Here is a 57,671-nt window from a genome sequence, read left to right as displayed (position 1 = left end):
GATTTGTCATCCTTATTTTTTTACTAAAAATATTAGTATAGTTTTGTGTCGTGATGAGAAGGTCGAAACATATTCCGCAGCAAATCATATCGGGTTTTAAATCGCCGGCAGACGATTACTTGGAGGCGCGATTGGACATTAACGATTTGTTGGTGGCTGATCCGCATTGCACGTTTTACTTTAAAATGGACAGCGATGCGATGCTGGGTTTTCATATTCCGAGAAATGCAGTGCTGATTGTTGACCGTTCGCTGCATGCTACGGCTGGTGCAGTCGTGATCGCCGCGATACACGGTGAGCTGTTCTGTCGGTATTTGCAAAAAGGCGCGGGTGGCTGGGAATTGATAGATGATAAAGAACGTCTGTCTCTGGAAGATGAATTGGAAGCAATACTATGGGGGGTGGTTACTTCGGTGTGTTACGGCATCATGCCGGACAGCCTGAAAGTAGGGCGATACAAGCATATTTGTGCCTTGTAAATCAACCTTTTCGATAGCGTTTCCAGTCGTACCGTAAGGTGCCGTTGCCTAAGACGAGTATTGCGTAGCTTTCGCAAATAAACATCGGATAATAACGGACGCGCCGCGTTTATATGTATTTCAAAAATTATACTTAGCTTTATACGGAGTTATCTTTTTGGATCGTCCAGCCCATTGGAAAAATAGTGTAGTTTGGAAACGAGAATCCCCGTGTCCTGTCGTTTCGCGGGGCGGCTGTGAAAGCAATTTAGCCGGGTTTTAGGAAGATACTTTAACAAAATAATTTAGAAAATGGAAATTAATCCTCAAGACTGGTGCAGCAAAGAGCCTATCCACATTCCGGGCGGTGTACAAACCCATGGTATGTTGATCGCTATCGATAAAGCGGGGGTGGTTCAGTACATGAGTGAAAATTTAAGTGCGGCTTCTGGAATCGCCGCGCAAGACATTTTAGGAAATACGGTATGCCAGCTAAGCGCATTCTTTGGAAAGAAGGAGGACAGTAATTTCGTGCTTGATTTGATTGATCTTGCTACACAAGATGACATCGTCAAGCCCGTAAATCCGTATCCAATACGCATCAATAACACGGCTTATAATTTAATTATCACGCCAAGCGAATCGCTCTTTATCTTGGATATCGAGCCGGAGGATTCTAATCTATTTGAAGATCCTCAAAATTTGGTGGGCGCCAGTTTATCGCAAATGCTTGCCGACCGTGACTTGGACACGATACTGGGCAACACGGTGGTACAGATTAGAAAGGTAATTGGTTATGATCGCGTGATGATCTATAAATTTCATCGGGATGGACATGGTGAAGTGGTTGCGGAAGATTACGCCATGGAGCTGGAATCGTGGCTAGGGCTTCACTATCCAGCTTCAGATATACCTGCGCAAGCACGGGAACTGTATAAAGTAAATCTGGTGCGTTTGATTGCTGACGTGAGCACTGCGCCTGCACAGCTGCTGTCCAACACCGAGCGACCGCTCGACCTCACCCATAGTTCGCTCCGTGCGGTATCACCCATGCATATACGCTACCTCAAGAACATGCAGGTAGCCTCCAGCTTCAGTGTTTCGATTGTGGTAGATGGATTGCTCTGGGGGTTAATTGCCTGTCATAACTATTCGCCGCGGTTCATCAATTACCGGCAGCGGGAGACGGCGAAGTTGATCGGGCAGGTGTTGAGTTCCTGTGTGGGGATGCGCGATCAGGAAGCGATACAAAAGGAACGGATAAAGTTGCAGGGTATCATTATGGAGGTTACGCGCAGCTTGCAACATAACGACCGAATTCCGGCACTGGTAGATGATTGTGGACAAAAAATTCTGCAGGGCTTTCGCGCATCAGGCTTTGTACTCTTTTTTGAAGGGGCTATTTACAGTGTGGGTGACGTGCCGGCTGCTGACCAGATTGAGCAAATTGCCAATCAATTTGCGGTGGTAGATGACCATAGCTACATACGGAGCAACAAATCGATGGATGATTTTACCAACACGGAGCTAAATAGCGAGCGCTTTGCGGGCGTGCTTTCCTGCCGGTTGACCCATGGCATTAAAGATTGCCTTATCTTATTTAGGCCGGAGCAGGCATCGACAGTTAAGTGGGCCGGAGATCCTAATAAATTGGTCTCCATCGATGAAGATGGACAGCCCTTTATTTCGCCACGAAACTCTTTCGATCAATGGGTGCAGGAGTGTAGCGGACAGGCAGAAGATTGGACCGACGTGGAAATTGAGGTCTTTGTGAAGATTAGGGATGAGCTTAATTTTGCCATCGGCCGTAAGATTGAGGAACTACGACTATTAAATGATAAGCTGCGCGATGCGTATGCGGAATTGGATTCGTTTACCTACACCGTTTCTCATGATTTAAAAACGCCGTTGACGGCAATTCGGGCCTATGCCGAACTTATACAGCGGAAGTCCACGGAACCGATGGTCTTCGACATGGCGGAAAAGATTCGCTTGAGTGCGGTGCGACTTAATCAAATGGTCCAAACCGTGCTCGAATATTCCAAAGTAGGACAAAAGTTTGTCAACAAACAGCGGGTCGACATGTCTTTATTGATCGCCGAAATAAAAGACCACTTGCTGATGGGGAAAATCAACGACAACCTCAACTTGCAGGTATTGAGTACGCCGGAACTGGAAGGCGATCCAATACTACTTTTTCAGGTGTTTTTGAATGTGATCGAAAATGCAGTTAAATATTCGCATAAACAACAGGTGCCCACGGTTGTCATTGAAGGCGATTCGACAGGGCAAGAGACTGTTTACCGAATCACGGATAATGGGGTGGGGATCAGCGAGCAACAGCGAGACACGATTTTCGATCTGTTTAGCCGGGTAGGCGATGTAAGCGAGTTTGAAGGAACGGGCGTAGGTTTGGCTACCGTCCGTAAAATCATGATTAGGCATGGTGCTGAGATAACAGTGGAAAGTAAACTGGGATCTGGAAGTACATTTGTCCTTCGCTTTCCAAAAGAAATTGTGGCTTAGCAGCAAGATCATGTCAGGCGTAGCGGATATGATCTAAGCTAATCCCCCCTTTTACTTGATGTACGTCTTGAAACGAAAACGATGGTATTTTGATTACTTTACCCGATGGCGTACCATGCATAAAGGAGGATATGTATCGATGAGATCAACATAATGTGCTGCGTATTTGATCGTAGCTTGGAGAATTGATGAGCTACTAAACAATCTGACTTTCATGAAAGCGACAGGAAGATCGGACTGCTAAAGATGCGAGCCGTTCGCTTTTCGAATTAAAATTCGATAAAAAGCAATGCAGTTAGATAATGCGGTGATAGGTTTCTCTTTTCGAACGCTTTTTTTAATGCAGCAACCGCTTTGGAGCGTGCGAAATATACCGCGTTGGCGGTCGTGTGTAATTCTTCGCAAATCTCTGCGGTATCGCGGCCTTCCATGACCGATAGTTGAAACACTTGCGCCTGTTGTTTGGGCAATCGCTTTACCTCCTGCACCACAAGGGCTACAAGCTCTGTGTAAATGATTTTTTGAAGGATGTCGGCATCGCCACATACCAACTCCTGTAGAAAAGTTTCATCATGTGCATATTTATTTCTGCTTTGTTTGAGATGATCTAGACAGGTGTTTCGCGTTACTAAGTATAAAAAAGATTTCAAATTAGCTGTCGATTCGAAGGTGCTGCGACGCTCCCAGAGCTTCACAAAAGCGTCTGATACAATCTCCGAACTAGCCTCTTTATCTCGGATAAATTTGAATGCAAAGAACTGTAGTGCAGTAGCGTACTGATCCATAAAGAAACATAACGCCGTTTCCTTTCCCTGTTGCAGATCAGCAATCTGTTTATCAAACTTATCCATAGTGCTGGTAGGTTTATTCCATTTTCGGTTATATACAAACTTACCTTAAATCATATACAATTGAAAGTGATTTTTATGATTTATTTGGTTCGTTTCCTCGTTTTATCGGTCGCACCTTGCCCAGCAGATACACGGAAAGCGCCTGGCTGGTTGGCCGGGCGCTTTGCGAAATTTGTTGAACCTGCTTTACTCTGCCCGAAACACCCAAAACCAAGCGGTGCCCCAAGCAGCGGCCCCCGGTTCAGCGTAAGCGAGTATCATCTCTGTATCGTTTATCAGCAGGATATCATACTCGTATACCGGGGCATTCCCTTCATTGGGGGATTTACCGCATAACACCGTCACTCCTTTGGTTGTTAATTTTCCTTTAGCCCAAACGGTGCCATCATCCAGCGTCACTTTCTTCGTCATATCGAAAGAGAACGATCCGACTTCTGTCTGTCCGGTAGATTTAAGCTTGGTAAGCGTCGCGCCGCGTAGCCCGAAGACCATTTTCGCGCCAGCGCCTTCTCCGGGCGCTTGGCCATCAATTTCGGCCACTTTCAATGCCCACCACGCAGGCGCGCTATTCCCCATGTAGCCTCCATTTCCCCATACGGCAGGTTTCGTCTCATCCCATACCCAGTTTTTCTCGGATCCGTTGGTCAACAGCCCCCATTCCAGCGGTACAGGGTAGGTAAGCTCGTCAACGGTTACCTGCAGGGTCTTGGTAATTTTACTCCCATCTGGATTTAAACCCGTGAAAATGATTTCGTTCTCACCGGTAGAGACCAGAAGCACCGTATCGGTTTTTCGTTGTGTCAAGCCGATGCCGTAATCCCAAGAAGATAGCACCGGGCTTTTGTTGTCGAGTATAACTTTATTACTTTTCTTCCCGCCGACGACTAACGGTGTTGCCGTAAGCTGGAGTTGATCCGCGGTGATTGCGGTGCCTAGCTCCATTCGGTCTTCTATAGCCTCACAACCCAATAGCAGGAGTGCGTAAAGACTGCACAGTGCAAACAAAAAATGTTTCATAATATGTATGTTTAATATAATTACCAACCTGGAAACTCGTGCGTAGACTCCCCCCAACCTTTGTTTTGTGTGAGTACGCCATCCGACAGTGCAATTTGGGAAGTAGGGATTGGCCAAAAACCACCCGTAGCCTCTATACGTGCGCTATAGCCGCCGCCAAATGCTCGCATTTGCGTATCAATACCTTTATTGCGAATCGCAACGCCCTCTTGCCGGGCCAGCGCAGCCGCAACTTCTTTCCAGCGCATCAAATCAAAGTAGCGCAGGCCTTCAAAGGCAAGCTCCCAACGGCGTTCCCGCTTTAGCGCGGCTATAGAGTAGCCGACAGGAGCAAGATTGACCCGCGCGCGCACCCTGTTCAAGTTGGTGTTCGTTTCCGAAAGTTCGGCATGCATCAATAGCACATCGGCAAAGCGAATAAGGACTAAATCTTGTGTGTGGGCGAGCTGGTATTCAGCAGGAGCAGCATCGGCCAGGATAGCGTAAGAGGGGATAAGCCTGCCGTTGTCGTAGGCCGTAACAGCGATATACTTCTTCTGCCAGAACCCTGTTTCCTCCATCTGATTGTCGGCTCCAAAAATATAATTGTCAAGATCCGTAGCCACATTGATAATGGAGCCGCCGCGGCGAATGTCGCTAGGTTCTGCTTGTCGCCACTCGTTCCAAAGGCTGCTATTTACAGGGCCAGCGCCCCAACCTTGTCCGAAAGGGAACGTTCCATCTTGTCCGTTGTTTGAACGAAGACTGAAATGTAGGTTTAGCTGGTTGGAATAGCCCAACATATACTGATCGCCCCAGTCCACTAACGTACCAAACTTGACGGCGAATACGGTTTCTTTATTGCCATCGCCGGCGTAGCTTAGGTTGTTATCTCTGGCATAAGCATAATCTTTTTTTGTAAACTCATTTGCATAGGGCCATAAGTTTCGGAAGTCGGCAACAAGGTCATGACCACTGTTACCTATACAATCCGCTAACGCTTGGATGACTTCAGCCTTACTGACGCTGCCACCGGAGGCGAGGGGCAGTTCCGTTTTACCATAATACCCGGTGTAGAACAGGAACACGCGGGCCAGCAGTGCCTGGGCAGCCCATTTGGTAGCATGTCCCGAAGCTACGCTTGTATATGGGCTGCTAGGCATAAGGCTAATGGCTTGCTGAAGGTCTTCGGCAATACGCGCGTAGGTTTCCTCAGCAGGCGCCTTGGGGATATTGGAAACCGCGGTACTGCTGACCAGCGGCACTTCGCCAAACAATTGGGATAACTCGAAATAATACAACGCCCGGAGGAAATACACCTCACCCATGACCTGATTCTTTTGAGCGTCGCCCGTCCATCCACTTACCTGATCAAGCGTTTCCAGCGCCGTGTTGGCTCGGAATATACCTTGATAGCGTGCCGTCCAAAATGTTAGAAAGCGGTCGGGCTGCGTATTCATGATGTGATCGAGGCCTTGCATATCGCGGTCATTCTCACCGCCACCTCCAAAACGATCGTCAGACGCCAGCTCAGCCATATAGAAATGCGAATGCTGCACGTTCGAAATAGCGGCATTGAGACTCGAATATATGCCCGTTAGCATACTGTTTGCATCCGCAACGGTAGCCGGGAAATTTCCCGTATTCTTTTTATCGTAACTTTCTGTATCTAAAAACTTCTCGCAGGATAGCATGGTGCTTGCGGCGAGGACTATAAGTATGGTCTTTTTCATGTCTTTCATTAAAATTTAAGGTTCAATCCAAACATTACGGTTCGCGGTTGTGGGTAGAAGCCCAGATCGATACCATTGACCCAGGGCTGGTCGTAGCCATAGCCTATCTCGGGATCCATGCCGCTATAGTTCGTGAAGGTAAATAGGTTTTGCACGGTGGCATAGATGCGTGTCTGGCTGAACGGTGAGTTTTTCCAAATCTGTTTGAGGTCGTAGCCTAAGGTGATGTTTTGGATTTTCACAAAATCTCCGTTTTCGATGTAGATATCCGAGATATATTGGTTGTTTGTATGACTACCGCTCGTTAGGCGTGGCAATCTGTTCGAGGTGCCTTCGCCATGCCAGCGCCCAAATATTTCTGTGGTGTAATTTTGTAAGGGGCTATCCGCAAAGGAACGATATGATTTGGCTATTTGATGCCCGAAAGAACCAATCGCTGTAACGGCGAGATCGATACCTTTATAGCCAAAGCTGAGGTTTAAACCACCGCTAAAATCCGGATGCGGATTGCCGATCATGACGCGGTCGTCATCGGTGATGGCACCGTCGCCATTTGTATCGACGAAGAATACATCACCAGGCTGTGCGCCGGGGAGTACGCCACGCCCCGAGCTGCGAACGGCATCGATTTGCTCTTGTGTTTGAAAGATACCTTCTGTTTTAAAGCCGTAAAAATAACCAATTGGGTAGCCCACCTGTGCGCGATACATTTCCTTCGTGCCCTGACTTAATACATCGGGATTGCCGTGGATGATCCCTTCGCTATTCGCGATTCTGCTTACTCTGTTTTTATTGTAGGCACCATTTATACCGATCCCGTAACGGAATTCACCTTTGGTATCGTTCCAGTTGATCCCCAACTCAACCCCTTTGTTCACAATGTCTCCGCCATTGACAAAAGGTGCGCCGGTACCATAGATCGCTAAGATAGGCGCCTGGACCAGCCAATTGATTGTGGACTTCTTATACCAGTCGAAGACTACGGCGAGCTTGTTGTTCACAAAGCGTGAATCAAATCCGATGTTTAGCTGCTCGGATGTTTCCCAGGTCACCTCCGGGTTTGGTAAAACTTCGGGAAAAGCACCACGGATGAGGGTACTCTTGCTATTGCCAAAGTAATAGCCGTTTTTAGTATCGATGGCTACTGTCGCTAGGTATTGGAAGGGGCTGATATCGGCGTTGCCATTTTGTCCCCAACTACCGCGCAGTTTCAAGAAATTCAACCACGATTGTTCGCGTAGAAACGCTTCGTTGCTGACAACCCATCCTACAGATGCCGAGGGGAAGTAACCCCAACGATGACCACGGGCAAAATTAGATGACCCGTCGGCGCGTAGCACAAACGAAGCGAGGTAGGTCTCCCTGATGTTGTAATTTAGCCGACCGAAATAGGAGGCGATATTAAATTCTGGCCAATGTGCCCCCGTTACCGTAGGAATAAATCCGTCGTAGCCCTGTCCATTGCCGAGCCAAGCTTTATCCCATTGGCCGGGAAAAGATGAATTTGCTGTCAATGCACCCACGTCTTCGCCTAGCCCGTTCTTTTCGATGGATTGGCCGGCAACGAGATCAAGTTGGTGATCTTTAAATGGGTTGAGTTTATAGCTCAACGTATTTTCCCAAAGATATTTATAGCCCAGTCCTTGGTTCTGCGAGATGTCGTCTATGGCGTTGACGGTGGTTGTTGACAGTTCGAAGGCAGGCGTGTACTGGCGGTACGAGGATGCTGTAAGCCGATAACCGAAGCTTGATCGAAAGATCAAATCTTTGATGGGCTGCACTTCCAGATAGGCGTTAATGGATAGCGCGTGATTTTTACTGAGGTTTTGCCCGCGTCGGTAGTGCATATCTGCCACAGGGTTGGCGGTAGCACCGTCTAACGCCCAGCCGTCAGCCACTTTGCTGGCCAAATCGTAATAGCCGCCCTGCGCGTTTCGGATGGGAAGTAGGGGGTTACCCACCAACATGTTGTGGATGTCATTCCAATAGATATTGCCTATGCCAATACCCGAGCGTTTAGTATAGGCGTAATTGAGGTTCTCACCGATCTTGATCACGGGAAAATCGTCGTTCTTGAGTAGCACATGCTCGGAATTTAAACGAGCCGTTTGGCGCTGGAAGTCTGGTTGCACGGGTACGCCCAGTATACCTTCGCGGTTTGTGATGGAGTAGCCCATCGAGAAGCGAGATTGTTCCGTTCCGCCCATCATATTGATCGACGTGTTGTGCAACAGTGCATTCTCGTTTTGAATTTCTTTCATCCAATCTGTGCCGTTCCAACTGCCGTCCATAATTTGTTCATACTGCTTAGGAATAAGCTGTGCCCAATCGAACGGTGCGGCGCCCTCATTGAATCGACGTTCATCTTGAATAGCCATGTACTCTTTTGCCGTCAGTAAAGACGGAAGTTTATACACATTCTGAAAGCCGGCATAACTGTCTAGGTGGAGTGCTAGTTTTCCTTCGCGTCCTTGTTTGGTGGTTACCAAAACCACGCCATTGGCCGCCCGCGAGCCATATATGGCAGCAGAGGCAGCGTCTTTGAGCACGTCAATACTTTCTATATCGGATGGGTTTAGCGTGTTGATGTCTCCACCGGGGATACCATCGATGACGTAAAGCGGCGATGAGTTGTTAATGGTTCCCAGACCGCGGATCGTGACCTTGAAGCTCTCGCCTGGCATACCCGAGCTTTGCGTAATCTGCACGCCGGGGGCCTGACTTTGCATCGCTTCTAAGATATTGGGCGTGCTCAACTTCTGAAGATCTTCCCCCTTCAGTTGAATCGAAGCACCCGTAGTGAGCTTTTTCTTCTGCGTGCCGTATCCGACCACCACCACCTCATCCAGATCGCCCAAGCTCGCTTTGAGTGTAATCTTTACCGTCTGCTGCTCGCCGATCGCTACCTCAGCGCGCAAAAAACCAACATAGCTAACCTGGAGTATGCCGCCGCCGGTGTTGGGCACGGCAAGCTGAAAATTTCCTTGGTCATCGGTGCTTGTGCCCGCTGTGCTACCAACCAGTTTTACCGATGCGCCCTGGATTGGGACGCCGCGTTCGTCGGTAACGGTGCCGCTTACCGTACGTTCTTGGCGTTCGCTCGGTGCTGCGCTCGATACACTTCTTTTTGTTTGGCGGCGGAGAATAATCGTTCCATCGGATATATCCCAGGCGATAGGTTGATCCACGAAAAGAAGATGGAGGGCATGCTCCAAAGACGCGTTTTTAATGTCGGCAGAAAGTTTCGTCGATGCGATGTCTCTGCCATTGAGCAGAAAGGGCATACCGCTCTGCTTTTGTATCGACTGCATGATCGTGACGAGCCGCGTATTTGTTGCTTTGATGGATATCTGCTGTGCAAATCCCGTGGCACTTAATTTTAAAATGCTTAGTGCGGTCAATAAGATGGTTAACTTCATAATGATTACCCAGCGTTTAATTTTCGATCTAGCTGTTTTGTGCGCATAATCGATCTGTTGTATAAAAATCATATTTTTGTACAATTAATGTGTTGATGAATAAGGGTTTATTTTTGGTAGTAGCACTTATTTCGGCATGTAAACAATAGACCGAACCTTGGTGAGCAGACCGGGTTCGGTTTTTGCTTTTGCCGTGCGCTTAAGTTTGGTAGCTCATCGTAATCTGTTTCATAGTTTTGTCGTTTGTCAATGGTGTTTATGATTGGATAACATGTAGGCGAATGACGGTGCCATCCTTGCGTAGTTTGAATTTTACGCCTGCTTTTTCAAGGATGCGCAACACTTCCGCAAGATTCTTCTCCCGGGTTATTTCTCCGTAGAAATAGGTTGGGGGCATATCTTGTGGGTAACTTACTTCAATAGCATACCATCGGCTAAGCTGCTTCAGCAAATCACGAAGTTCCGTCTCAAAAAATAAAAATGTATTTTTTTTCCAGGCAACGTACTGTTGGATGTCGACGGTGCTCTTCTGTATATCTCCTTGCCGTACCCGTGCTTGTTCGTTGGGTCTTAGGGTGATGCTGCCCTGCGCAGTCTCTATTTCTACCGAGCCTTCGACGAGTGTGGTACGGGTGTACACCTCGTCAGCATAAGCAGATATATTGAAACTGGTGCCCATCACGCGAACAACCTGATCCTTGCAATGAACTATAAAAGGTATACGCGTTTGCTTGTTAAAGGCTTTTGCGACCTCAAAATATGCTTCGCCTTCTACATGTACCTCCCGCTTTTCCGTGGCAAATAGGAGGGGGTAGACTAATTTTGATTGTGCATTTAAATGAACCTGTGTGCCGTCGCTCAGCATAACTTTATATTTTCCCCCGGCGGGAACGCTGATGCTTGCGGTGGTTTTTGCCAACTCGTCTTGCGCAAGGCCCAACAGGGGTGTTCCATCCGAGTACGTCAGGTTATTATCCAGCACAATGCCTTCTTTATCCGTTCGCAGTTTGATTTTTTGACCGTTGGACAACTGCAATTCTGCTTTGTTTCCACCAGCATGGATGCTAGACGCTTCGATATCTTGCGGTACAGTCGGTTGTTGGAATTGAAAGTAAGCGAATAAGCTCACGCAAAGAAAGACGGCAGCTAATCCAGTATACAGAAGAAGTCGATGCGGCCGCCAGGGCCTGGGTACATCAGCAGGGAGCTTGCGCAGCGTTCGGCGTTTTATTTCCGCTAAATCTGCACCCTCATAACGATCTTGCATCGCTATCCACTGCAACGCATCGGCAAAGATCTCCTCGCCATTGGTCACGCGTTGGAAGAAGGCTTCATTTGCGCTGTCCGCCGCGCGCCAACGATTCAATCTGCCCGATTCCTCTGCGGTGATGTCGCCTTCAATATGTCGTTTGATCAATTCGGCAATTTGCTCCGTAGCATCCATAGGTGTTTATAGTGGTTATTTTCTCTATAACGACCCTAAAGCGCAAACCTTAGCAACTTTGTTTACTTTTTTTCCTGTATCTATTTTAAAACTTTTTTTAGCCTTCGATTATTTATTAGATACTGTCTGTGCGCGCCATTGCCTATATTGACTACGAAAAGGATGCAAAAACACAGTGTGGGTATTTTTTTGCCGCTCGCTATTGCGGGCAAAAACCTGTACAGATGCTACATAACGTAACAGAAAAACGATGAAGAACAAGCGATATATTATTTTAAATACCGTCGGATTGATATTGACGGTTGTCATCAATTACCTATCCAACACAGGCATATTTTATGGTAATACGATGAAGACGGTCTCCGATGCTTACTTCACGCTGTTTACGCCTGCCGGCTATGCCTTTTCCATTTGGGGAATAATCTATCTCGGACTGGCATCTTTTATTGTTTATTCGGGACGGCATGTTTTTCGCGGTATTGATCCGCTGCGTGCCGTGGAGCGAATAGGATCTTGGTTTTTCATATCCTGCTTAGCCAATATGTTCTGGGTAGTTGCCTGGTTAAACCACTATACGTTGCTCAGCGTTTTGCTCATGGTTATTTTATTGGTCAGCTTATTGCGCATCGTGAGCAAATTGGAATTGAGTCTGCGCAAGGTAAGTGTTAAGAATTATGTATTTATTGCTTTGCCATTTTCGCTGTATGCAGGATGGATCTCGTTAGCCATCATCGCCAATGTCGCAGCATTACTAACGAAGTACCGTTGGGACGGTTTTGGACTTACAGAGGAAACGTGGGCTTTGATCATGATTGCCATTGCCGGCATGGTGAATATAGGGATGGTTTTGAAGCGAAACATGAAAGCGTATGGCGCCGTTGGAATGTGGGCTTTGTTGGCCGTAGCCGCAAATCAAAACGCCGATGCGCTCTATATCATCTATGCATGCTATGTGTTTTCCGCACTGGTATTCTTGGCTATACTCTTTAATTTTTTTCGTCCTACACGTTTGAAAGACAATAACGCATTTCATTCCTAGCATGTCTATCGCGGTAACAAGGCGGCAAACGGGGCTACACGGTTTCATTGGAGAAACGTGCAGGTACGAAAAGGGAGGCATTAGCTTTAGCTTCGCCGTTAACATGCGCATGCAACGACAAAGCTAAAGCTACCATTACTTTTTAGCGGTGTCTTTAACACAATTTGGAACGGTTTTCCCGCCTTTTTTCTTGGTTCCTTCTTTTTTGTACCCTGACCAGCAGGGATCTTTTTCATTTTCTTTTTTTTCTGCCATGGCTTTGAAATTTAGTCGTCAATTTACCTGCAACAGGAAGCCTATGCTAACCGCCATTTCTTTGACGCAGGGGCTGGCGAGGCTATACCTGTTTGTACGAATAAGGAACAGCCTGATGCGGTGTATGGTTTTGTAACATCTTCTGACTATCACGGTTTGGGCTTCCAAGCTCATTTCTTAATTGAAGCGCCGCTGCTTCGAGATGTGTGGATGCGGTAGTGTGCTCGCTACCGCAAGAATATAATGTATAATCGCTGTATCCTATGCGGATAATGCGTAAGTTTGCTTGGCTTTGTTCCTAACGAATGTAAGCCCTGTTATGGTGAACGATCAAACAAATGAACAGCAGCGTTTGGCTGCACTATATGCCTACCAAATCTTAGATACCGCAACTGAGGAGGATTATGAAGAGCTTACTGAGCTGGCCGCTGCTATTTGCGGAACGCCGATTGCGCTTATTAGTTTCGTCGATGAAACACGGCAGTGGTTTAAATCCCATAAAGGGCTTGATGTCACGGAAACGGAAAGGTCGCAGTCGTTTTGTGCACACGCCCTGTCAAACCCTACAGAGTTGATGCAGGTTGAGGATGCACTTGCCGATCCTCGTTTTAAAGATAATCCACTCGTTACAGGTGACCCGCATATTGCTTTTTATGCCGGGATGCCGCTTGTGGACGACGAAGGTTTTGCTTTGGGATCGTTATGCGTGATTGATCGGCAGCCGAGAAAACTGGATGAACGGCAGCAAAAAGCACTGAAAACGCTTTCCAAACAGGTAGTCAATAAACTAGTGTTACGAAAGAGGATGCGTGAATTGGAAGCCTCCAATAAAAGCAATGTGCGTCTTCATAGCAGGAGCGTGTCAAGTGAAAAGAATCTCCGGCTTATCATCGAACAATCGCCGACGGCTATCATGGTCTTTCGCGGCGAGAAGCTAACCATTGATGCCGTTAATCCCGCTATGCTTACCTTACTTGACCAACAGCCCGATATAGAAGGTAAAGACTTATTAGATGCTATTCCAGAGTTGGAAGGTCAGCCTGCCTACGACCTATTACACCATATTTATCAAACCGGAGAAACGATGTACCGTAATGACATCGCTGTGAAGCTGAAAAGAAATGGCCAGCTGGAAACAGGATACTTTAATTTCACCTATGCTCCATTGATCGAGAATGGTCGCGTGACAGGTATCATTGATATGGCCGTTGAAGTGACCGAACAGGTAAGCTCGCGGTTGGCTATTGAGGAAGGTGCACATCAAATGAGGGAGATGGTCATGAATGCGGCAATGGGTATGTGTATTATCCGGGGGCAGGATTTGGTTATCGAGATAGCCAATGAACCGATGCTCAAGATATGGACACGTACCGCTGATCAAGTAATAGGGCAACGCCTGACGGACGTTTTTCCCGAGGTGGTGGGCCAACCCTATCCGGAGATGTTGCGCAATGTAATCAACACCGGCGAGTCGGTAGCCATACCGGAACTTAGTGCCGACATCGCGGAAACCGACGGAACCATCAATAGGATCTATATTGACTTTACTTACAAGCCGCTACGCAACTCCGACGGCATACCTGAAGCAATCATTGCTACCGTAATCGATATTACCGATACCGTAGAAGCGCGGAAGCTATTGGAACAAAGTGAAACGGATCTGAAGGAGGCTAATTTAGAACTTGGTTCGGTGAACGAGGAATACATGGCGCTGAACGAAGAGCTGATGGCAACTAATGAGCAGCTTCTTCTAGCGGAAGAAAGTTTAATCGATCTCAATGAGCGCATGAACCTGGCGATTTCGGCAGCTAATATGGGCACATGGTCTATCAACTTGGATTCCAAGGAAATGGCCGTTACCGACCGTACCAAAGCTTTATTTGGATTTTCGCCAGATGATAAGATTACGCTGGAAGACACCTTAGCACAAATTCACGAAACGCATCGCGAAGCGGTTAGCGCTTCGATAAAAGCGACCATGCTGCACGGTGTGCCGTACAATATGGAGTATCCGGTTACCGGGTTTCATGATCAACAGACACGCTGGCTAAAAGCGATGGGGAAGCGGTATACGTCGACAGGCGGAACTTCTATTGACCATTTTTCGGGAACCATTATGGATATCACTGACCGTAAAGCCAGCGACCAGCTTAAACAAGACTTTATCGGGATTGTGAGCCATGAGATGCGCTCGCCATTGACCGCGTTGAAGGGATATGTACAGATTCTCGCGTCAAGATCAAAGCAGTCAGATGACAAGTTGATGTCGGACATTGCTAGCAAAGCTGCCGGGCAAGTCGATCGTATGACGACATTAATCAGTGGTTTTTTAGATGTGGCTCGAGCGGAAGAGGGCAAGATCTACCTCAACAAAACAGACTTCAACATAGCTAACGTCTTTCAGATCGCCGAGGAAGAATCGCTTGCGACAAACCACACGCATAAATTTAGCTTCGACATCGAGGGAGACCTGTACGTAAAGGCAGATCGGGATAAGCTGGAGCAGGTTTTGGTGAATTTGGTGAATAACGCCATTAAATATTCGCCGACGGGCAGCACCATCCACGTATCATGTAGTAGGCGCCAGGGCTGGGCACACGTCAGCGTCAAAGACGAAGGATTAGGGATACCGCTTCGGGATCAAGCACATATATTTGAACGCTTTTACCGGGTTTTAGCCAGAGAGACAGAAAACATCAGCGGCTTTGGTATCGGTCTTTACTTATGTAAAGAGATTATTGACGGTCATGCCGGGCGTATCGGGGTAGTAAGTTCTCCGGGGCAGGGTAGCACCTTCTGGTTTGAAGTACCTCTGGAGCAAAGCAATCCGTAAAATCCCCTATCTATCGGCATGCGATAAATAGGGGAGCGCGGTATAGCAAAATAGGGTTTGCTAAAATGCAGACATCACTAAAGTGAGATCCGTTTGGTATTCTAGTCCAGTGCTTGTTATCGCTTTTACCCATATTGTATAGCTTCCGGCTTTTAAGCTATCCTCTTTTTTCACACGGACGGAGCCGGTATCTTCATCGACGGAAAAAATCGCTGCGCTGTTGTCGAAAGGTTTACCGTCCATATTTACCGAAACCAAACTAAAGGCAGATTTGTACTGCTCGGGATAAAGGGTAGGTGCCGATGACCGGTAACCGTTAGACAATCCGATATGCAACAAATTAAGTTTGATCGTGAGGTTCAAATCCGGATAGTACATCCCAAAAAAGAACTTGATTTGTGGGATAAACACTACCCGGAAATCTGTCTCAGCAATTATAAATCCATCCTTTACTAACATGGGCTTCAGATCATAGGTATGCTCGGTCTTCTGCGCTGGGTCGCCGGCCTCGGGGGAAAATTGAATTGTCGATCCGCTGAGGGAAACTACTGGCTTTTGCCCGGCGGGTGGCTGGATATACCAAGTCGTAGTGGACGTTGGTATATCCTCAGCTATCAACTTAAATTCCACAATTTTATCGCTGTAAAGCGCATAAGCGAAGAGTATGTTATTGGATGTATTCACATTTTCTATAGTTACTTTACCCGGCAAAACCTTGATTTTAAAATCCTGCTCAGCAACCGTAGTACCAGTAGCCGTTTTTGCCGATAAGGTAGCCGTGTAGCTTTCTGGAATTTTAGTAGCGTTCCTTACCGACGGCGCAGCATTCGGATAAAGCAGCGCAGCGTTTATTGCGATTTGCTGGTTCTGCATATCTAGCTGGACTGCCGCCTGCAGTACCTCGTGAAGCTTCTTGTTCGATGCCAGTTCCACATTGTCCGTCTTATCAAATTTTAGCGTTAACGACAGGTCGGCGGCTTCGCGCAGTGCAGCGGGCAATGCAATTTCTGCCGTTTTACCGTACTGCAGTATGGTAATTTCAGGAAGTTCAATCTCCATATCCCGAACGGTTTCAGGAGAATCTTTTTTACATGCGCCCATGCCAAATGATAGCGTGGCAATGGCCGCGCCAAATGTAATTAATCTACTTATCGTATTCATGTTTCAATAATTTGAGCACGAAGGTAGAAATAAATTTCAATAATGCAACAATGTTGCAAATATGATTTTATTTTATACTTTTGCGCCATCATTCAACTCGAGTCCTTATGTTCAAGCGCGCATACATAGCCATCTTACCGGTGTTTTTCTTCTATTTAACATCTACATCTACGCCACTGCTGGCGATCACGCCTTCGGACACCCTACGGTCGATCAAGATTGATTCGGCGGTCGTACTGGGCACAGTTTCACCATTTGGGTCGGTAACGAAAATCTCGAGAACCGCGTTAGACCATATACAGTCGGGCACCTTGGGTGAAACGCTGGGTCATCTTCCTGGCGTTCAAAATGTATATTTTGGTCCATCTGCCGGCGCGCCTATGATCCGCAGTCTGAGCGGAAATCGTGTTCGCGTTTTGCAAAACGGACAACCAATAAACGATTTGAGCGGCATCAGTCCGAATATCAATATCAACGTTGATATGGATAACATGCGAGAGGTGGAACTCTATAAAGGTTCGGCCGCCGTGCTCTACGGTGGAAAGGCAATTGGCGGTGCGGTCAATCTGAAAGATAATACCATACCGCACAGGCGTTTTGCAAAGAAATTACAAGGAACTGCTCAACTCGAGCTCGGCACGAATAGTGGCAGCAGGCAAGTCGTGCAGCTCGCAGGCAACTTGGGGGATCGTTGGTCTTGGTACGTCGGCGGAACGAACCAACGTCATGGCGACCTCCACATACCGGGAAACACAAAGGCGGCATTTGCTTACGATCCAAGCATTGATCACTTAACGGCGGATATGGCTCAGGTGCATGTGCACAGGGAAAACATCAGGAACTTGAGTTTATATCCTTATATCAGCCAGTTTGTTCTGGACAATCAGAGCAATCCGGCTTGGGGCTTGTCCGAAGCCGATCTGTATACGTTTGAGAAGTTTTCCAGCATAGGCGGACAACTTGTCGCCAATCCGGCAAACGAAAAATATATCGCCGGTCAGGATCCGACAACACCGCTGTATACCACGGTTGTACACGGCATTACAGATTTTCATCCCGTGACATATGGCGTGATGCCCAATAGCCATGCAAACGCTCGCTTTGTTAATCTTGGCAGCAGCTATATTCAAGACAGCTTACGCATTGGCATAGGCTATCGCGCCATGGAAGGTTACTATGGCGTTCCTGGTTTTGCCGTAGCCTCAAAACCGAAACACAGCCATGAACCTGTTGAACAAAGCGCCGATTATCAGCCCATCAATACGCGAGCTATGGCCCATTCCATCCAATTGGAAAGTGTGCTGAAGCCAGGATCAATAGTACTTCCTGAGTTTAGTATTCAGTACGCGCTGCAGTACGCGGATGATCGAGAGCTCGTCGGTATATATCGAGTTAACACCATGGAAAGTTACCGGCATGGTTTGCGGATGGAGGGCAAGCACCAAGTCGGTCAATATTGGTCGGGCATGCATGGTGTGGAGCTGGCGCACCTGAAGCTCGAGGGCAACGGCGTACGACGATACCTACCTCGTAATCTAAGTCGTGAAATTGGCTTATTCACCACACATAGCTTCTCGTGGAAAAGGTTATCGCTTGATATGGGCTATCGGCATGATCAGGTAGCACGTAGGGTATTGATTGATAAGCAATACAAGCCTAGCCGCGGTCTTGCAGGTGGAACACATGCAGCTCGAGATTTTGCGCTAAATCAGTTTTCTGCTGACCTGCGCTACAATCTGTTAAACTTCGCCTTCGTAAAGGCTGGATTATTACAATCAGAACGAGCGCCGGAGGTAAACGAACTGTATGCAGGAAATGAACATTTCGCCATCTTGGTGGAAGAAAACGGAGATGACCGGCTGAATAGAGAACGCGCACGCGGCTATGAGCTGGCGGTAGGTACACAGGTGAAAGGTCTGCGTATACAGGCCACCCATTATTTGACAAATTTTTATGATTACCTCTACTTAGCGCACACCGGCATATCTCGTTCCGGCGGTTTTTTAGTGAAGGAGTGGCGCGCATCCGATACGCGTGTAACAGGATGGGAGCTGGAAGCTTTATATCAATTAACTTGGCAAACGGACCAGCGCGTAGAAGTTTCGGGATTTGCAGATCTCGTTAAAAATAGCAATCGCTCCGAAGATCATTTACGGCGTTGGGCAGAAGGGGATTTTATGCCCAATCTGCCAACCAGTCGATATGGCGGGGCGCTGACGATCAACTACCGCCGGTTTTTTATCCACGCGATGGTTGAACATTACCTGAAACAACGTTTTTTAGGAAAAAATATCAACCTGGAGCGGCCGATGCCTGCGTATGCTTTACTCCGTGCACAACTCGGGTACGATTTCCAGATTATGGGGCGCAACGTAACCTGTTCACTGGATGGGCAAAACCTTCTTAACCAAGAAGCGAGGCCCCAAAATTCCATCCTGAAATATCTTGCCCCTTTACCTGGGCGAAATATCACGCTCGGTCTAAAATGCTACCTGTAGCACACGCGCAAAATTTCACGGAATACCTTGCCAGCTAAATAAGTCATCCCAAGCAAGACTACGTTAAAAACCACAAAAGCAACTAAGTTGCTTTTGTGGTTTATTTTCGATACATTTGCTTTATCGTATAGTCTGCTTGGCATTTTCGGGCTGAAGTGGAAACATATCAACTAAAAATGACATTGTCAATCATACATTTTATACTATGAATTTTGGAGAAAAATTGCCTGTAACGGTTTTAAGCGGCTTTTTGGGCGCAGGAAAAACAACGTTGTTGAACCATGTACTACATAATAAAGTAGATCTTAAAGTAGCCGTTATCGTCAATGACATGAGTGAAGTGAATATAGACGCACAGTTTATAGAAAGTGAAAACACGCTTTCGCGTACCGATGAACGTTTGGTGGAAATGAGCAATGGATGCATTTGCTGTACGCTGCGTGAGGATTTGATGGTCGAGGTGGAACGGTTGGCCAAAGAAAGGAAATTCGATTATTTACTGATAGAAAGTACAGGCATATCCGAGCCAATCCCTGTGGCGCAAACCTTTACGTATGTGGATGAGCAAAGTCGTATTGACCTGTCTCGCTTTAGCTATATCGATACGATAGTTACCGTAGTTGATTGCTTCAACTTTTTTAAGGACTTTGGCAGCATGGATACGTTGCTGGATAGATCGCTGACGGACGACGGTCAAGATAGCAGAACAATTGTTAATCTCTTGACGGATCAGATTGAATTTGCCAATGTCATTATCCTTAACAAGACAGATCTTGTAGCAGACGAAACCATTAAGATTATTGAAGGGGCGATCGCAAAACTCAATCCAGCAGCAAAGATAATAAAGACCTCCTTTGGCCAGGTTCCTGTAAAGGAGATTGTCGGGACGAAGATGTTCGACTTTGAAGAAGCTTCCTCGTCAGCAGGTTGGATCAATGAACTTAACCATGAGCATATGCCGGAAACGGAAGAATATGGCATATCATCCTTTGTGTTTAGAAGTGAAAAACCATTTCACCCGCAACGCTGGTATAGCTATTTGAATAGGTATTACCCACACAATATCATCCGTGCAAAAGGGCTATTCTGGATTGCATCACGTCCTGACACAGCGATCAACTTTAGCCAAGCCGGGGGCAGTTTGCGCATAGAAAATGCAGGGGCTTGGTGGTCGAGCATGCCGCTGGAAGAACGAATCCGCTACCGTTCATTTCAAGAGCATCAGCACTTCATTGAATCGAGATGGCATCCGCAATGGGGCGACCGAAAAACTGAACTTGTTTTTATCGGGCAAGATCTTGATCGTGATGCCTGTTTGAGCGAGTTGAATCGCTGCCTGCTAACGGACGACGAAGCCGACGAATGGCGCTATACCGCCTGGACGGATGAATTTCCGATCGGGTAGCTCGCTCCCGAATCGACGAATAAAGGGAATCAACCTGAACAGCATAGCTGCTCGTTATCTGCTTTTTTCGCCTCGGAAACTTTTGTTAAACTCACCCGATATCCACCGATTCTTGTTAACATCAAAACGATCTGTAGCGATTATATAATCGCCGTTTTGGGTGTTGGTAATGATAACAATGTTATCTCGAATTTGGGTCTGGAATTTTCCGGTGTCATTGGTCGTCTGTGATTTATTACCCATGGATAAAAAAGCTACGCTTGCGATCAACGCCCCGATAAGTAGCGATTTGGCATCTATAATTATTTTCATATCAATGTGTTTTTTAAGAATCAAGATAAGGAATTAGATTCAGATAAGTTACTCGATGTTGATACTAATCCACATTATGCGTGAAGAAATCTTTTCTTTGCTACGCGTGTTTCGTAATTTTCTTAGGTAAATACGGATTTTAATTTGCTAGTATACGGATAGATGTACAGAGAAAGTAATGTAAACTAATTCTTTTTAAAATGTTCGGCAAGTGCTGACAATTTGTTATTTTAGACCATTACAATGCGTTACCGAATATAGAATCTTTAAGACAATATTTATGATTTCCTCTGATAAGGCGCAAGCTTTCATCCTGCAACATGAAAAAATAGCTATTTCCCAGCATCAGTTCACTAAGTTCTCCAGGCCTTATCAATTGTTAGGGCTGATTATAAGTAATCAGTTGGAGGATGGCTATTCTGACTGCGCGATGCTTAATGCATATGAAGAAGCTTTTGGCATAGATACCGTTGGCAATCCGTGGAGGAGTGAAGAAGGTTTGCGCTTGGCAAAGCTACTTTTTGCTGACGTGATAGGACCTTTTGTAGCGGAGATATGGGATAGTCTCGCTACGCTACCTTTTCAGGAAAGCTATTTGAGGCGCCCATTTCGCTTACGACCGGAACTGTGTTATACCCAAACGCGATTGAATGTCTTGCGATCAATTTATTACGGCGGTATGTCGGGGTTCAATAGCATGGGGATAGCGGATCAACTCCAATTTGATGTGTACCAGCATACGCCGGAAATAGGCCTGTTTTACGCTACCGTATTTACTAAAGATCCAGCTACGTATTACCCGCTGTTGGAGGAGATATTTCTCGGCGAACACGAGATAGGAGGTGTATCCAGAGAGCTGATAAGAGGACTATTGTTGACAGAAAATGATGCGTATCATCTGCTAGTTGAAAAACTATTATTGGCGGCACAGCAGCAGGAAGGCTTACGACAAACCATATTAGAGACGTTAGACTTCACCTCGGTAAAAGCACTGAAGCGCTTTATAAAAGTGATATTAGATCACAACTTAATGCGCTTTTCTTCGGTAGTGCGCGCGGTTGATACGTGGTTTGGATTTGGTTGGGATGCGCCAAAAACGAATACCATCAAGCGAACATTAGCGTTGGCAATACATTTCCTGAATAATCCAGAAGCCGTTGAACAGGCTATAAATAGTCAAGACCATTTGGAGCTTTATGTCGCGTTATGGGCAAAGGCAATAGAAGATGTGGATGCGGCTAATCTACTGGCGCTTAACATAGTATTTGATGATAACAAGCCACAAATTTCGAAATTGGTCAGCTTATTCTTCGTTCAGCAAACCGAACGTACACATTCCAATCTGCTCCAATACGCAGAACACCATCTAGGCGAAGATATCGAACTGGACTATTGGATGTTGGTTAACTTTCCTTCTAACGAGCTATCAGACAACCTTTTTAATAAACTTCTCGAATCTGCTTCCAAGTTGCCCGCTGCAGGAAAGGAGTTTATCGGGAGAGGGTTCTCTTGGAAAAATTACACCATTAAGTCCGAATATTTTTATGATGAAATCATTCGCTACGCGCAGCCTTATCAGTTTGTCGTGCTGGCGCAGGACTTAGCAAGTATTCCTTCAACTTCGCGAGAGAACTTGATGCGCAAATTGTTTCCCGATCATTACACATACGGCTGGTCTCGCGGCTATGACAGTTCACCGGACACAACGCAGCTCGTTCTACCGGCGGATGCCTGGCAGCGCCAAGTGGTGAGGCAAGCAATATCTGATCGTAATACATCTGTATCAGCTACCGGAATATCGTTGATGAGCGCTATGGATCTTTACGCAGAGGATATAACAGCACTGGAAAGTCTGTTAGCCCGAAAAGGAAAAGGCCAACGAAAGTTAATCATCCAGCTCTTGCTTAAGCAGCGCGATCAAGTACTGGAGGGTTCGTTATCACGGCTGTTGGCGTCTACAAACCTAGACCAACGTTTAGCAGGCCTTGAGATGTTGGTGTTGCTCGCTGAAAAGAACGATTGGTTGCACTATATACAACAGGAGGTTGCTGCTTACAGCCACCGCAAAATTGGTAAAAATGAGTCTGTTTTTTTGGAGCGATTAAACAAAGAGTCTGCCGAACCCGTACACGGATTTCAAAATGGATTCGGAGCCATCGATTACAGCAATTTAACGGATATGCGCCTGCCCAAAAGCCGGTTCGCCCGACCAAAGAAAAAGTGGATTTCTTTCAGCACAAAGAAGGAATTCCTTTTTGAAGACCTGATTAATGTTGCGAAAACCACTGCAGCGATCAATGACCTTTACACACTGTTTGATCAGTCTAGGAAACATGAGTATGCTTATGAAGGCTACCGGGGATCTTTGGAAACCACGCTGTTAGAAATTTCATTACAGGGAATTAAACAATTAGGACAAGAAGCTACTGCTGAACAGCAACTGGATAACCTGCCTTTAGCGGAATTGTGGAAAGGTTGGTATAGACAATCAGCGTTGAATGACTTTGAGATACAAGCCGTGACGCGCTATATTTATAATCATTATAACGATTACCGGCAATATAAGGAACTTAAACCGTTCAAAGCGCTTTATATTCCGGAATTTGCAGGTATCAATTTCGGACAAGGCGAATACTATTATAGCAGCGACTCGGAAAAAGTGGTTCATATACTCCAAAGACTGATGGATGCTTACAGCGATAAGGCAGCATGGGCGGCTTACAAGTTGGACGTATTGGAGGATAGCCTGCACCATTTTCCCGAAGAATTAAAAAATTATAATTTTACGGATAAGCAATACTATTATGACCCTGAAGTCTATTGGACAGACTTTGTCATTGATTTGGTGTATACCATTTCTGTTAGCGACTTTGCTTTCTATTCACAAGAGCAGTTGCTCCGCCTATATGCATTACGTTTATTTGTGATTGGGCAGCAATTGGCAAAAGGCCAAGCGATATCAACGATACAGCAAGCCACCCCTTACTTGTCCGCAGCTTTAAATCCGGAAAAGCCCACGAACATAGAGTTTCCGCCGCTCGAGCTTATCCTCGAACTATATGCGTGTGGCCTTATTAATAATGACGATCTGCTGTTTCTCTCGTTGATTAGTAAAGATTTATTCTTTATCCTGAATGGCGGACAGAGTTACCATATTCAACAGCTAAAATCGTATGCCATCCCAGCGATTATCGAACCCTTGAAAAAGAACATGCTAGCGGTCGAATTGGAACGGGGAGACATTCCGACTGAAGCTTCCCCTTTCATCGAAAAAATTCAAAAGGTTGAAGGAATCGATTACTTCTTCTACGTGCTGCAGCGCATAGGTAAGGAAAATTTTAATCGTGCTGATAGCTATGGCACGAACCTGAGCAAGAATCATACATTCAGCCGCATATTGAAGCTTAGCAGACCCTTGGCCGACGAAGGATATACCGATTTTATTGCGGCACTGAAGGCAAGTGATGTTGATAAAAAAAGGTTGATAGAGGTTTCATGTTATGCGACGCAATGGGCGGATTGGTTGGGAGACTACTTACAGATTCCTAGTCTATCGGAAGCTGTGTGGTGGTTTTTAGCACATACAACAGATTATATGGATGCGGAAAAGGAAACGGTTCTTTCTCGATATTCAACGGTGCCGAAGAATGACTTCCAGAAGGGAGCAATAGATATTGAATGGTTCCAGCGGGTGTACGCTAACTTGGGAAAAGCCAATTGGAAACTACTCCACGAGTCGGCGAAATATCTTTCCGATGGGATGGGATACCGCCGAGTCAAGATCTATTCGTCGGTACTTCTAGGAGAGACTAAAATTACAGAAACCATAAAGCGCATTACGGAGAAGCGCGATAAGGATTACGTTATGGCGCTAGGCCTCATTCCGATTTCGAAAAGCAGTCCAGATGGTGATCTGCTTAAACGTTATCATGTGCTGCAGAATTTCGTAAAAGAAAGCAAGCAATTTGGTGCGCAGCGTCAGGAAAGTGAAAAGAACGCTGTGGAAATCGGGATGGATAATTTGGCGCGCAACGCGGGCTTTGCAGATAGCGTGCGCTTTGTCTGGGCGATGGAGGCAAGGGCGACTCAGCAAATCCTGAAACAGGCACTGGTCATTGTAGATGATGTAGAAGTTCGATTGATAGTAGACGAGGAGGGAAAGGCCGAGCTTTTGGTAAACCAAAACGGCAAAGCATTGAAGAGCCTGCCTAATAAACTGAAAAAAAATAAGACCATTGAGTCACTTAAAGATGGAAAAGCCTACTTATCCAAGCAATTCTCCAGGACTAAGCTTGCGCTTGAGAATTCAATGCTCAGGCGGGATCGGTATAGTCCTTCCGAACTACGACAGATTATGGAACATCCTATTGTCCGAGCGATGCTTAGCAAATTGGTTCTTTACATACCAAACAGCCAACAAACCGGCTTTTGGTCTCACGCAGGATTAGTAGACAGCGAGGGAAAACTCACACCGGTCAAGGATGCTGATCAACTACTTATTGCACATCCTTTCCACCTCTATGATACCGCTCAGTGGGACCTTTACCAAGGCTATCTTTTTAAAAATACCATACAGCAGCCTTTTAGACAAGTATTCAGGGAGATCTATGTGCCGACGGCAGATGAGTTGGAACAACGCACACGCTCGACGCGCTATCAGGGACAGCAGATACAACCTAAGAAAACGATTGCGCTCTTGCGCGGAAGGGGATGGACAGTAAGTTATGAGGAAGGCTTGCAAAAGGTCTTTCATAAAGAAGGTTATTTGGTCACTATGTTTGCCATGGCTGACTGGTACAGCCCCTCGGATGTAGAAGCTCCAACCTTGGAGTTGGTTTGCTTCTTCGGACTGCGCGATCGAGAGCTTTTGCCCATTACGGCTATCGATCCGGTTGTTTTCTCCGAAGTCATGCGCGACATGGATCTTGTCGTAAGCGTAGCGCATGTCGGCGAAGTGGATCCTGAGGCGAGCCATAGCAGTATGCAAATGCGGGCTGCGCTGGCAAAAGAAAGTGCAACGCTTTTTGGGCTGGAAAATGTGGAAGTGAAGGAACGGCATATTTTGGTGCGTGGAACCTTGGCGGAATACAGCATTCATTTAGGTAGCGGCATGGTCGCCAAAGCGGGACGGCAGTTGGCGATCATTCCTGTACATAGCCAGCATCGTGGCCGAGTTTTCCTGCCGTTTGTCGACGATGATCCAAAATCGGCCGAGATTATCAGTAAAATGCGCTATTTGGCCCAAGACTACAAGATCAAAGATCCAACGATTTTAGATCAGATCAACCGCTAGCGTATCCTCGCAAAGTGGCAAATGAGATATGCCACCTTGCAGAAATTTACATCTCTAAGAAACGTAACCTATGCAATTGGTTCTACAATTAAAGCGATTGGGAAAGAAGCGTATAATTTCAATCCCATATACATTACAAGTCGCACCGCGCACCTTGACTGAGCTTATCAAAGCATGTGTTGAGGCGGAAGTTGAGCGTTATAATGGACGTCGGGAAGAAGTGCAATTATTGACTTTCCTAACGCCACAAGAAATTCAAGACCAAGCGAAAGACGGCAAGATTGGCTTCGGAGATATTGAAAATATGCAGCTGGCTGCTGTTGCGACGGCGTTGGATACGGCTTTCTTAGCGCATCGTGACGGTTTATTCGCTGTATTTATTGACGAAATAGAGGTGAAGGCGTTGGACATGCCTATTCAGTTGCGTGAAAACGCCGAAGTAGCTTTTGTACGTTTGACATTTTTGGCTGGTCGATTGCGCTAGCGATTATGCTACGATACAACATTAAATTAAAAGACTTACACAGGATATTCGACCGTTGTCTGTATGTAGCAAATACGGCGAAAGATTGATCTCCGAAATTTCGATCTAAGTTTTCTATCCCTATTAAAGTACTCTCGTAAAATTTTATTGGGATCTTGTATATCAAGGGATTGTCATACGTCCATGGATAAATACGCAATTTCTTTTTAAAAATTAAATTACTAAAATTATTAGTATAACTTTGTTCTATGATTAAAAGATCATGAGGTGTGCGCTAAGCGGTCATTTATTAATTGGGTGACGAATAGCTGCGACCTCCTGCGCAATAGGATGTATAGATTTTTAAATAAAATCGGAAGATAGTGATGCAAAGAATGGGTGATACTACTGTAAGTGAGGGCAGCATGTCAGAAGGACTAGAGGAGGGAAGATACATATATGTTTGCACTGTGTGATTGTAATAATTTCTATGCATCAGCGGAGCGACTATTTAAACCGTCGTTGAGACTTGTGCCAGTTGTGGTGCTATCCAACAACGATGGATGCGTGATCGCGCGAAGTGAGGAAGCCAAACAGCTAGGTATCCGGATGGGTGACCCAGCCTTCCTCGTGCGAGATTTGATTACGAAGCACGATATTCAGGTGTTTTCCAGTAATTATGTCCTCTACGGTGATCTTTCCGAACGCGTGATGCACAGTTTAGGCCGTTGGTTTCCTATGGTTGTTCCATATAGCATCGATGAATGTTTTGCATGGGCGGCGGGCATCAAGCATATTTATGAACATACCGTGCAGGCGAGGGCAGCAATAATTCGCAACACAGGCATACCCGTATCTATTGGTATCGGTCCTACCAAGACCTTAGCAAAAGTGGCTAATAAGCTCGCGAAGAAAAATAAGGGCGTGTTTGTAATGGACTCTGATAAATCAATAGCTGAAGCTCTTGCTACATTTCCAGTGGAAGACTTATGGGGTGTTGGTCGTCAATATTATAAAAAGATCGAGAAACTTGGCATCGAGACGGTAGGCCAGTTGAGGGATATGCCTGAAATGTGGTTTAAAAATAATATGACAGTGCAGGGGCAGCGACTTTATAATGAACTTTGGGGGCGCCCTATGTTAAGTATAGGCGATCCGCCGGCGAAGGCTAAGGCTAAGGGCCTGTCCGTTACGCGATCGTTCAGCTGTTATATTGAGGATCCCCATGTGCTTTGCGAAGCGGTTACAGCCTATGCAAGCCGTTTGGCGGAGAAGCTGCGTGCGGAAAGCTTATGTTGCCAGTTCCTGGAAGTATTTATGTTCACCAACGTCCACCGCGAAGATCATCCGCAGCACTACCCCAGGCATGTGCACCGTATGGCTATCGCCAGTAACAGCACGCTCGAAATTGTTTCTGTTGCCACGAAGGTGGCTCGTATGCTCTTCCGTACGGGCATAAAGTACCGAAAGGCGGGTGTTATCGCGACGGTGCTCATTCCTGAAGCGGAGCTACAATACAACCTTTTTCAAGAGCATAAGGCGAAACATACCGGTCTTTCTGCCATCATCGATCAGATAAATACCGCTTATGGAAGAGGTGCGGTGCGGTTGGCAAGCGAGGGTTTCGAAAAGAAATGGCGATTAAAGCATGAGCATTTGAGTGCAGGATACACGACCCGTTGGACAGATATTGTTGGCGTAAAATAGTTTGATATGTGTGGTAGAACATTGATTAGTGAAGCGAAAGAGCTTGCGAAGAAAGCAGGCGTAGAATTGGGTGGAAAAAATGTAGAAAAAGATACCAACAGACCACCAGGCACCGAGATGCCCGTTATTCTGGATGCCCGGCCAGGAAAGATCCACTATGTGAAATGGGGGCTTATTCCCAGTTTTGCCAGTGAGCCGCCGAAGTATGCCACAACCTATGCGCGGATCGAAACTGTGCACAGACTTGCTACGTATAAACATGTGTTGGGGAGGCGGCATTGCATCTTTGTGATTGAAGGATTTTATGAGTTTGATAAGCGTCTGAAACCGAGTCAGCCCTATTACTTCCGAAGAAAAGATAAGGGTATTCTTTACCTGGCAGGTTTATGGGATACGTGGAAGGACACGGCATCAGGCCTGATTATTCCTACCTGTACTATGATTATGCAGCCAGCGAACAACCTCATGGGCAAAGTGCATGATCGCATGCCTTGTGTGCTGTCGCAGGCAGATGCCCTTAAATGGTTAGATCGCTCGCTACCCTTCCGTACGCGCTTTAATTTGCTACGGCCCGTGGACGACCATGTGCTCGAAGGATGGCAGGTGGATAGGAAGGTGAACAATGCCCGGAATAAGGACGTCAACAATCCGGATCAAACGGGCCCACAATTGGATCTTTTTTAGAAAAAAAATGTAGATAGACGCAACCAAATGCGCTATCTACATTGATCTTAATACCTGCGCGATCAGCACGCGATGGAATTACGCTTTTTATCTTGCATGTGTGCAATCTTGTTACACAAACAAGGGCACGGTAGACTGCTGCTCTCTGATCCACTGTTGTACATGGTCGATAACCTCTTGCGAACCCGGTTCGCCACATATAAAATGCGATCGGTCAGGGAATTCCTTATACGTCACGATGCTGGACACATCGGTATATGCGGCAGCATTTTTTTCGACCAACTCGTACGGAATAATCTTATCCTCTTTTGCGCTAATAAATAGCAGGGGCACATGTTTTAGGCTAATGTCTATTTCGCCTGCAGATCCTAAACATCCGCGCAGTACATTCCGGCTATCTTGCGTTGCTGTAAGCTCGAAGGCGAGCGCAGCATCCTCCTTATTTAGTGTGTTGCAGAAGCTTTCGTGAAAAGTTTCCGCAGTATGCGCAAAGGGTTTATCGCCCTTGAATGGGTTGGCAATTGCCGCTACATTTTTAAAAAATGGCCAGTCAAGGGTCATCATTTTATTGGGTGCAACAGGACATATCGCGACAGCCATACTGGCCAGTCCGCGCGCAACAAAAATCTGGGCAATCAATCCGCCAACAGAATGGCCGATGAGTATCGGTCGTTTGCTGGTATCGGCATCATTTCCACCTGCACGAATGACGTCTGCTTCCAATTTTTGGATCACATCTTCCAAGGAGAGATCGCCCAAAGTGTCGGGAGGAGAGGTGCGCAGCATCTTTGGCTCCCCCTCGTGATCAGGCCACGCCGGTGCGCTACAATCGAAACCCTGCTCCCCGAAATAGCGCATCCAAGGTGTCCAACTGACAGGATTTTGAAACATCCCGTGAATAAATATGATTTTTCTGCTCATAATAAAACTATTTACTATTAAACCCGAGTGGGCTGGTTTAGTTCAATGCAGTACGATCTTATTGTATGCTTGAGGCGGGCTAAAAGTCTTCCCAATTTTCGATATCCGCCAATTTGATTTCCCGTTCTTTAGTCCGCAAAAAGCCGTTCTCCCTCTCATCACCCATTGAGTTTAGTTTGGTTCAAGATGCAAGCGACGGCGATCGCTTAAACTTGGTCAATACAAAGAAGAACAATGCCTTTGTTTTAGGAGCAGCATTCGACTATCGATATTTTAGCACATCGGATAACCTCCAGGCGCTATTAGAGATCAGACATCGCGAAAGTGGAAGCTTTTTTTCTTTGACTTCGACGGAATTTTCTTTCCTAAATGTGTGCCGATGATTCCCCAGCATCGTATGGATTGGAAATAAAGCGGTACGCTGCCTGCTGCCGCATTTGTACATAATCTGCTACGTACGTAATTTTCCTGTATACTACGGTTTCTACGGTTAATGCGCTATAAGTAAATAACCTAGAACTAAAGCGAAAGCATCCCCGTTAGACAGGAAAATTGAAAAAGATGATGAAAAGAACGATTCCAATCTTGGCCATAGCGGCTACCAGCTATTTCGTATACGCCTGTGGCAACAGCGCGAACACAGAAGGACGCAGCGACGACAGTGCATATGTTGCCGGTCCTACCTCCACTGGATCAGACAGCACAGCATCCGTTGCTGCAGCGGATATTGCAGACACAACTTTTGCTTCCAAGGCTGCTATCAGTGGCATGGCAGAAGTTGAATTTGGCCAATTAGCACTAGAAAAGGCGCAACACGCTCGCGTGAAGGAGTTTGCATCCATGATGGTTACCGATCATGGCAAAGCGAATGCAGAACTGCAAGAAATTGCTGCAGCAGACAACTTGATGCTACCGACATCGTTGGATGCAGAACACGCGGAAAAACGAAAAGAGCTCGCGTCTAAATCGGGTGTTGAGTTTGATAGAGCTTACGTGGCAGCCATGGTTGAGGGGCACGAGAAAACCAGAGATTTAATGGAACAGGGCAAAAGCAGCTTGACAAATGAGAAGCTGAAAGGCTTTGCTGAAAAAACTACACCCATTGTGCTTCATCATCTCGAATTGATCAATACCATTAAATCAGAAATTAAATAAGCGGGATAGTACCTTGAACCCGCTCTGAAGCAGTAACAGTTTTAACAGAGTTTTCGTATTCAATCTTTTAATTATGTTTTATCACGTACAAAGTTTAATAAACCCAATCGTCGACGATCAACCAGATCCGTCGGCAGCAAACATCTTGCAAGAGGGTCTAGGTGGTCAGTTCGGAGAAATGCGCACCATGATGCAATATCTTTTCCAAAGTTTTAATTTTCGTGGCGACGGCATTCCGTACCTCGATTTGATACAGGGTGTGGGTATAGAGGAAATAAGCCATGTAGAGCTTATTACCAAAACCATCTCGCGATTGCTTGACGGGGCACCAGAATATCATGGAGGAAAATTTGACGTTCCCGGTGCGGGTGGCGATCCTACACTGGATATTGCCCGGCACGCACCCAATCCACATCATTTTATCCACGGTGCTCAGGGAGCAATGCCGGTAGATGCTGCAGGAAACCCCTGGAGTGGATCGTATGTGCATAACCATGGAAACCTCGTTTTGGATTTGATGGACAATTTGGTGCTCGAATCAACGGGCAGATTGCAAAAATGTCGTATCTATCAAATGTCGTCCAATAAGACGTTACGCGCTACGGTTGCTTTTCTCATTGCTAGAGACGAAGCACACGAAATGGCTTTCGCCAAAGCGTTAGAAACGTTGGGCGTTGATTGGGCAAAAGCGCTACCGATTCCCAAATTCGACGCGACACAATATCCAGAAGTTAAGAAATTGATCGATGCAGGGATACATCGAGAGCAATACACCTTCCGATTAGATGGTTCCCAAATGGACAAAATTTTTCAAGGAACGGCTCCAGCAAATGACGGAACGGAGTTAGTGACTCTAAAAGAACCAAAAGAGTCGTACCCGAATCCTGTTGCACCCGAACGTCCCGAAGAGTTTGCGCCAGGCTTGGATCCAGAGCTACAAAAATTAGCGGACGCCTTCACCGAATTCAAGGATAAAACGCTAAAAAATATGGAAAAGAAAGCGGGACCAAATCCGAGAACGAAAAAAAAGTCACCATAGACGCTGGCTAGATAGCTACTTCATTTCTTTTTGCATGCCGTTAACCGCGGCGTAAGTTATTGGAAACGGACGTGTAAAAATGTTGAAGCGGCAGGTATAAAACGTGCAGATCAAGAAGTTTCCCTGTAAACTTATCACCAATGCCCACGTTCAGTAGATATTAAAATTAAAACGATCATGGCAAATAAATCACAAGAAAAACAAGAGCAAGGAACTATGCCAAATGCGCATTTACATGAACTTCTCGTCGATGAATTAAAAGACATTCTAGGCGCAGAGAGACAGCTGTTACAAGGCTTAAAAAAATTGAGCAAGGCAGCAAAAAGTGAAAAATTAAAAACAGCATTCGATACGCATTACGAGCAAACTGAAGGCCATATCGAACGGTTGAAAACGGTGTTTTCTACGTTAGGTTTGGCAGCAAGGGGAAAAAAATGTAAAGCGATGGAAGGGTTGCTAGCAGAAGCCGAAGAAATCATCGAGGAATTTCAGGATAGCCCCGAGGTGTTAGACGCCGCATTGATCGTGGCTGCTCAAAAGGTCGAACATTATGAAATAGCGAGCTATGGTTGTGTCGTTACGTTCGCGCAGCTGATGGGACATGAAGACGTGAAAGAGCTACTAGGGCAAACACTAGCGGAGGAAAAAGAAACCGATGAGTTGTTGACCGAGATTGCGTTAGCAGATGCCAACGTGGCTACAGAATAAGGCAAGAAGCATAGCACACTGTGGCTTAAAGCCGGCCATAGGGCCGGCTTTTTTTTGGCGCAACCGGTGCAGATGACGTATACGTAGATTGCAAAAGAGAACACGTAATGACATTCGTGAATATGCCTGAACGACGCAGCTCGGGAACTGTTTGCACATATTCATGTTTTACCGTTCAAAAGCTTAAACAATTAGTAAAACGATAAACATTATGAAAAGAGATGGCAAGAATAGGAGTATTTGGCAAGATGTTCCAGATCGAACCTTAGGCAGTATTGCTGACCCAGGGGACGTGGATGTGCTTATAATAGGCGCCGGAATAACGGGGCTAACTGCCGCATTGGCTTTGCAGGAACAGGGGCAGCTATGTTGCGTGCTGGAAGCCCAATCCATAGCCTTTGGTACCACCGGGGGCACATCGGCTCATTTAAATACCGTATTGGATACCCCTTACTCGGATATTATACAACAGCATGGTCTTGATAAGGCAAAAGATGTATTGCATTCAACCCGAAGAGCTATCGAATGGATTCACTACAACGTAGATAAATATGCCATCGATTGTGATCTGACTGAATGTAATGGACAGATGTATGCTACAACCGAAGATGAAAAAAAAGAACTTCAAAAAATAAAAGAGGCGATCGTGCAGCTAGGTATCTCATGCAAAGAAATTGATGAGTTAGCTATACCGGTAAAACCACTATATGCGATAGAATTCGCTGAGCAGGGCCATTTCAATCCAACGAAATATGTATTAGGCATGGCCAGCGCCTTCGAAGCTTTGGGCGGAAGGATTCTGACACAGGCCTTAGTGCAGCATGTCACGCGTGAAGAGGGTAGGCTTTCGGTAACGACGGCCGACGGCCGAGTATTCCGCTCCGATAGGGTTATCTACGCCACACATACAACGCCGGGTATCCAACTTATGAATTTCCGAATCGCACCCTATCGAAGCTATCTCCAGCTTTGGGAATTGGCAGATTCAAATGCGTGTCCCGATAAGGTTTTGTACGATATGAAAGATCCTTTTCATTATTTCAGAACCGTCGTCCAGGGTGGACATCGTTTTTTATTGGTCGGCGGACAGGATCATAAAACAGCGCACCATGGAAATGAGCATCTCAACTTTTTGGAACTACAGGCCTTTGTTACGGCAAGGTTTGATACAAAGAAGAAGCTGTACGAATGGTCGTCTCAATATTACGAGAGCCAAGATGCATTGCCTTTCATCGGCTATTATCCGGGTAAGTCTGATGGTCGTGAGCTTATCGCTACGGGTTTCGGGGGCAACGGTATGATCTTCGGTTCTCTTTCAGGACATATGCTCGCTGATCTCATTCTTAAAGGAACCTGCGAATTTGGGGAACTTTATTCGCCAACACGTTTCGGTCCTCTTTCATCGGTGAAAGATCTTGTTATGGAGAATGCGGACGTTCTCAAACATTTTATTAAAGACCGCCTCGAGGTGGATCAGATCGAAGGTCTTGCGGAACTGGCTAAAGGCGATGCCGCCGTGCTCAAATATGAGGGCCAACGGATTGGAATCTATAAAGATCAAGAGGGGTCAATTAGCGCGGTGGATCCGGTTTGCCGGCATGCAGGGTGTATTGTCAAATGGAATAATGCGGAAGAAAGTTGGGACTGCCCCTGTCATGGCGCCCGCTACGGAATAAATGGCGAGTTGCTTACAGGACCTGCTGTTGTTCACCTCGCTAGCCATGACTTGGACAAGCTTTAAAAACAACAAATATATACTTATTAAATAATTGATAGATGAAAGCAATGAACTATAGAGGGCCTTTCCGAGTAAGAGTCGAAGAAAAGCCCATGCCGAAGATACTTCATCCGGAGGATGCTATCGTACAAGTGACTCGCGCTTGTATTTGTGGCTCAGACTTGCATTTGTATCATGGGATGGTTCCTGATACACGCATTGGTAGCACATTCGGTCACGAGTTTATCGGAGTGGTCCGTGAGGTGGGGACGGGGGTGACAAAGGTAAAGGTTGGCGATAAGGTGTTGGTACCCTTTAATATCGCCTGCGGCCGATGTAATTTTTGTAAACAGGGGCTATTTGCGAACTGCCACGAATCAAATGCCATGGCAACAGCTGTAGGGGGTATATTTGGTTATTCCCACATCGCAGGTGGCTTTGATGGCGGACAAGCCGAATTTGTAAGGGTGCCCTACGCAGATGTTGGCCCTACGATCATCCCGTCAGATATGGATGATGAAGACGCATTGTTGCTCACAGACGTGTTGCCTACTGGATATCAGGCGGCGGAGATGGGTGGAATCAAAGTAGGAGATACCGTTGTGGTGTTTGGTGCCGGGCCGGTAGGCATTATGGCTGCACGCTGCGCGTGGCTATTTGGCGCTACACGCGTCATCGTCATAGATCACTTAGAGTACCGGCTGGAATTCGTCCGCCAATATGCCGCATGCGAAGCTTATAATTTCCGGAGTATGGATGATCCGGTGCTCTTTATCAAGCGGATTACCGATTGGCTGGGTGCAGACGTGTGCATTGATGCGGTTGGTTCGGATGCCTGTGGTAACGCTATGCAGACCATAACCGGCAAAAAACTTTTGCTACAGGCAGGAGCAGCAACAGCCTTGCATTGGGCTATAAACGCTGTAAAAAAGGGCGGAATAGTTTCCGTGGTTGGTGTATATGGCCCCACCGATAATTTGGTGCCTATCGGGAATGTTGTCAACAAAGGAATTACGATTCGCGCCAACCAAACTTCGGTGAAACGTTTACTGCCAAAATTAATGGATCATGTGAGAAAAGGCGTCTTAAGTCCGAAAGATATTATTACACACCGCTTTGCACTCGAAGATATTGCTGAAGCTTATCAAATGTTTTCAGCAAAACTGGATGAATGTATTAAACCCGTGCTTATTCCAAGCACAAATAACTAATGATCATGGAGAAGGAAAATTTAAAAGAGCAATTTACACATATTCCCGGATGGGGCGTAGATGCAGATTGGGAGAACGATCCCGTTTATCCCATGAGAGATATTGCCGCCGATGATAAATCAGCAGATTGGAAACGGCCGGCGCAGCAAACCACTTCAAAAGAAGTGCAACGATCGAATGAGCGGCCAGAACACCCTGCGGTGTTCGGTGACACGCTACCACCCACCGGATTAAGCGGGCACTTGAGAAGATACGCATTTCACTATAGCGAGTCTAAATACCGACACTGGTTGCCGCTGCTACTTGCAGACCGTATAAATGAAGTGGAAGGTGTTATTGCAGATGTAAAATCAGGATTCTTTCCCAATATATGGAAGGAGCGGGGCTATCAAGCATATTGGAAATACGATAGGCGCAAACTGATAAACAAAGTGGCCACTGTCGCAGCTGTAAGCATCGGGGTATGGATGCTAATACGGCGCAAGTAGTTGCGGGGCTAGGCTTCGGGATGTCGCTCATGACTTTCCGAAGCTATCCGAAATTTATGTGTTGCCATTATTTTTAATTTACGCTTATTGAACGAATGATGAATAAGACTTGGTATCAGCGAAATTCGCTTTCGATCGTAGTTACTGTTTTGTTTATACTGGCATTAGTAGCCCAGTTTTATTTTGGATGGCTCGTAAACAATGCGGAGCTTGATGAGGAAGGCGCAAGACCCCTCGGCATTTGGAATTACGCGCGCACAGGACATTTTGTTGCTGCGACATTTGAGAACTTTCAAAGTGAATTTTTGCAGATGTTTTTGTACGTCGTGCTGACCATAAGTCTGCGGCAGGTTGGTTCGGCAGAGTCAAAGCCTCTTGATGGAAGGGCCGAAGTCGACAGAGTTCCGAAGCCGCATCCTGACGCCCCAGGCCCGGTGCGCCAAGGCGGCTGGAGGTTGTATATATACAGCCATTCATTAACGATAGCTTTTTTGCTGTTATTTCTTATCAGTTGGAGCCTGCATCTCTATGGCAGTTGGCGTCACTTTAATGAGCTGCGACGTGCCGCAGGAGAGCAAGCCGCCAGTTTGCGCTACTTTTTACGGGAACCACATTTTTGGTTTGAAACTTTCCAGAATTGGCAAAGCGAATTTCTTTCGGTAGCCTCCATCGTATTGCTGACGATATTTTTGAGACAAAAAGGATCGCCGGAGTCCAAACCGGTAGATGCTCCGCATTGGCAAACGGGTAAATAAGCATGAAAAAAAAGGTAATTGATCTATGTTGACGCGGTAAAAGTTATCTGTTGTACAATCACAGCACTAGCCTTTAGCGCTTCCTGCAATTCCTTATCATTTTTAAATGTTAGCTTTTTTAAAAGCCGGCGCTCGATAGCTACGGTAAATTCCGTTGTCGAGAACGGCCATGGATCGATGACGTAACCGTCTGCCTCGATAGCGGATATGAAGTAAGTTACACCGTCCGGGCCATCACTTATTTCTAAGGATCTGCCTTCGGGTGGTATGCTGCGCTGACACAGCAAAAGAGAAAGTGCGTCACACCACTGGAGCATGGCATAATACCTGTCGGTAGTTGCTATAGATAAGCCCAGTTCCTTGCACCAATGTCGTTTAGGATCCTCCAGCGTGTTGCAATATTTTGCGGCAGCCGCAGAGAGGTCTCGCTGCACAAATTGTATATGATGAGCGATCAAGATTGCCATAAACCTGCTATGGGCATATGCTTCATCCAATAATCGTTGGCAATCTGCTTTATTAAAGGTTTCCATTTTAAAATCTCGGGGCCCACCAAGCTCGTTGAGCAGGCCATTGCGCCTAAACTCCGTGTAGTCATTGTCGTGATTAGCCGCCGCTAGAATCAAATCTATCTGATATGGATCTTCGTTTATCCATTTCAGTTTGCTCATCAACGTTGCCGCTAGACGCGCGTGATGTCTTTGCAGGACGGCTTCAAAGCCCTCTTCGAGATAGGTTACGATCATAGCCCTTTTACATGTAGGTTATCAGCCATATGAGCTAAAAGTTGACAGCATCACCTGGTAGGGTATCTGGTGATGGCATAGCTTGCTGCGTTGCAGTCCCCACTTTAAATCGGTTACCGCGGCTTTGTTTATAACGTAGATAAGCTTCATAGGCAATAAGCCCAATGAAACTGCTTTGCGCGAGCATATCAATAATAAAATGGAAGGAGAAATTATCCTGGATGAGATACCGAACGTCAATGTATAGAAAGCTTAGTGCCAAGCACAAGCCTAAAAAAGAGTAGCGCTTAATCAATAAACTGATTGCGGCGCAAATCGTTAGCAGCCCTACGAGCGTTAACACCGTGTCTTCGTTGGTGAAACCATACACCTCTCGATAGCTGGAAGCGTGAATAAGAGGCCAAATTCCGATGGCCATATAGTAGAAACCTTGAATGCGTACCGTTATCCTTTTCATATCAATCATATAACATGCTTCCTATGTAAGAAGTTCTTCGCCGACGAAATATCCGTATTTATCAGCCTCACGGGAGTAAGTTATACCGGTCTGAGGCCGATAAATTCGGTTATACAAGTAATTATTTAATCGCCCAGAATGCCTTCCACCAGCCTTTTCCACTGCGGATACGATAGTCCAATTTTCGCACCTAGCCCTATAAACGCGTTGCGTGCGTTTTCGATAAGGGATTCACTTGCTAGATTCGTCTCTTCGTTTCGCCCATAATAATTTACATGCAGAGTAAGGCCTGTTAACTGAACCTCGATGTTTGTACTTGCGATAGGTTTAAAAAAATGAGCGACCTCATCGCGGTCTCGCAAAATTTCCGGGGGCATGCTGGGTTGCAAGGAAAGCTGTACGTAGCGATCCTCCCGACGATCTTCCAACTGCGTTACACGAACCCAGTCGTAGCCTTTGCCAACGAGGCTTCCGGGCCCGGGAATATCGACCTTCACATAGTCGCCTACCTGTGGCGGGCGCGAGAGGACTTGGCCTAACGCGTTAACCAATTCGAATGTAGCGGAGGCCGTTCCCGCAAAATCTTGCCATTGGTTGATAGCATACAGTCGTTCGCGGGCGCGGTCGAATGCCGCAACCGCCTCTTCCGACGTCCGATAGGTTCTTTCCTCTGTTATATCTAACTTTTTCCCCGTTACTTGCGATGGTATATTGCTGTTTTCCATATTTTTCATAGCACGTTTATTGATCATATGTTTGCTGTTCTTGGCTGCACGTATCCGATCCTGCACGGCAGTGCGTATTCTGTTACCTAATGCGGTGTACCTGAGATATCAGCGATCGTTTCACAGATATCTATAATGGTTTTTTCTATAATTTCCTCGGGCGTACCGTGGTGCACGACGCGCCTTTCGTAAAGCGAATGCTGATGCATGATACAAAAAAACATGGTGCCCACAGGCTTTTCAGGGGTTTCGCTGCCGCCCGCGCTGGTTAATCCGGTAACGGCTACGCTTACTTCGGCAGGCATTTTGGTCTTTAACGATCGACACATATGCTGTGTAACCTCGGCTGACTCTGGGGTAAATGTATCGATCATTGCTTTGGAAATACCCAGCATGTCTTCCTTAACACAGGCATTGTAACACACAATTCCACCCTTTAAAATGTCTCCGGATTGTGCGGTTAACGAAAATTCATAAGCAAGCTTGCCTGCTGTTGCGCTTTCTGCAAATGCGATCGTCAGCTCCTGCTCCGCCAGCAAGCTGCTGCATCGAACAACGGCATCTCTGTAGTGTGCATTCATCTGTCTGTTCTCCATAATCAATCTTTTAGTTGTGCAATTACGCCGTTTAAAGCCGAATTATACCTCTGAAAGACCGAAGTATTGGTGCTTTCGGCTTTGTGCACGGGTGGCATGTAGCAATCGAACGCCATTTTCTCCAAATAGTTCTCCGTACAGCGTATTGCTTTTTTATAAGCCGATCATCTGTCAAACCAGATGACAAATAACATAATCAGGCGTCCTAACAGATAAATGCCCATAGGTATCAGTAAAAACCATATCCATGCTTTTCGTTGTCGTCTCTTCATATCGTCGATTTTGTCTTGTACTTACCGAACGGGGATTACACGAAACGGTTTCATCAGAAACGGGCAATTGCCGCAGATATTGAAGAGTATATGCTATGTCATTGTCAATGCGGTGAATGATACGTGGTGCGCAGTAATAAATACCCATAATGGCAACACGTTGAACGATATGATTATGAATTGCATTCCCTTATAAAATATAAACACCATGTGCATGGTATGGACTTCGGTCTTGTATGAGGTTATAAAAAGTAAAGAAAAGAACAATGGAAAATCAAGAAAACAACGGTAATGCCCAAGAAGGCAAACTAACAAAAGAGATCGAAAGCAAAACAGGACAGATACCTTCAACTGTCTTTTTATGTACGGCTATTGCCGCCATGGCGGGCTCAGCAGTTTTAAAATGCATGGGACATAAGCATACAGCTTTGTTTGTAGGACAATGGGTAGCACCCTTTCTTCTATTTGGTATTTACAACAAGATCGTAAAGACAGAAGGCCACGACTAGTTATGTAGAAAACGAGCTGTCTGAAAGAGTACGATATAAAGCCGACTTTTACTGGTTGCTCTTCTTTTTTAGATATCGTCTGCGCGTCAATCAACGAATGTTTCACTAACGAAAAAAGAATATGGGAACGAAAGTAGAAAATGAATTAAATGGTATCCGTGAGCAAGAAAAAAAGAAAAAGGGCGACACCTACAAAGAGTTAGGATCGGTCGTCGAAAAGACTGAAAAAACAAAAGACGCTGATGCGGAAGCGGGAGTGGATCCACAGGCAGAACAAGTTAATGAAATGCCAAACGACCCAACGGATCGACCCAAAGAAAAGCAGAAAAAAAACGATACAAAGTAGCTATACAGCGACCGTCAACACGAGGGCATACGATGAGTATGCCTTTTTTATGCGCTATGCATTAGCCAACTTATATTTTCATTAGACCTTCCCAAATGGAGAAACGACCCTTTCATTTTGATATGGTTATCAAACTAATATTTTCCTTAAATAAAACATAATGTATTTGTGTTCAGGTTGTTAATGCTTTTTTATTTCAAGTGGAATATCTTTTGGTATGCCCATACCAAAACAATAACACTATGAGATGTAAACAAGTACCACAAACAGTTGCAAACGTAAGCGATCGGGACGCGGGGCCCTTTCGTAAAATACCGAACCATGGAGCAGCGGTGAGATCAGCGATGGAGAGAAAGCAACAAGTCAACGAACACACTTTATAAAACAGACATGGCATTATTATTAATCGTAGCGGTAGTCGTTTTTGGATATATCTGCTATGTGCTTATTAACCCGGAGAAATTTTAAGCATAATATCTGCAGCAGCGATGTCTGGATGTACCGTTAGCGTGGGTCATTTGCACACCTGTATGTTGACAAGTTACATGCCTGTTTGTTGCTGCCCGGAAACAAAACATCCTTATCGAGTAAATTATTTTTTCTCCATATGCTGGTAGTCGGGCTCATGTCCGATTTTATACAGCGAGAATCCACAAACCATATGAATACAGAAATCTTTGGAATAGGCGGTATGTTCGCCGCATCCGTATTGCTGGCAATGCCCTTGGGTCGATACATTTCCAACGTGTATAGCGGCGAGCGCACCCTGCTCGATCCACTTTTTAATCCGTTAGAACGGATTTTTTATACAATCAGCCGTATCGATCCGCATATCGAGATGGGCTGGAAGCAACATATGCAGGCCATGCTTGTTATCAATCTGCTGTGGTTTCTCATGTCCATGCTAATCTTGATGACACAAGGCGCACTGCCATTGAATCCAGACGGTAACCCTAGTATGTCTGCCGATTTGGCTTTCAATACATCGGTATCTTTTTTGGTTAACTGTGATTTGCAGCATTATGCTGGTGAGTCGGGTGTCAGTTATCTTAGCCAGTTCTGGCTGATGTTTTTGCAGTTTGTCAGCGCGGCAACCGGCATGGCTGCCGTGGTCGTTTTGTTTCGCGCTTTTCGGGACAAAACGGCACAGACCTTAGGTAATTTTTATGTTTACCTTGTTAAATCGTGTACCCGTATTTTACTACCGCTTTCGTTGATATTGGCCCTTGTACTCGTTTTTGAAGGTACGCCCATGACCTTTGCCGGGAAGGATACGATAACAACGCTTCAGGGCGACACGGTCGAGGTGTCAAGAGGTCCCGCAGCGGCCTTCGTCGCGATCAAACATGTGGGAACAAACGGCGGCGGGTTTTTCGGCGCCAACTCGGCCCATCCGCTGGAAAACCCAAGTTACCTCAGCAATATGGTCGAAATGGTAGGGCAAATGATCATTCCCTTGGCCATGATTTTTGCCTTCGGGCATTTCATCCGTCGTCGCAAGCTGTCCTGGGTGATCTTTGGCGTGATGACGCTAGGCTTTATGGTCTTAACGATTCCGAATGTGCTGATGGAAATGAGAGGTAATCCGGCCATCGCACAAATGGGGGTCGACAGCGCGCTCGGGGCTATGGAAGGGAAAGAGGTGCGAATTGGCGCTGCCGCATCTGGCTTCTGGAGCATTGTCACTACCGCTATCTCCACGGGCTCTGTCAATGCGATGCACGATAGCAGCATGCCTTTATCCGGTATGAATCAGCTGCTCGCTATGATGGTGAATGCATTTTACGGTGGCTGCGGTGTAGGGTTGTTAAACTTCTTCATATACATCATTTTAGCGGTCTTCATCAGTGGGCTTATGGTGGGGCGCACACCGGAATTTCTAGGCAAGAAGGTGGAAGCTCAAGAGATGAAGATCGCTATGTTCGTGGCGTTGCTGCATCCCTTCTTGATCCTCGTAGCTACGGGTTTAGCCACGGCCTTTCCGGCTCAGGGCGCATCGACAGTAAGCAATCCTGGTTTTCATGGATTTAGCGAAATTCTCTATGAATACACCTCATCCGCAGCCAATAATGGTAGCGGATTTGAGGGGCTGGGCGACAACACGCTTTGGTGGAATATAACAACCGGGATCGTACTGATCTTGTCCCGCTTCTTGCCGATCATCGGCCCAGTAGCCATCGCTGGCCTGATGGCGCAAAAAAAATATATTCCGGAAGGAGAGGGCACGCTTAAGACGGACACAGGAACCTTCGGGATGATGATATTCACCGTGATCGTGATCATTGCTGCCCTTTCTTTTTTTCCTGCGCTCGCTTTAGGGCCGATTGCCGAATATTTTTCCATGATTTAATCCAACATAAAATTTAAGAGATGAGTACAAATTCTTCTTTGTTCCAACAAGAAATGGTTCAGCAAGCACTGAAACAGTCTTTCGTGAAGCTAAACCCTAAAGTATTGTATCGCAATCCGGTGATGTTCACCGTGGAGGTGGGCACGCTCATCATGGCTATGGTGTGCGTATGGATTTTAGCTGGTGAACGTTCGCAAGGCAGCTTCGGGTATAATTTTACAGTATGTATAATTTTACTGTTAACGCTTCTTTTTGGGAATTTCGCGGAGGCCATTGCCGAGGCTAGGGGTAAAGCGCAGGCAAATAGTTTGCGCAAAACGCGCGAGGAAACACCCGCGAGATTGCAAAATGGACAGATAATTTCTTCTGCGGCGCTCAAAAAAGATGATGTGTTCATTTGCGTATCCGGCGATATCATCCCGTCAGACGGCGAGATTGTCCAAGGGTTGGCAACTATAGATGAAAGCGCCATCACAGGCGAGTCGGCTCCGGTGATTCGGGAGGCGGGCGGCGACAAAAGTTCCGTAACCGGGGGCACCAGGGTGCTCTCGGATAAGATTGTGGTACGCGTTACGACGCAGCCCGGTGAAAGCTTTTTGGATAAGATGATTGCACTCGTAGAAGGAGCCAGCCGTCAAAAGACGCCCAATGAAATTGCATTGACTATACTGTTGGCAGGCTTCACGCTGGTGTTTATCATCGTTACTGTAACCCTCAAACCTTTTGCCGACTACGCTAACGTCAGCATCACCATTGCTTCCTTTATTGCGTTGTTCGTCTGCCTCATTCCCACGACCATAGGGGGGCTGTTGTCGGCGATAGGTATCGCCGGTATGGACAGGGCCTTGCGCGCCAACGTCATTACGAAGAGTGGAAAAGCTGTCGAGACAGCCGGTGATATTGATGTGTTGCTGCTCGATAAAACGGGCACCATCACCATTGGCAACCGCAAGGCGACGCGGCTGTACACTGCCGATGGCGTGGAAATGGATACGCTAACGCGCGCAGCCGTGCTAAGTTCCATGGCTGATGAAACACCCGAAGGAAAGTCGGTCATCGAACTTGCCGCTGTCGATCCCTCGGCCTACGGCGTCAGCAATCCGGTGTATGTAAAATTTACCGCGGAAACGCGCAGCTCCGGAATTGACTTTGACGGCATACGTATTCGGAAGGGCGCTACCGATACAATCCGGAGCTTGGTGCTGGCCGCAGGACATACTTTTCCTAAGGAGGTCGAAGGGCGTGTACACCTAATCGCTGAGCATGGGGGCACGCCGTTGGTCGTTAGCCAGAACGAGGTCGTGCTGGGGGTCATTGAGCTCCAGGATATTGTCAAACCTGGCATTCAGGAACGTTTTGAACGTTTGCGGAAAATGGGCATCAAAACGGTCATGGTGACGGGCGATAACCCACTCACCGCCAAATACATTGCGAAAAAAGCCGGTGTGGACGATTTTATTGCAGAGGCGAAGCCTGAAGATAAGATGAACTACATCAAGAAAGAGCAAAGCGAAGGCAGACTGGTCGCCATGATGGGCGATGGAACGAACGATGCGCCTGCGCTCGCGCAAGCCGATGTAGGTGTGGCCATGAACAGTGGAACGCAAGCTGCCAAAGAAGCCGGCAATATGGTCGATCTGGACAATGACCCCACAAAACTGATTGAGGTGGTCGAGATCGGTAAGCAGTTGCTAATGACACGGGGCACGCTGACAACATTTAGTATCGCGAATGATGTAGCCAAGTACTTTGCCATTATCCCTGCACTGTTTATTACGGCTGTACCAAGCCTGCAAGCGTTAAACATTATGAATTTGCACAGTCCGCAAAGCGCTATTCTCTCCGCGGTGCTCTTCAACGCAATCATCATACCCTTACTTATTCCACTCGCCTTAAAAGGCGTAGCGTACAAGCCGATAGGCGCCAGTGCGCTGTTGCGGCGCAACCTGCTACTGTTTGGTCTCGGTGGCATTCTGGTACCATTTATCGGGATAAAAATCATAGATATGCTTGTCTCCCTCTGGATGTAGTGCGTCAAAGCAAAGCCTGTCACTTCTTTAAAAACATAAAAATAATGAAAACTCATTTCTTACACGCGATCATGTTAACCCTATCGCTGTTTCTGCTGCTGACTGTTATCTATCCTGCCATGGTTTGGGCTGTTGCCAAGCTCGCTCCAGGAAAGGGCGACGGACAAACGCTGCACCATGCAGGGCATACGTTTTACCGCCATATTGGGCAATCCTTCACGCAGGATAGATACTTTTGGTCGCGGCCGTCGGCCGTTGACTACAATGCCGCAGGATCTGCCGGAAGTAACAAGGGGCCTTCCAACGAAGCATACCTTGCCGACGTACATACACGGATAGATATGTTGCTGGCAAAGCATCCAGGTATCAGCATCGCACAAATTCCAATGGATCTGGTGACAGCAAGTGGCAGCGGTCTGGACCCTGATTTTTCCGTGCGGGCGGCGAAGGTTCAGGTTGAGAGGATTGCACGTATACGCGGAATCCCGGAAGATAAACTGATCGCACTCATTAATACGCACACGACACATCCGCTATGGAACATGTTCGGACCGAAAAAAATTAATGTACTGGAACTAAACCTAGCGTTAGACAGCGTATCGGCACGTTAGGCCAGAGCTGAATCTCTTATTTATCATAGCCTTATTTATGTGCAAAATTTTATTTGCCGGTAGCATACTGATGATGCTAGTCGGTCCGTTGATGGCGCAGGAACGAGCAACGAATCCGCTGACCATCAGCGGCTACGCAGAAGCGTACTACGTCTACGATTTCAATAAGCCATTGAACAACAGCCGTCCAAATTTTGTGTACAGCCACAACCGAGATAGGGAGGTCAGTATCAACCTCGCCCTTATTAAAGCTGCGTATAATACGGATAATGTACGGGCGAATGTAGCACTGGCAACAGGGAGCTATATGCATACTAATTACGCCGCAGAAGCCGCTGTGCTTAAAAATGTATATGAGGCGAACATCGGCTTTAAGATTACAAAGCAGCACAACCTCTGGATTGATGCGGGTATCTTCTCGTCACACCTGGGCTTTGAAAGCGCGATCGGCAAAGACAATTGGACGCTTACGCGAAGCTTAGCCGCCGATAACTCCCCCTATTACGAAGCCGGTGCGATAGTATCCTATACTTCGCCGAGCGGTAAGTGGTTTCTCCGTGCTTTGCTACTTAACGGCTGGCAGCGCATACAGCGTGTAGATGGCAACACAACGCCCGCTTTTGGTCATCAGATCGTCTATAAACCCCATGATAGGTTAACGATCAACAGTGGCTCCTTTATCGGGAATGACAAAGCAGATAGTGTGCGGCAGATGCGATACTTCCATAATTTGTATGCTGTGTATCAGATCAGTAGCACGCTTGGCATCACTGCGGGTTTCGATATCGGTATCGAACAGAAGATGAAAGGCAGCCGCGATTACCATATCTGGTATACACCGGTGATGCTTGCGAAGTACGCCGTTTCGGCACGTTTTGGCCTCACTGCCCGAGGAGAATATTATCGGGATAGGCAGGGGGTGATCATTTCGGCAGCTGATGTGCCGGGAGGCTTTAACACCTTCGGCTATTCGTTAAATGCGGATTATGCGATCTTTTCAAACCTGATCTGGCGTACCGAATACAGAAGCTTGCACGGACGTGAACCCAGCTTTCCAAATAAATCTGGAAAGCTCAGCACGCGTAGTCCCAGCATAGCAACAGCCATCGCCATCAGTTTTTGATGCTAAACATTGGCTAGATCTTTCCGTGTGGCATCGTATTGCCGCATGGAATTTTGTATTAATTTTGAATACAGCAACATGGAAGAACGAAAAAGTGCCGAACATTTTATGAAACTGGTTACCCGCTCTAGGCGGGGCAAGTTTAAGCTATACATTGGCATGAGCGCAGGTGTGGGAAAGACTTACCGTATGCTGCAGGAAGCGCATCTGCTGTTGAAAAACGGTATTGACGTCAAGATTGGCTATATAGAAACACACGGACGCCCCGAAACATATGCGCTCTTGCATGGACTGCCGGAAATTGCGCGACGCAAGCTTTTTTACAAAGGGAAGGAATTGGAAGAGTTGGATGTCGATGCGGTTTTACAGATTCGTCCGGAGGTCGTGCTTGTGGATGAGCTTGCCCACAGTAATATTTACGGAAGTAAGAATGAAAAGCGGTGGCAAGATGTACGCGAACTATTGGATGCTGGAATTAACGTCATCAGCGCCGTCAATATCCAGCATCTGGAAAGCCTTCACGATGAAATTCAGCAGATAACAGGTGTCGACGTCAGCGAACGTGTGCCCGATAGCGTGGTCGATCAAGCTGACGATGTTGTACATATCGATCTCACGGCCGAAGAATTAATCGGCCGATTAATGGAGGGTAAGATTTACGATGAAGCGAAGATCCCTGCTGCACTTGCTAACTTTTTCAAAAATGACCATATCTTGCAGCTGCGCGAGTTGGCCTTGAAAGAGGTGGCATCGCAGGTACAACGCAAAGTAGAAACCGAGATTGCCCAGCAGCGCGGTGTTAAAAGAGAACGTTTTATGGCCTGTATAAGCGCCAATCCGAAGACAGCCAAAACGGTTATCAGGAAAACGGCTCGGCTGGCGGGATATTATAACAGCCATTGGTTCGTGCTTTACGTACAATTGCCCAATGAACGTATCAATCGGATTGCATTGGATAAACAGCGACATTTGATCAACAACTTCAAATTGGCTACGGAACTTGGTGCTGAAATTATTAAAATAGAAGGAAAGAACGTGACACGGGAAATTATTGCACAGTGTGAACTTCGAAAGATTAGCACGGTGTGCATCGGCAAGCCGCGCATTTCTATCGTGAAAATCATGTTGGCCGGCGATACATTTAAGGTCTTGCTGCATAAGCTGGCGCAAGAAAATATCGATCTTGTGATTCTATCGTAGGCTATCCACATTACAGAAAGCTATGAAAATAAAAACAAAACTTACCTTAGGCATAGGAACCCTATTCTGTATGGTATTTTTATTGGCCGCATTAAGCGGTTGGTATATTACCCAACTGAAGCAGGATAGCGGGCGTATTCTGGAAACCAACTACAACAGTCTATTGTACGCCCGCGACATGTTGCTATCGCTGGAACAGCATGGGGAGGATGATCGGGCTGTAATGCGTTTTGAAGAAAACCTGGCCAAGCAGAAGCAAAATATCACGGAGGCTGGCGAAAAGGAAAAAACCGCAGATATTGCTGCACATTTCGACGCATGGAGAGAACGACCCGCTGATCAAGGGTTAAAATCATCCCTGCGAAAGGATATTGCACAGCTCATGCAGCTCAACATGGAAGCGATTTCCAGAAAAAGCAGCGTTGCTGAGCAAACGGCAGATGACGCAATCATTACCCTAGCGATCGCCGGAACGCTGTGCTTTGTAGTCGCGTTTACGCTGTTGGTCAATCTGCCATCGAACATCGCGGATCCGATTAAGAAGCTCAGTAGTAGTATCCGGCAGATTGCAGGCCAAAACTACAGCGAACGGATACATTTTCCAGGGAATAGCGAATTTGCGGAAGTAGCCCGTTCGTTCAACACGATGGCCGAGAAATTAGAAGAATATGCGGAAAGCCGCTTAGACCACATTCTGCAAAGCAAGAAACGAATGGAGGCGTTGTTGGAGCACATGTGCGACCCTGTAATTGGTGCCGACGAAAACAGAAGAATTATTTTTGTAAACGAAGAAGCCACAAAAATCCTTGGACTTTCCGCTACAGAACTACTCGGCAAGCAGGCGGCCGACCTCGCGTTACATCATGATTTGCTGCGGGATCTTTTCAAAGATATTCCTTCGCCTACGGTTGGTGAACCTTTTTCTTCCCATCTTAAGATATTCGCTGACGATAGGGAGAGCTATTTTGAAAAAGAAGTGGTTGACATGCATATGGTACCCACTGGCGAAAGCGAACGCAAGTTTATCGGACAGGTGATTATGCTTCGAAACATCACACCTTTTAAAGAAATGGATCTGGCGCGAACGAACTTCATCGGAACTGTTTCCCATGAATTTAAAACGCCAATTGCTGCCATTCAAATGGGGATACAATTGCTACAGAACGATCGTGTCGGGCAACTCAATGATGAACAACAGGATTTGATCCGAGGCATCAAGGAAGATTCGGATAGGTTGCTCCGTATCACAGGTGAATTGCTTAACATCGCCCAACTGGAGAGTGGCGCTATCCCGCTCAATATGCACGAAAGCGAGGTTAAACCGATAGTCGCATATGCGGTAAAAGCTAATCAAGTTGCCGCGGATCAAAAGCAGCTCACGTTGCGGGTCAGTATTGCTGAGGATGGGACGACCGTGTTTGCGGACAATGAAAAAACGGCTTGGGTATTGACGAATTTTATATCCAACGCGGTGCGTTATTCCCATGAGCACGCATCTATTGATATCGCTGTCGAAAAGCGTGGCGGGCGGGTTCGCTTTGCTGTACGAGATTACGGTCAGGGCATTGAAGCTAAGTATAGGGAACGTATATTTGAGCGATATTTTCGCGTTCCGGGTACACGCAGTGGAGGAACGGGTTTAGGGCTGAGTATCAGCAAGGAATTTATAGAGGCCCAAGGCGGTAAAATTGCCGTAGAAAGTGAATTAGGCTCGGGAAGTTGTTTTTTCTTTTACCTAAATGAAGCGTAATGAGCAAAGTTTTAATAATCGATGATGAGCAAAAGCTACGTCAGTTGGTCAGTAGGATAATAGGGGTTGAGGGAGAAGGCTTTCAGGTGCTCGAAGCAGCTAGTCTAAAAGCTGCACGCGCTGTTTTAAAGCAGCAGGACGTCGACGTTGTCTTATGCGATGTCAAGCTTCCTGACGGTAGCGGCATAGACTTTATTGCGCAAATCAAAGCGGTGCAACCCCACGCGGAGGTGATCTTGTTCACGGCGTTCGGAAACATTCCCGATGGCGTTTCTGCGATGAAGCTCGGCGCTTTTGATTACCTGACGAAAGGCGATGATAATCGCCGGATCATTCCACTACTGCACCGGGCCGCAGAAAAAGTTACCTTGGCGAAGCGTGTTGCGCAGCTGGAAGCCAAAACATTGAAAAAATATGCGTTTGAGCGTATTTTGGGAAATTCGCCGCCCTTAAAAAAGGCTATCGAACTATCGCAAAAAGTGGCACCGTTGGAGACATCCGTTTTGCTGCTGGGGGAGACGGGCACGGGCAAAGAGGTCTTTGCCAATGCCATTCATTTTGCCAGCCAAAGGCAAAGCAGAAATTTTGTGGCGATTAATTGCGCAGCCTTTAGCCGAGATTTGTTGGAGAGCGAGCTTTTCGGATATCGCGCAGGGGCATTTACAGGAGCCTTATCCGACAAAAAGGGGCTTATCGAAGAGGCAGACAAAGGGACATTATTTTTAGACGAGATTGGTGAAATGCCTGTTGTTCTACAAGCAAAACTTCTTCGGGTGTTAGAGTCTGGAGAGTATGTGAAAATAGGGGACACCAAGGCGAGCAAAGTCGATATCCGGATAATCGCCGCGACAAACCGGATTTTGGAAACAGAAATTGATTCGGGAAATTTCCGTGCGGATCTTTACTACAGGCTTTCGACCTTTGAATTGAAACTACCCGCCCTGCGCGAACGCATAGGAGATATTCCTGAATTGGCCCGGGTATTCGCTGAAAGCTTTGCCTTAAAAATTGGAAGAAAGCATATCGTACTGAGCCAATCATATATGGAGCATTTGCAACGTTATGCCTGGAAGGGGAATGTGCGCGAGTTGAAGAATGTTATCGAACGAAGTGTCATCACGGCTACCGATAACATCCTGCAGGTAGAAGACCTGCCTCATGAAATGATCCCATTATCGGAGCAAACTGCACAGGGATCAAACACCTTCGCGCTTGCCGCTATTGAACGTGCTCATATCCGGAAAGTTTGTGAACTAACCGGAGGTAACAAAACAGAGGCTGCGCGTTTGTTGCAGATAGGTCTTTCCACCCTTTACCGAAAAATTGAAGAATATGGACTTAAGTAGTATGGCCATGGCTCCGCATAAAAATAGCTACCCTTTGTTTTGCATTGCTACCGCTGCAGTGCAAGCGCAGCGTATGGGACAACAAGGGAAGTTCCATCGTTGACGACGAAAATGTGCGGACACTACCCCCGAAAGTGAGACACGCGGAGAAGTTTTAAAAAATAGGCCGTAAAAAGACACGTAGCACAGAACGTCTAGGCACCCTCTTACGGCCTTTGCAAGAAATAGCAGTCGTACGACTTTTTTTATTCCAATTTATCGACAAGTCTACTGATACAATCGATGACGCGTTTACGATCTTCTTCTTCCTTGATGTTTAACCCACAAAAGGTTGTACCCACCGCACGAGCATGTGTATTTAAATAGTAGATGCCCGCCACCAGCAGCGCGAAAAGTGGGGTTGCATCCTCTTTAAAATTATTGGCAGAATTAACAGCTTCAATTAATTGATTACCGAGCGCTTCGCGCTCCGTGACTATACCTTTCAGGACTTCGTTATTTCCAGCTAACTCCCATATGATCATTTGCTTTAATAAATCGCTCTCGTAAATTTGATTAAACTGATCGTGTAAAATGCCTTTCACATCCTCTTTACCAAATTTTTCAGGCGCGGCACTGTGGTTTAGCCAAAAGTCCTTCGAACGGAGGTATTCTTTAATTAAGTTATCGAAATCACCAAAGTGGAAGTAAATAAGTTTTTTATCTACGCCTGATGTCGATTCAATTTTAGTAACCTTAAGCTCTGTAAAGCCTTCTGTTTCTAATATATGACCTACCGCATCCAGTAGTTTTTGCTTGGTTCTTAGGGCTCTTGCCGACTGCTTTCTTTCCATAAGATAAAAGTAGAAAAAAATAGGTAACAAAAAAGTTATTGCTTATCAATTGTAGCGCAAAATTTACACAATCACTGTGTTCTGTACTTTTTCCGGTATACATGAGCCACAGGTGTACATGGACAACAAAAAATCCCGAGCGGAAATGCTCGGGATTACTAAACTTACTACACTCACCATGATGATCATTAATCGACCATCAGCATAAGAACAATAACGTCTACGGATCGTTTGAAAAAAATGGAAACCTTTGTTTGTATGAAGATTGCAAATATCCGTATACGCTGTCGATGCGGTGTACACCGGGACATATGTCTTCCGCGATGCTCTATGTGGCTTTTAATAGTATCAATTCGCAGCGACGGGAAATATAAGCGTTACGGCGGTATAGTGGTTCAGCTCGCTGCTTATTTTTATTTGCCCACCCAGCCTAGCTAATATTTTGCTGGCAAGACTTAATCCTACACCTGTACCGGAGAATTCTACCGCATTAGATGCGCGGTAAAATAAAGTGAATAGCTGGTCAAGTTCATTCTGCGGTATGCCAATACCATTGTCTTTTATGGTATAATGAATATGATCATTCTTTTTTTCACTGGATACAATTACGCGTGGCGTTTGTCTACCTGAAGAATAGCGCACGGCATTTCCAATGATGCTATAAAACAGCTGCTGTATCAAACTGCGATCGCCATATAAAGGGAGGAGGTCGCCAATTTGAAATGTGGTAAGCGGACTTTCCAATACGTCTTGTACTTCCTTGCAAATGGAGGTGATAAGCTCCGGCATAGCGACTTTACTATCTCCAACTTCATAGTGTCGCGCCTGGTTCACCCGCAAGGTCTGGTTTAATATGCCTTCCATACTTTGTATCGAGGCCAAAATAGTATCACACCACTTGTGGACGTCGGCAGTCGGCATATCTGCTTTTGACCGCATAAATTGCACGCCCATCTTTATAACACCCAAGGGGTTTTTTAAATCATGAGACAGATTGCTTGTCAGAAACTCAAGCTCTTTGTTGAACATGATTAGCGAATCTTTCTCTTCCACAAGCTGCAACGCTTTTTTACGGGCGGTTACATCTGTCGATGTGTGAAGAATGGCAGAGGTTTTTCCCTCGTTATCAAGTATGGCCTGGTACTCAAAATCGAAATACCTCGTTTCCTTCATACCTGCTATGGTTAATTCTGCAGGATAGTCGTTTGCGCGGTACGTGACGCCCGAATGCCATACATTGAGCAGGAGGTCAGTGAACCCCTGCTCGGTGAATGATGGAAATACATCCCCAAAATTCTGACCTACAATATCCTCGGATTTGCCCCACAACGCCAGCATCGCTTGATTGACAAAACGTATCTTCAAGTTAGCATCGCTATAGATAGCAATACCCTGCGGGGAATTAGCAATAATACCCAGTATTTGTTTTATGTTGGAATTCATGCGGTAGTTGATCACACTAAGATAGTAAACACATTTAACAAATAACTGTTTGCTGTTATTTAATAAAAAAATCCCAGGCTTGGGTGGCCCAGGATTTAAAACTAATCTTTACCTTATTTATGAATCATAGAGTGAACAACTCGGTCTATCAAAACGTTTTATAAAAAAATAAAAAGATGTCGGACGTCAAAACTATCTTCCAATTTATTTGGTTCAATAGATAGCTGAGAATGAATGGAGGGGTGGCATGCAGGCTTGAAAACAGCATGGAATTCATCAGGACATATCGTAGGGCAGATAAAATTGAAACGGAGCGCAACGAAGCACGTGACGTAATAGAGTAACGATGAAAACGAAAGTAGTTTTGAGGGCTGCAGATGCAGATTCAAGTACGTGTCCGGAACGCGTGTTGGAAGAGATTAGGAAAGCGGCGCTGATGACCGCGCAGATGCAAGGTTTTCTCGCTGGCGAGAAAGTTCTTCGCGCTGATTTGCGTGCGTGGCCGGGGCTGATTGACGGTGAAATGTCGCGTTTAAAAAAGGCGTTCTGTTGGAATAAACTTTATTAGTAACACCTCATAGAAAAAACATGGATATTGACTTACGCATGGACAGGTATGACTTCCATTATCAGTTTCGGGATAATCCGCGGGAGTTTGATTGGTCATTTCATCCTGAACGTATTATCATTAAAAACGAGGCCTTGCGGGCAGACAACACCGAACTGTACCAGCGGTACTTGAAGGCTGCCTTTGCTGATAAGTGTGATGTGGAAATGGAATCTTTCGCGCTAGTGAAAAGGTATTTGCAGCATGTATCGGGCGAAGAGGCTTATCAATTACTCCGTGATTCGGGCGTGAACATTTTACGATCCGATATACACTGGGAGGAAGACGATGCCATTTTTACCGCTAAAATTATCCCCGATTTGGATATTTCTTTCCTTGTGGGCGACTCGGACGATGAGCAGCTGATCTTAAATTATGTCTATCCTTCTTGGGTGACCAATCGGAAATCGCTATGGCTTGACTTGAGCGAAATACAATAACAATTACTTATGATGAACTTTAACAGAAAATTTGAACACACGGTCGATGGGAAACAAATCCTGTTTGATGTAACCTATGATCCTTCCACGCACCATTTTCAAGTGCTGGAAAACGGGCAAGAGGTTGGATACTTACTAAAATTTGATATGACGCAGCGTGTATGGAGCACAGAAGGGACCGTGGAGCCAGCATTGCCCGCGGAAGAACTTGCCTTGTTGGTACAGAAAAATTTCGGCCATTTCGTATAGGCGGCTACGATAACGTAACCAGTCATTTCTACGGTAAAGACTGCTATAATTACGTCTTTTTAAGCGAGCATGCAACGAAACAATGTTCTGCACGTTGAACAGGTAGGTTCTTAGCCGATTATAACTCGGCATTTGTTGGATAAAAATTAAAGGAATGAAAATATCTACGAACATCGTTGCTGGCGCTGCTGGAGCACTTCTCCTTAACATCGTCCATGAGCTGGCCCGCAAAAATATTAAAAATGCTCCCCGGGTTAACGAGGTGGGAGAGGAAGGCGTCACCAAGATCAGTAAAGCGATTGGTGTGGAACCACCTACCGGAAATAAACTGTATGCCAGCACGCTCGCTTATGATTTTGTGGGCAACGCTTTCTACTACAGTGCCGTTGGCAAAGGGAAATCAAAAAACATTTGGCTTCGCGGTATCGGTTTGGGACTCACCGCTGGAATTGGCGCCATTGCATTGCCGAAAAAAATGGGCTTAAATGATGAGCCGGTCAATCGCTCGGTATTGACAAAAGTGCTTACCGTGGCGTGGTATACGTTAGGTGGTCTGGCCGCTGCTGCCGCAGCCGAACTACTGCAGGATTCTGCATCAGAGGAGGATAGCGAAACTATTCCATCCAGCAAGGATGGAGACAGCAAGCAGGAATAATTAAACGAGAAATAACAACAACGAATAAATATGGAGCAAAATAAAGAAGAAAATTTGACAGGCAAAGATGCTTTGGCCAAAATTAGAGAGATTGCAGACGAAGCCAAAACCTGCTTCTTTTGTACCGATATTAAAACGGGTATTCCGCTATCGGTAAGACCAATGGCCATCTTACAAGTTGACGATAGCGGCTTTCTGTGGTTTATGACATCAACAGATACAAAAAAAGAAGAGGAGATTGAAGAGAACCCATTTGTGCATTTGATGATGCAGAGTGGACAACGTTCCGGATTTTTAAATCTTTATGGAATTGCTGATGAGCTTCACGATCAAGAGAAAATTAACGAACTCTGGAATCCTTCCCTCGAGATCTGGTTTGAGGGGCCTGAAGATCCTAAGATTTTATTGATCCGTGTCGAGGTTTTGGAAGGACACTACTGGGATAATAAGCATAGCGCACCGGTCGCGGCTTTCAAAGGACTGAAATCGTTGATTACCGGAAAGCCGGACCACGATGGTGTACACGGTGAAATAGATATTTAAATACCAATCAATCCATCGACAACATGTCTCCCTGGTGCGAATTCGCTGCGGGAGACATTTTTTTATTTTCTGTTATCAGCGTGTAGGGTAAGTTCAACTTTTTGGAGCTCCCAAGCTCCAAAAGCTATCGCATGTACACCAAAAGCGCAAAGGTGAGGCGATATATTAGCGATCTGCCTGGCTTGGTGAAGCGTCTGCTAGGGTGTTCTCCAAAGTTGTGTTAAACAACGCTAGAAACGCATCTAAATCTTCACTTGTTCTACTGCTAACCAGCATGCCATCGCGAACTGATGATTCGTCGATCCAGATACCGCCAGCATTTTTGATATCCGTTCGAATCGTGGTCACGGAGGTAAGTTTTCGATTCGCTACGACGCCAAGCTCTACTAAAGGCCAAATGCCATGGCACAAGGTGCCAATAGGCTTCTGCTCATTGACGAAATGGTTAACAAATTCCAATACATGCGGATTTGTCCGCAAATTATCGACGCTTAAAGCGCCTCCGGGCATCAGCAGGGCATCATATAGTTTCGGATCTATTTGTTCGATATGCTTGTCAATAGCGTAGGATGCCCCCCAATCTTTATACGTCCAGGAGCGAACAAATTCGCCGTCTTTAGGCGAAATAAGATGTATTTTGTAATTGTGGGATTTAAAGAAAGGCTTCGAGCCCTTCACAGCCCACTCGTCAAAACCGTCGGAAATCAGGATTGCAATAGTAAACATAATTATCTTTTGTCCTTTTGCTTAAAGACAGTTGAGCGCCTAAATAGTTTTAAAAATGTAAACGCAACGGGAAGACCTCGGTTCAGCACCTGCTACCAACTAAGCATAATGAGGTACAGATTCGTCTTTTCCGCGCGTACGGGCGTAGCGCTTATGTTCAGCTAATTATTGATCTCAGGTTCCACATCATCATGCTCAATCTCATCAATATCAGGTTCGGGACGTTCCAATGGATCAATATCGGGTTGCTCCACCGGTTCGTTTTCTTCTATTTCATCGATCTCCGGTTCATCCGGCATCTCCGGGTCAATGTCGGGTGTCTCTTGTTCGCGACCGGGGGCAATTGGGTCATCTTGGTAAGCCGTCGAAACATCGGAAACAGATGCTAACAAATTCAATGCGAAAGCCTCAACACCAAGTAGAGCAAGCGGGTTCGTCTTTATGTCTGTTGTAAAATGATAATTTGTCATCGCTATCTTTATTGGTATAACGTGTTCTTTCAACGATTGGTTGTAATGATAAATACGGTAATCATGTTTTTAACTACCTAGTTTACGGGTGTTCGGGGCCATCCATTTCGATACGATAGCTGTGCCTGCGATGCAGTTCGCAGTTCAGGTCCAGAAAGCATGCACTTGCGCAACGCTTTCCAGGTCAGATCGAGGATAAGAATAGATACCTGCCAGCGAGGTTTAAATACCCTATTTCTACTTCCTGTCAACCAACATTGCTCCATAAGCATTCTATTGCAGAGATAGTTGTCGTCCTGCGGTGATTGGCAATAGGAAGGGCGGCAGGGATAGATAATGCAGCGTGCTACTTATTAGAAAATATTTCCTAGCGCAAATACGCTAGTAAACATACAAGAGATGATAACGATAACAGAATAGTTAAACCCTTAAAAACGAATATAATATGAAGAAATATGTGATTCTATGTGTCAGTATACTAGGTACATTGTGCATGACAAACTCGACGGTATACGGCCAGCAAGATACGGTAACGACCGAAACCATGGATCAACAATTTATCGACAAGGCCGT

50 protein-coding genes (2 of these 50 only partly in view) are annotated in these 57,671 nt (G+C 46.1%); 33 read left to right on the top strand and 17 right to left on the bottom strand.

All coding sequences use genetic code 11. The features are described from left to right. Positions 1–10, bottom strand: the start of a protein-coding gene (locus tag B0I21_RS11810; RefSeq protein WP_133640668.1) for a hypothetical protein. The gene continues 197 nt to the left of window position 1, outside the view; only the first 10 of its 207 coding nucleotides appear in the window; its start codon is at positions 8–10; its stop codon lies beyond the left edge, outside the window. A gap of 43 nt (positions 11–53) precedes the next feature. Between B0I21_RS11810 and B0I21_RS11805 the strand changes: the two genes are divergently transcribed. Both B0I21_RS11805 and B0I21_RS11800 read left to right on the top strand, forming a co-directional pair. Beyond that, complete coding sequence (locus B0I21_RS11805) at positions 54–479, top strand: S24 family peptidase (protein ID WP_133640667.1); 426 nt, start codon at positions 54–56, stop codon at positions 477–479. 291 nt (positions 480–770) lie between these two features. Beyond that, a complete protein-coding gene (locus B0I21_RS11800) occupies positions 771–2,984 on the top strand; it encodes an ATP-binding protein (RefSeq protein WP_133640666.1) in 2,214 nt (737 codons plus the stop codon). Positions 2,985–3,253: 269 nt separating this feature from the next. On the opposite strand, the gene B0I21_RS11795 is transcribed toward B0I21_RS11800, so the two are convergent. The 5 genes from B0I21_RS11795 to B0I21_RS11775 form a co-directional block, all read right to left on the bottom strand. Beyond that, entirely contained in the window at positions 3,254–3,835 is a 582-nt protein-coding gene (locus B0I21_RS11795) for an RNA polymerase sigma factor (RefSeq protein ID WP_133640665.1), read from the bottom strand. A gap of 186 nt (positions 3,836–4,021) precedes the next feature. Beyond that, a complete protein-coding gene (locus B0I21_RS11790) occupies positions 4,022–4,852 on the bottom strand; it encodes a hypothetical protein (protein ID WP_133640664.1) in 831 nt (276 codons plus the stop codon). Positions 4,853–4,872: 20 nt separating this feature from the next. Continuing rightward, the gene (locus B0I21_RS11785; protein WP_133640663.1) at positions 4,873–6,564 is read right to left on the bottom strand and encodes a RagB/SusD family nutrient uptake outer membrane protein; all 1,692 of its coding nucleotides are present in this window, start codon (positions 6,562–6,564) and stop codon (positions 4,873–4,875) included. Positions 6,565–6,572: 8 nt separating this feature from the next. After that, positions 6,573–10,055, bottom strand: a complete 3,483-nt coding sequence (locus B0I21_RS11780; RefSeq protein ID WP_243836069.1) for a SusC/RagA family TonB-linked outer membrane protein — start codon at positions 10,053–10,055, stop codon at positions 6,573–6,575. A 184-nt stretch (positions 10,056–10,239) separates the two neighbouring features. Further along, complete coding sequence (locus tag B0I21_RS11775) at positions 10,240–11,427, bottom strand: FecR family protein (protein WP_133640662.1); 1,188 nt, start codon at positions 11,425–11,427, stop codon at positions 10,240–10,242. Between the two features lie 250 nt (positions 11,428–11,677). Between B0I21_RS11775 and B0I21_RS11770 the strand changes: the two genes are divergently transcribed. Both B0I21_RS11770 and B0I21_RS11765 read left to right on the top strand, forming a co-directional pair. Continuing rightward, positions 11,678–12,466: a tryptophan-rich sensory protein gene (locus B0I21_RS11770; protein WP_133640661.1), complete on the top strand. Its 789-nt coding sequence runs from the start codon at positions 11,678–11,680 to the stop codon at positions 12,464–12,466. 574 nt (positions 12,467–13,040) lie between these two features. Beyond that, positions 13,041–15,554, top strand: coding sequence for an ATP-binding protein (locus B0I21_RS11765; protein ID WP_133640660.1), 2,514 nt, complete (start codon positions 13,041–13,043; stop codon positions 15,552–15,554). 60 nt (positions 15,555–15,614) lie between these two features. On the opposite strand, the gene B0I21_RS11760 is transcribed toward B0I21_RS11765, so the two are convergent. After that, on the bottom strand, positions 15,615–16,715 hold the full coding sequence (locus B0I21_RS11760; protein ID WP_133640659.1) for a hypothetical protein: 1,101 nt from the start codon (positions 16,713–16,715) through the stop codon (positions 15,615–15,617). A gap of 107 nt (positions 16,716–16,822) precedes the next feature. Between B0I21_RS11760 and B0I21_RS11755 the strand changes: the two genes are divergently transcribed. Together B0I21_RS11755 and B0I21_RS11750 are read left to right on the top strand one after the other, a co-directional pair. Then, a complete protein-coding gene (locus B0I21_RS11755; protein WP_133640658.1) occupies positions 16,823–19,213 on the top strand; it encodes a TonB-dependent receptor in 2,391 nt (796 codons plus the stop codon). Positions 19,214–19,418: 205 nt separating this feature from the next. Further along, positions 19,419–20,618 carry a GTP-binding protein gene (locus B0I21_RS11750; RefSeq protein WP_133640657.1) on the top strand — a complete coding sequence of 400 codons (1,200 nt, stop codon included), beginning with the start codon at positions 19,419–19,421 and terminating at the stop codon, positions 20,616–20,618. A gap of 54 nt (positions 20,619–20,672) precedes the next feature. Here B0I21_RS11750 and B0I21_RS11745 read toward each other — a convergent pair whose 3' ends face one another. After that, positions 20,673–20,930, bottom strand: coding sequence for a hypothetical protein (locus tag B0I21_RS11745; RefSeq protein WP_133640656.1), 258 nt, complete (start codon positions 20,928–20,930; stop codon positions 20,673–20,675). A gap of 280 nt (positions 20,931–21,210) precedes the next feature. Between B0I21_RS11745 and B0I21_RS11740 the strand changes: the two genes are divergently transcribed. The 4 genes from B0I21_RS11740 (at position 21,211) to B0I21_RS11725 (ending at position 29,077) form a co-directional block, all read left to right on the top strand. Then, positions 21,211–26,223: a DUF4132 domain-containing protein gene (locus B0I21_RS11740; RefSeq protein ID WP_208292327.1), complete on the top strand. Its 5,013-nt coding sequence runs from the start codon at positions 21,211–21,213 to the stop codon at positions 26,221–26,223. A gap of 70 nt (positions 26,224–26,293) precedes the next feature. Continuing rightward, positions 26,294–26,707: a hypothetical protein gene (locus tag B0I21_RS11735; RefSeq protein WP_208292326.1), complete on the top strand. Its 414-nt coding sequence runs from the start codon at positions 26,294–26,296 to the stop codon at positions 26,705–26,707. 438 nt (positions 26,708–27,145) lie between these two features. Continuing rightward, positions 27,146–28,393 (top strand): Y-family DNA polymerase, encoded by a 1,248-nt coding sequence (locus tag B0I21_RS11730; RefSeq protein ID WP_133640655.1) that lies wholly within the window; start codon positions 27,146–27,148, stop codon positions 28,391–28,393. A gap of 6 nt (positions 28,394–28,399) precedes the next feature. Then, positions 28,400–29,077: an SOS response-associated peptidase gene (locus B0I21_RS11725; RefSeq protein WP_133640654.1), complete on the top strand. Its 678-nt coding sequence runs from the start codon at positions 28,400–28,402 to the stop codon at positions 29,075–29,077. Positions 29,078–29,188: 111 nt separating this feature from the next. On the opposite strand, the gene B0I21_RS11720 is transcribed toward B0I21_RS11725, so the two are convergent. Next, positions 29,189–29,998 carry an alpha/beta hydrolase gene (locus B0I21_RS11720; protein ID WP_133640653.1) on the bottom strand — a complete coding sequence of 270 codons (810 nt, stop codon included), beginning with the start codon at positions 29,996–29,998 and terminating at the stop codon, positions 29,189–29,191. 561 nt (positions 29,999–30,559) lie between these two features. Here B0I21_RS11720 and B0I21_RS11715 point away from each other — a divergent pair. The 7 genes from B0I21_RS11715 (at position 30,560) to B0I21_RS11685 (ending at position 37,071) form a co-directional block, all read left to right on the top strand. Next, positions 30,560–31,153, top strand: a complete 594-nt coding sequence (locus tag B0I21_RS11715; protein WP_133640652.1) for a DUF4142 domain-containing protein — start codon at positions 30,560–30,562, stop codon at positions 31,151–31,153. 73 nt (positions 31,154–31,226) lie between these two features. Further along, positions 31,227–32,192, top strand: a complete 966-nt coding sequence (locus B0I21_RS11710) for a manganese catalase family protein (RefSeq protein ID WP_133640651.1) — start codon at positions 31,227–31,229, stop codon at positions 32,190–32,192. 177 nt (positions 32,193–32,369) lie between these two features. Further along, positions 32,370–32,900, top strand: a complete 531-nt coding sequence (locus B0I21_RS11705) for a YciE/YciF ferroxidase family protein (protein ID WP_133640650.1) — start codon at positions 32,370–32,372, stop codon at positions 32,898–32,900. 211 nt (positions 32,901–33,111) lie between these two features. Next, the gene (locus B0I21_RS11700; protein ID WP_133640649.1) at positions 33,112–34,641 is read left to right on the top strand and encodes an FAD-dependent oxidoreductase; all 1,530 of its coding nucleotides are present in this window, start codon (positions 33,112–33,114) and stop codon (positions 34,639–34,641) included. 35 nt (positions 34,642–34,676) lie between these two features. After that, on the top strand, positions 34,677–35,828 hold the full coding sequence (locus tag B0I21_RS11695; protein WP_133640648.1) for a zinc-dependent alcohol dehydrogenase: 1,152 nt from the start codon (positions 34,677–34,679) through the stop codon (positions 35,826–35,828). A gap of 5 nt (positions 35,829–35,833) precedes the next feature. Continuing rightward, on the top strand, positions 35,834–36,316 hold the full coding sequence (locus B0I21_RS11690) for a hypothetical protein (RefSeq protein ID WP_133640647.1): 483 nt from the start codon (positions 35,834–35,836) through the stop codon (positions 36,314–36,316). Positions 36,317–36,411: 95 nt separating this feature from the next. Then, positions 36,412–37,071 (top strand): DUF6766 family protein, encoded by a 660-nt coding sequence (locus tag B0I21_RS11685; RefSeq protein WP_133640646.1) that lies wholly within the window; start codon positions 36,412–36,414, stop codon positions 37,069–37,071. Positions 37,072–37,094: 23 nt separating this feature from the next. Here the strand turns inward: B0I21_RS11685 and B0I21_RS11680 are convergent, their stop codons facing one another. The 4 genes from B0I21_RS11680 to B0I21_RS11665 all read right to left on the bottom strand — a co-directional run bounded on the left by B0I21_RS11680 (position 37,095) and on the right by B0I21_RS11665 (position 39,595). Further along, the gene (locus B0I21_RS11680) at positions 37,095–37,817 is read right to left on the bottom strand and encodes a DUF3891 family protein (RefSeq protein WP_133640645.1); all 723 of its coding nucleotides are present in this window, start codon (positions 37,815–37,817) and stop codon (positions 37,095–37,097) included. A 34-nt stretch (positions 37,818–37,851) separates the two neighbouring features. After that, positions 37,852–38,274, bottom strand: a complete 423-nt coding sequence (locus B0I21_RS11675; protein ID WP_133640644.1) for a hypothetical protein — start codon at positions 38,272–38,274, stop codon at positions 37,852–37,854. A gap of 125 nt (positions 38,275–38,399) precedes the next feature. Next, positions 38,400–39,026, bottom strand: a complete 627-nt coding sequence (locus B0I21_RS11670) for a hypothetical protein (protein WP_133640643.1) — start codon at positions 39,024–39,026, stop codon at positions 38,400–38,402. A gap of 59 nt (positions 39,027–39,085) precedes the next feature. Next, a complete protein-coding gene (locus B0I21_RS11665) occupies positions 39,086–39,595 on the bottom strand; it encodes a CinA family protein (protein WP_243836067.1) in 510 nt (169 codons plus the stop codon). A 538-nt stretch (positions 39,596–40,133) separates the two neighbouring features. On the opposite strand from B0I21_RS11665, the gene B0I21_RS11660 reads away from it, so the two are divergent. The 10 genes from B0I21_RS11660 to B0I21_RS11615 all read left to right on the top strand — a co-directional run bounded on the left by B0I21_RS11660 (position 40,134) and on the right by B0I21_RS11615 (position 51,132). Further along, positions 40,134–40,376, top strand: a complete 243-nt coding sequence (locus B0I21_RS11660; protein ID WP_133640642.1) for a hypothetical protein — start codon at positions 40,134–40,136, stop codon at positions 40,374–40,376. Positions 40,377–40,497: 121 nt separating this feature from the next. After that, positions 40,498–40,722 (top strand): hypothetical protein, encoded by a 225-nt coding sequence (locus B0I21_RS11655; RefSeq protein WP_133640641.1) that lies wholly within the window; start codon positions 40,498–40,500, stop codon positions 40,720–40,722. A gap of 390 nt (positions 40,723–41,112) precedes the next feature. Then, positions 41,113–41,190: a K(+)-transporting ATPase subunit F gene (gene kdpF / locus B0I21_RS20555; protein WP_133640785.1), complete on the top strand. Its 78-nt coding sequence runs from the start codon at positions 41,113–41,115 to the stop codon at positions 41,188–41,190. Positions 41,191–41,383: 193 nt separating this feature from the next. Next, positions 41,384–43,072: a potassium-transporting ATPase subunit KdpA gene (kdpA, locus tag B0I21_RS11645; protein WP_133640640.1), complete on the top strand. Its 1,689-nt coding sequence runs from the start codon at positions 41,384–41,386 to the stop codon at positions 43,070–43,072. Positions 43,073–43,092: 20 nt separating this feature from the next. Further along, a complete protein-coding gene (gene kdpB, locus B0I21_RS11640) occupies positions 43,093–45,102 on the top strand; it encodes a potassium-transporting ATPase subunit KdpB (RefSeq protein WP_133640639.1) in 2,010 nt (669 codons plus the stop codon). A gap of 44 nt (positions 45,103–45,146) precedes the next feature. After that, complete coding sequence (locus B0I21_RS11635) at positions 45,147–45,713, top strand: potassium-transporting ATPase subunit C (protein WP_133640638.1); 567 nt, start codon at positions 45,147–45,149, stop codon at positions 45,711–45,713. A 37-nt stretch (positions 45,714–45,750) separates the two neighbouring features. Then, positions 45,751–46,836: a porin gene (locus tag B0I21_RS11630; RefSeq protein WP_133640637.1), complete on the top strand. Its 1,086-nt coding sequence runs from the start codon at positions 45,751–45,753 to the stop codon at positions 46,834–46,836. A 78-nt stretch (positions 46,837–46,914) separates the two neighbouring features. Beyond that, on the top strand, positions 46,915–48,036 hold the full coding sequence (locus B0I21_RS11625) for a sensor protein KdpD (RefSeq protein WP_133640636.1): 1,122 nt from the start codon (positions 46,915–46,917) through the stop codon (positions 48,034–48,036). Between the two features lie 22 nt (positions 48,037–48,058). Next, positions 48,059–49,786, top strand: a complete 1,728-nt coding sequence (locus B0I21_RS11620) for a HAMP domain-containing sensor histidine kinase (protein WP_133640635.1) — start codon at positions 48,059–48,061, stop codon at positions 49,784–49,786. Next, on the top strand, positions 49,786–51,132 hold the full coding sequence (locus B0I21_RS11615) for a sigma-54-dependent transcriptional regulator (RefSeq protein WP_133640634.1): 1,347 nt from the start codon (positions 49,786–49,788) through the stop codon (positions 51,130–51,132). Before B0I21_RS11620 ends, B0I21_RS11615 begins: the two co-directional genes overlap by 1 nt. A gap of 245 nt (positions 51,133–51,377) precedes the next feature. Here B0I21_RS11615 and B0I21_RS11610 read toward each other — a convergent pair whose 3' ends face one another. Then, positions 51,378–51,965 carry a TetR/AcrR family transcriptional regulator gene (locus tag B0I21_RS11610; protein ID WP_133640633.1) on the bottom strand — a complete coding sequence of 196 codons (588 nt, stop codon included), beginning with the start codon at positions 51,963–51,965 and terminating at the stop codon, positions 51,378–51,380. A gap of 348 nt (positions 51,966–52,313) precedes the next feature. Beyond that, positions 52,314–53,408, bottom strand: coding sequence for a PAS domain-containing sensor histidine kinase (locus B0I21_RS11605; RefSeq protein WP_133640632.1), 1,095 nt, complete (start codon positions 53,406–53,408; stop codon positions 52,314–52,316). A gap of 346 nt (positions 53,409–53,754) precedes the next feature. Between B0I21_RS11605 and B0I21_RS11600 the strand changes: the two genes are divergently transcribed. The 5 genes from B0I21_RS11600 (at position 53,755) to B0I21_RS11580 (ending at position 55,902) form a co-directional block, all read left to right on the top strand. Further along, positions 53,755–53,976 (top strand): hypothetical protein, encoded by a 222-nt coding sequence (locus tag B0I21_RS11600; protein ID WP_133640631.1) that lies wholly within the window; start codon positions 53,755–53,757, stop codon positions 53,974–53,976. Positions 53,977–53,996: 20 nt separating this feature from the next. Then, a complete protein-coding gene (locus tag B0I21_RS11595; protein ID WP_133640630.1) occupies positions 53,997–54,455 on the top strand; it encodes a hypothetical protein in 459 nt (152 codons plus the stop codon). 9 nt (positions 54,456–54,464) lie between these two features. Then, positions 54,465–54,704, top strand: coding sequence for a hypothetical protein (locus B0I21_RS11590; protein WP_133640629.1), 240 nt, complete (start codon positions 54,465–54,467; stop codon positions 54,702–54,704). A 154-nt stretch (positions 54,705–54,858) separates the two neighbouring features. Next, entirely contained in the window at positions 54,859–55,359 is a 501-nt protein-coding gene (locus tag B0I21_RS11585) for a hypothetical protein (protein WP_208292325.1), read from the top strand. A 30-nt stretch (positions 55,360–55,389) separates the two neighbouring features. Next, positions 55,390–55,902 carry a pyridoxamine 5'-phosphate oxidase family protein gene (locus B0I21_RS11580; protein WP_243836065.1) on the top strand — a complete coding sequence of 171 codons (513 nt, stop codon included), beginning with the start codon at positions 55,390–55,392 and terminating at the stop codon, positions 55,900–55,902. A 165-nt stretch (positions 55,903–56,067) separates the two neighbouring features. Here the strand turns inward: B0I21_RS11580 and B0I21_RS11575 are convergent, their stop codons facing one another. After that, positions 56,068–56,628 carry a DJ-1/PfpI family protein gene (locus B0I21_RS11575; RefSeq protein ID WP_133640627.1) on the bottom strand — a complete coding sequence of 187 codons (561 nt, stop codon included), beginning with the start codon at positions 56,626–56,628 and terminating at the stop codon, positions 56,068–56,070. A 161-nt stretch (positions 56,629–56,789) separates the two neighbouring features. Continuing rightward, entirely contained in the window at positions 56,790–57,026 is a 237-nt protein-coding gene (locus B0I21_RS11570; RefSeq protein WP_133640626.1) for a hypothetical protein, read from the bottom strand. A gap of 565 nt (positions 57,027–57,591) precedes the next feature. Between B0I21_RS11570 and B0I21_RS11565 the strand changes: the two genes are divergently transcribed. After that, a protein-coding gene (locus tag B0I21_RS11565; RefSeq protein ID WP_166637839.1) for a DUF4142 domain-containing protein crosses the window boundary here: on the top strand, positions 57,592–57,671 show its 5' portion. It continues 433 nt past the right edge of the window; the window shows 80 of its 513 coding nt (coding positions 1–80); the start codon lies at positions 57,592–57,594; its stop codon lies beyond the right edge, outside the window.

The sequence above is a fragment of the Sphingobacterium paludis genome, from assembly GCF_004364125.1.
Taxonomy (GTDB): Bacteria; Bacteroidota; Bacteroidia; order Sphingobacteriales; family Sphingobacteriaceae; genus Sphingobacterium; species Sphingobacterium paludis.
This window is presented reverse-complemented; position numbering and strand designations above follow the sequence as displayed.

Bases quoted from the DNA above. Each gene is read 5' to 3' on its own strand.
- B0I21_RS11585 (WP_208292325.1), top strand. From the start codon at position 54,859: ATGAAAATATCTACGAACATCGTTGCTGGCGCTGCTGGAGCACTTCTC.
- B0I21_RS11590 (WP_133640629.1), top strand. From the start codon at position 54,465: ATGATGAACTTTAACAGAAAATTTGAACACACGGTCGATGGGAAACAA.
- B0I21_RS11710 (WP_133640651.1), top strand. From the start codon at position 31,227: ATGTTTTATCACGTACAAAGTTTAATAAACCCAATCGTCGACGATCAA.
- B0I21_RS11765 (WP_133640660.1), top strand. From the start codon at position 13,041: ATGGTGAACGATCAAACAAATGAACAGCAGCGTTTGGCTGCACTATAT.
- B0I21_RS11755 (WP_133640658.1), top strand. From the start codon at position 16,823: ATGTTCAAGCGCGCATACATAGCCATCTTACCGGTGTTTTTCTTCTAT.
- B0I21_RS11705 (WP_133640650.1), top strand. From the start codon at position 32,370: ATGGCAAATAAATCACAAGAAAAACAAGAGCAAGGAACTATGCCAAAT.
- B0I21_RS11620 (WP_133640635.1), top strand. From the start codon at position 48,059: ATGAAAATAAAAACAAAACTTACCTTAGGCATAGGAACCCTATTCTGT.
- B0I21_RS11580 (WP_243836065.1), top strand. From the start codon at position 55,390: ATGGAGCAAAATAAAGAAGAAAATTTGACAGGCAAAGATGCTTTGGCC.
- B0I21_RS11725 (WP_133640654.1), top strand. From the start codon at position 28,400: ATGTGTGGTAGAACATTGATTAGTGAAGCGAAAGAGCTTGCGAAGAAA.
- B0I21_RS11615 (WP_133640634.1), top strand. From the start codon at position 49,786: ATGAGCAAAGTTTTAATAATCGATGATGAGCAAAAGCTACGTCAGTTG.
- B0I21_RS11610 (WP_133640633.1), bottom strand. From the start codon at position 51,965: ATGGAAAGAAAGCAGTCGGCAAGAGCCCTAAGAACCAAGCAAAAACTA.
- B0I21_RS11690 (WP_133640647.1), top strand. From the start codon at position 35,834: ATGGAGAAGGAAAATTTAAAAGAGCAATTTACACATATTCCCGGATGG.
- B0I21_RS11700 (WP_133640649.1), top strand. From the start codon at position 33,112: ATGAAAAGAGATGGCAAGAATAGGAGTATTTGGCAAGATGTTCCAGAT.
- B0I21_RS11660 (WP_133640642.1), top strand. From the start codon at position 40,134: ATGGAAAATCAAGAAAACAACGGTAATGCCCAAGAAGGCAAACTAACA.
- B0I21_RS11790 (WP_133640664.1), bottom strand. From the start codon at position 4,852: ATGAAACATTTTTTGTTTGCACTGTGCAGTCTTTACGCACTCCTGCTA.
- B0I21_RS11625 (WP_133640636.1), top strand. From the start codon at position 46,915: ATGGAAGAACGAAAAAGTGCCGAACATTTTATGAAACTGGTTACCCGC.
- B0I21_RS11630 (WP_133640637.1), top strand. From the start codon at position 45,751: ATGTGCAAAATTTTATTTGCCGGTAGCATACTGATGATGCTAGTCGGT.
- B0I21_RS11795 (WP_133640665.1), bottom strand. From the start codon at position 3,835: ATGGATAAGTTTGATAAACAGATTGCTGATCTGCAACAGGGAAAGGAA.
- B0I21_RS11775 (WP_133640662.1), bottom strand. From the start codon at position 11,427: ATGGATGCTACGGAGCAAATTGCCGAATTGATCAAACGACATATTGAA.
- B0I21_RS11670 (WP_133640643.1), bottom strand. From the start codon at position 39,026: ATGATCAATAAACGTGCTATGAAAAATATGGAAAACAGCAATATACCA.
- B0I21_RS11785 (WP_133640663.1), bottom strand. From the start codon at position 6,564: ATGAAAAAGACCATACTTATAGTCCTCGCCGCAAGCACCATGCTATCC.
- kdpF (WP_133640785.1), top strand. From the start codon at position 41,113: ATGGCATTATTATTAATCGTAGCGGTAGTCGTTTTTGGATATATCTGC.
- B0I21_RS11655 (WP_133640641.1), top strand. From the start codon at position 40,498: ATGGGAACGAAAGTAGAAAATGAATTAAATGGTATCCGTGAGCAAGAA.
- B0I21_RS11575 (WP_133640627.1), bottom strand. From the start codon at position 56,628: ATGTTTACTATTGCAATCCTGATTTCCGACGGTTTTGACGAGTGGGCT.
- B0I21_RS11595 (WP_133640630.1), top strand. From the start codon at position 53,997: ATGGATATTGACTTACGCATGGACAGGTATGACTTCCATTATCAGTTT.
- B0I21_RS11600 (WP_133640631.1), top strand. From the start codon at position 53,755: ATGAAAACGAAAGTAGTTTTGAGGGCTGCAGATGCAGATTCAAGTACG.
- B0I21_RS11730 (WP_133640655.1), top strand. From the start codon at position 27,146: ATGTTTGCACTGTGTGATTGTAATAATTTCTATGCATCAGCGGAGCGA.
- B0I21_RS11675 (WP_133640644.1), bottom strand. From the start codon at position 38,274: ATGAAAAGGATAACGGTACGCATTCAAGGTTTCTACTATATGGCCATC.
- B0I21_RS11745 (WP_133640656.1), bottom strand. From the start codon at position 20,930: ATGAAAATAATTATAGATGCCAAATCGCTACTTATCGGGGCGTTGATC.
- B0I21_RS11780 (WP_243836069.1), bottom strand. From the start codon at position 10,055: ATGATTTTTATACAACAGATCGATTATGCGCACAAAACAGCTAGATCG.
- B0I21_RS11770 (WP_133640661.1), top strand. From the start codon at position 11,678: ATGAAGAACAAGCGATATATTATTTTAAATACCGTCGGATTGATATTG.
- B0I21_RS11805 (WP_133640667.1), top strand. From the start codon at position 54: ATGAGAAGGTCGAAACATATTCCGCAGCAAATCATATCGGGTTTTAAA.
- B0I21_RS11740 (WP_208292327.1), top strand. From the start codon at position 21,211: ATGATTTCCTCTGATAAGGCGCAAGCTTTCATCCTGCAACATGAAAAA.
- B0I21_RS11800 (WP_133640666.1), top strand. From the start codon at position 771: ATGGAAATTAATCCTCAAGACTGGTGCAGCAAAGAGCCTATCCACATT.
- B0I21_RS11695 (WP_133640648.1), top strand. From the start codon at position 34,677: ATGAAAGCAATGAACTATAGAGGGCCTTTCCGAGTAAGAGTCGAAGAA.
- B0I21_RS11760 (WP_133640659.1), bottom strand. From the start codon at position 16,715: ATGAATACGATAAGTAGATTAATTACATTTGGCGCGGCCATTGCCACG.
- B0I21_RS11605 (WP_133640632.1), bottom strand. From the start codon at position 53,408: ATGAATTCCAACATAAAACAAATACTGGGTATTATTGCTAATTCCCCG.
- B0I21_RS11680 (WP_133640645.1), bottom strand. From the start codon at position 37,817: ATGATCGTAACCTATCTCGAAGAGGGCTTTGAAGCCGTCCTGCAAAGA.
- B0I21_RS11665 (WP_243836067.1), bottom strand. From the start codon at position 39,595: ATGGAGAACAGACAGATGAATGCACACTACAGAGATGCCGTTGTTCGA.
- kdpA (WP_133640640.1), top strand. From the start codon at position 41,384: ATGAATACAGAAATCTTTGGAATAGGCGGTATGTTCGCCGCATCCGTA.
- B0I21_RS11720 (WP_133640653.1), bottom strand. From the start codon at position 29,998: ATGAGCAGAAAAATCATATTTATTCACGGGATGTTTCAAAATCCTGTC.
- B0I21_RS11685 (WP_133640646.1), top strand. From the start codon at position 36,412: ATGATGAATAAGACTTGGTATCAGCGAAATTCGCTTTCGATCGTAGTT.
- B0I21_RS11735 (WP_208292326.1), top strand. From the start codon at position 26,294: ATGCAATTGGTTCTACAATTAAAGCGATTGGGAAAGAAGCGTATAATT.
- B0I21_RS11635 (WP_133640638.1), top strand. From the start codon at position 45,147: ATGAAAACTCATTTCTTACACGCGATCATGTTAACCCTATCGCTGTTT.
- B0I21_RS11715 (WP_133640652.1), top strand. From the start codon at position 30,560: ATGATGAAAAGAACGATTCCAATCTTGGCCATAGCGGCTACCAGCTAT.
- kdpB (WP_133640639.1), top strand. From the start codon at position 43,093: ATGAGTACAAATTCTTCTTTGTTCCAACAAGAAATGGTTCAGCAAGCA.
- B0I21_RS11750 (WP_133640657.1), top strand. From the start codon at position 19,419: ATGAATTTTGGAGAAAAATTGCCTGTAACGGTTTTAAGCGGCTTTTTG.